General features: G+C 60.9%; 45 protein-coding genes (1 of these 45 running past the window's edge). 25 read left to right on the forward strand and 20 right to left on the reverse strand.

Annotated features, from left to right (window positions below):
* The first annotated feature begins 145 nt into the window (after positions 1-145).
* Positions 146-1,984: a sigma-54-dependent Fis family transcriptional regulator gene (locus AC1Q6Y_RS25300; RefSeq protein WP_492625398.1), complete on the forward strand. Its 1,839-nt coding sequence runs from the start codon at positions 146-148 to the stop codon at positions 1,982-1,984.
* 214 nt (positions 1,985-2,198) lie between these two features.
* Here the strand turns inward: AC1Q6Y_RS25300 and cysS are convergent, their stop codons facing one another.
* Both cysS and AC1Q6Y_RS25310 read right to left on the reverse strand, forming a co-directional pair.
* Positions 2,199-3,581: a cysteine--tRNA ligase gene (cysS, locus tag AC1Q6Y_RS25305; protein ID WP_007970481.1), complete on the reverse strand. Its 1,383-nt coding sequence runs from the start codon at positions 3,579-3,581 to the stop codon at positions 2,199-2,201.
* A gap of 20 nt (positions 3,582-3,601) precedes the next feature.
* On the reverse strand, positions 3,602-5,299 hold the full coding sequence (locus AC1Q6Y_RS25310; protein WP_150812606.1) for a glutamine--tRNA ligase/YqeY domain fusion protein: 1,698 nt from the start codon (positions 5,297-5,299) through the stop codon (positions 3,602-3,604).
* Positions 5,300-5,549: 250 nt separating this feature from the next.
* Between AC1Q6Y_RS25310 and AC1Q6Y_RS25315 the strand changes: the two genes are divergently transcribed.
* Positions 5,550-6,053: a peptidylprolyl isomerase gene (locus tag AC1Q6Y_RS25315; protein WP_008053603.1), complete on the forward strand. Its 504-nt coding sequence runs from the start codon at positions 5,550-5,552 to the stop codon at positions 6,051-6,053.
* Positions 6,050-6,802 (forward strand): UDP-2,3-diacylglucosamine diphosphatase, encoded by a 753-nt coding sequence (gene lpxH / locus AC1Q6Y_RS25320; RefSeq protein WP_492625399.1) that lies wholly within the window; start codon positions 6,050-6,052, stop codon positions 6,800-6,802. The genes AC1Q6Y_RS25315 and lpxH overlap by 4 nt, the downstream gene beginning before the upstream one ends.
* Before the next feature lie 59 nt (positions 6,803-6,861).
* On the opposite strand, the gene AC1Q6Y_RS25325 is transcribed toward lpxH, so the two are convergent.
* The 7 genes from AC1Q6Y_RS25325 to AC1Q6Y_RS25355 form a co-directional block, all read right to left on the reverse strand.
* Positions 6,862-8,394 (reverse strand): DHA2 family efflux MFS transporter permease subunit, encoded by a 1,533-nt coding sequence (locus tag AC1Q6Y_RS25325; RefSeq protein ID WP_492625400.1) that lies wholly within the window; start codon positions 8,392-8,394, stop codon positions 6,862-6,864.
* 202 nt (positions 8,395-8,596) lie between these two features.
* A complete protein-coding gene (locus AC1Q6Y_RS25330) occupies positions 8,597-9,799 on the reverse strand; it encodes an EmrA/EmrK family multidrug efflux transporter periplasmic adaptor subunit (RefSeq protein ID WP_489338876.1) in 1,203 nt (400 codons plus the stop codon).
* Between the two features lie 15 nt (positions 9,800-9,814).
* Entirely contained in the window at positions 9,815-11,284 is a 1,470-nt protein-coding gene (locus AC1Q6Y_RS25335) for an efflux transporter outer membrane subunit (protein ID WP_492625401.1), read from the reverse strand.
* Positions 11,281-11,754 (reverse strand): MarR family winged helix-turn-helix transcriptional regulator, encoded by a 474-nt coding sequence (locus tag AC1Q6Y_RS25340; protein ID WP_492625402.1) that lies wholly within the window; start codon positions 11,752-11,754, stop codon positions 11,281-11,283. Before AC1Q6Y_RS25340 ends, AC1Q6Y_RS25335 begins: the two co-directional genes overlap by 4 nt.
* A gap of 236 nt (positions 11,755-11,990) precedes the next feature.
* Entirely contained in the window at positions 11,991-15,662 is a 3,672-nt protein-coding gene (locus AC1Q6Y_RS25345) for a translocation/assembly module TamB domain-containing protein (protein ID WP_492625403.1), read from the reverse strand.
* Positions 15,659-17,386, reverse strand: a complete 1,728-nt coding sequence (locus tag AC1Q6Y_RS25350) for an autotransporter assembly complex protein TamA (protein ID WP_492625404.1) — start codon at positions 17,384-17,386, stop codon at positions 15,659-15,661. Before AC1Q6Y_RS25350 ends, AC1Q6Y_RS25345 begins: the two co-directional genes overlap by 4 nt.
* A 78-nt stretch (positions 17,387-17,464) precedes the next feature.
* On the reverse strand, positions 17,465-18,115 hold the full coding sequence (locus AC1Q6Y_RS25355) for a GNAT family N-acetyltransferase (protein WP_090456646.1): 651 nt from the start codon (positions 18,113-18,115) through the stop codon (positions 17,465-17,467).
* Positions 18,116-18,372: 257 nt separating this feature from the next.
* Here AC1Q6Y_RS25355 and xthA point away from each other — a divergent pair, with 257 nt between their 5' ends.
* Together xthA and AC1Q6Y_RS25365 are read left to right on the forward strand one after the other, a co-directional pair.
* A complete protein-coding gene (gene xthA, locus AC1Q6Y_RS25360; RefSeq protein WP_057714133.1) occupies positions 18,373-19,185 on the forward strand; it encodes an exodeoxyribonuclease III in 813 nt (270 codons plus the stop codon).
* Between the two features lie 198 nt (positions 19,186-19,383).
* Entirely contained in the window at positions 19,384-20,724 is a 1,341-nt protein-coding gene (locus tag AC1Q6Y_RS25365) for a phosphate ABC transporter substrate-binding/OmpA family protein (protein ID WP_492625405.1), read from the forward strand.
* A gap of 125 nt (positions 20,725-20,849) precedes the next feature.
* Here the strand turns inward: AC1Q6Y_RS25365 and AC1Q6Y_RS25370 are convergent, their stop codons facing one another.
* Positions 20,850-22,079, reverse strand: a complete 1,230-nt coding sequence (locus tag AC1Q6Y_RS25370; RefSeq protein ID WP_095059574.1) for an acyl-CoA dehydrogenase — start codon at positions 22,077-22,079, stop codon at positions 20,850-20,852.
* A gap of 165 nt (positions 22,080-22,244) precedes the next feature.
* Here AC1Q6Y_RS25370 and AC1Q6Y_RS25375 point away from each other — a divergent pair, with 165 nt between their 5' ends.
* From AC1Q6Y_RS25375 to AC1Q6Y_RS25385, 3 genes are all read left to right on the forward strand, one after another.
* Complete coding sequence (locus tag AC1Q6Y_RS25375; RefSeq protein WP_090456650.1) at positions 22,245-23,174, forward strand: LysR family transcriptional regulator; 930 nt, start codon at positions 22,245-22,247, stop codon at positions 23,172-23,174.
* 205 nt (positions 23,175-23,379) lie between these two features.
* Positions 23,380-23,781, forward strand: coding sequence for a MerR family transcriptional regulator (locus tag AC1Q6Y_RS25380; RefSeq protein WP_057714129.1), 402 nt, complete (start codon positions 23,380-23,382; stop codon positions 23,779-23,781).
* Between the two features lie 146 nt (positions 23,782-23,927).
* Positions 23,928-24,827, forward strand: a complete 900-nt coding sequence (locus AC1Q6Y_RS25385; protein WP_150812596.1) for a hydroxymethylglutaryl-CoA lyase — start codon at positions 23,928-23,930, stop codon at positions 24,825-24,827.
* Between the two features lie 682 nt (positions 24,828-25,509).
* On the opposite strand, the gene AC1Q6Y_RS25390 is transcribed toward AC1Q6Y_RS25385, so the two are convergent.
* The gene (locus AC1Q6Y_RS25390) at positions 25,510-27,207 is read right to left on the reverse strand and encodes an AMP-binding protein (protein WP_407515643.1); all 1,698 of its coding nucleotides are present in this window, start codon (positions 27,205-27,207) and stop codon (positions 25,510-25,512) included.
* A 248-nt stretch (positions 27,208-27,455) separates the two neighbouring features.
* Here AC1Q6Y_RS25390 and AC1Q6Y_RS25395 point away from each other — a divergent pair, with 248 nt between their 5' ends.
* The 4 genes from AC1Q6Y_RS25395 to AC1Q6Y_RS25410 all read left to right on the forward strand — a co-directional run bounded on the left by AC1Q6Y_RS25395 (position 27,456) and on the right by AC1Q6Y_RS25410 (position 33,144).
* Positions 27,456-28,619, forward strand: coding sequence for an isovaleryl-CoA dehydrogenase (locus AC1Q6Y_RS25395; RefSeq protein WP_340314095.1), 1,164 nt, complete (start codon positions 27,456-27,458; stop codon positions 28,617-28,619).
* A gap of 12 nt (positions 28,620-28,631) precedes the next feature.
* A complete protein-coding gene (locus AC1Q6Y_RS25400; RefSeq protein WP_090456656.1) occupies positions 28,632-30,239 on the forward strand; it encodes a carboxyl transferase domain-containing protein in 1,608 nt (535 codons plus the stop codon).
* 137 nt (positions 30,240-30,376) lie between these two features.
* Positions 30,377-31,189, forward strand: a complete 813-nt coding sequence (locus AC1Q6Y_RS25405; RefSeq protein ID WP_340314098.1) for a gamma-carboxygeranoyl-CoA hydratase — start codon at positions 30,377-30,379, stop codon at positions 31,187-31,189.
* A complete protein-coding gene (locus AC1Q6Y_RS25410) occupies positions 31,189-33,144 on the forward strand; it encodes an acetyl/propionyl/methylcrotonyl-CoA carboxylase subunit alpha (protein ID WP_492625406.1) in 1,956 nt (651 codons plus the stop codon). Before AC1Q6Y_RS25405 ends, AC1Q6Y_RS25410 begins: the two co-directional genes overlap by 1 nt.
* A 39-nt stretch (positions 33,145-33,183) precedes the next feature.
* Here AC1Q6Y_RS25410 and AC1Q6Y_RS25415 read toward each other — a convergent pair whose 3' ends face one another.
* Positions 33,184-33,831 carry a LexA family protein gene (locus tag AC1Q6Y_RS25415; protein WP_150812591.1) on the reverse strand — a complete coding sequence of 216 codons (648 nt, stop codon included), beginning with the start codon at positions 33,829-33,831 and terminating at the stop codon, positions 33,184-33,186.
* Positions 33,832-33,960: 129 nt separating this feature from the next.
* Between AC1Q6Y_RS25415 and AC1Q6Y_RS25420 the strand changes: the two genes are divergently transcribed.
* Positions 33,961-34,302 carry a DUF6124 family protein gene (locus AC1Q6Y_RS25420; RefSeq protein WP_223504161.1) on the forward strand — a complete coding sequence of 114 codons (342 nt, stop codon included), beginning with the start codon at positions 33,961-33,963 and terminating at the stop codon, positions 34,300-34,302.
* A gap of 485 nt (positions 34,303-34,787) precedes the next feature.
* The gene (locus tag AC1Q6Y_RS25425) at positions 34,788-35,939 is read left to right on the forward strand and encodes a M14 family metallopeptidase (protein ID WP_492625407.1); all 1,152 of its coding nucleotides are present in this window, start codon (positions 34,788-34,790) and stop codon (positions 35,937-35,939) included.
* A 62-nt stretch (positions 35,940-36,001) separates the two neighbouring features.
* On the opposite strand, the gene AC1Q6Y_RS25430 is transcribed toward AC1Q6Y_RS25425, so the two are convergent.
* On the reverse strand, positions 36,002-36,547 hold the full coding sequence (locus AC1Q6Y_RS25430; protein ID WP_057714120.1) for a cytochrome b: 546 nt from the start codon (positions 36,545-36,547) through the stop codon (positions 36,002-36,004).
* Positions 36,544-37,629, reverse strand: a complete 1,086-nt coding sequence (locus AC1Q6Y_RS25435; protein ID WP_492625408.1) for a catalase family peroxidase — start codon at positions 37,627-37,629, stop codon at positions 36,544-36,546. The genes AC1Q6Y_RS25430 and AC1Q6Y_RS25435 overlap by 4 nt, the downstream gene beginning before the upstream one ends.
* Positions 37,630-37,787: 158 nt before the next feature.
* On the opposite strand from AC1Q6Y_RS25435, the gene AC1Q6Y_RS25440 reads away from it, so the two are divergent.
* The 4 genes from AC1Q6Y_RS25440 to AC1Q6Y_RS25455 all read left to right on the forward strand — a co-directional run bounded on the left by AC1Q6Y_RS25440 (position 37,788) and on the right by AC1Q6Y_RS25455 (position 41,861).
* Complete coding sequence (locus tag AC1Q6Y_RS25440; RefSeq protein ID WP_492625409.1) at positions 37,788-38,294, forward strand: sigma-70 family RNA polymerase sigma factor; 507 nt, start codon at positions 37,788-37,790, stop codon at positions 38,292-38,294.
* Positions 38,291-39,043, forward strand: coding sequence for an anti-sigma factor family protein (locus AC1Q6Y_RS25445; RefSeq protein ID WP_492625410.1), 753 nt, complete (start codon positions 38,291-38,293; stop codon positions 39,041-39,043). Before AC1Q6Y_RS25440 ends, AC1Q6Y_RS25445 begins: the two co-directional genes overlap by 4 nt.
* A gap of 164 nt (positions 39,044-39,207) precedes the next feature.
* Positions 39,208-40,332, forward strand: a complete 1,125-nt coding sequence (gene zapE / locus AC1Q6Y_RS25450) for a cell division protein ZapE (RefSeq protein WP_492625411.1) — start codon at positions 39,208-39,210, stop codon at positions 40,330-40,332.
* Positions 40,333-40,547: 215 nt separating this feature from the next.
* Complete coding sequence (locus AC1Q6Y_RS25455; RefSeq protein WP_492625412.1) at positions 40,548-41,861, forward strand: leucine-rich repeat-containing protein kinase family protein; 1,314 nt, start codon at positions 40,548-40,550, stop codon at positions 41,859-41,861.
* Between the two features lie 132 nt (positions 41,862-41,993).
* Here the strand turns inward: AC1Q6Y_RS25455 and AC1Q6Y_RS25460 are convergent, their stop codons facing one another.
* Positions 41,994-42,698: a YebC/PmpR family DNA-binding transcriptional regulator gene (locus AC1Q6Y_RS25460; RefSeq protein ID WP_056854673.1), complete on the reverse strand. Its 705-nt coding sequence runs from the start codon at positions 42,696-42,698 to the stop codon at positions 41,994-41,996.
* A 225-nt stretch (positions 42,699-42,923) separates the two neighbouring features.
* On the opposite strand from AC1Q6Y_RS25460, the gene AC1Q6Y_RS25465 reads away from it, so the two are divergent.
* Entirely contained in the window at positions 42,924-44,345 is a 1,422-nt protein-coding gene (locus AC1Q6Y_RS25465; protein ID WP_492625413.1) for a type VI secretion system Vgr family protein, read from the forward strand.
* Between the two features lie 3 nt (positions 44,346-44,348).
* On the opposite strand, the gene AC1Q6Y_RS25470 is transcribed toward AC1Q6Y_RS25465, so the two are convergent.
* A complete protein-coding gene (locus AC1Q6Y_RS25470) occupies positions 44,349-45,740 on the reverse strand; it encodes an FAD-dependent oxidoreductase (RefSeq protein WP_492625414.1) in 1,392 nt (463 codons plus the stop codon).
* 70 nt (positions 45,741-45,810) lie between these two features.
* Complete coding sequence (locus AC1Q6Y_RS25475; RefSeq protein WP_057714112.1) at positions 45,811-47,136, reverse strand: MFS transporter; 1,326 nt, start codon at positions 47,134-47,136, stop codon at positions 45,811-45,813.
* 268 nt (positions 47,137-47,404) lie between these two features.
* On the opposite strand from AC1Q6Y_RS25475, the gene AC1Q6Y_RS25480 reads away from it, so the two are divergent.
* On the forward strand, positions 47,405-48,277 hold the full coding sequence (locus AC1Q6Y_RS25480; protein ID WP_492625415.1) for a LysR family transcriptional regulator: 873 nt from the start codon (positions 47,405-47,407) through the stop codon (positions 48,275-48,277).
* A gap of 121 nt (positions 48,278-48,398) precedes the next feature.
* Here AC1Q6Y_RS25480 and AC1Q6Y_RS25485 read toward each other — a convergent pair whose 3' ends face one another.
* On the reverse strand, positions 48,399-49,262 hold the full coding sequence (locus tag AC1Q6Y_RS25485) for a LysR substrate-binding domain-containing protein (RefSeq protein ID WP_407515664.1): 864 nt from the start codon (positions 49,260-49,262) through the stop codon (positions 48,399-48,401).
* A 109-nt stretch (positions 49,263-49,371) separates the two neighbouring features.
* Here AC1Q6Y_RS25485 and AC1Q6Y_RS25490 point away from each other — a divergent pair, with 109 nt between their 5' ends.
* The 3 genes from AC1Q6Y_RS25490 (at position 49,372) to AC1Q6Y_RS25500 (ending at position 52,279) form a co-directional block, all read left to right on the forward strand.
* Positions 49,372-50,481, forward strand: a complete 1,110-nt coding sequence (locus tag AC1Q6Y_RS25490) for a 2-aminoethylphosphonate--pyruvate transaminase (protein ID WP_218496169.1) — start codon at positions 49,372-49,374, stop codon at positions 50,479-50,481.
* A 154-nt stretch (positions 50,482-50,635) separates the two neighbouring features.
* On the forward strand, positions 50,636-51,463 hold the full coding sequence (gene phnX, locus AC1Q6Y_RS25495; protein WP_154908763.1) for a phosphonoacetaldehyde hydrolase: 828 nt from the start codon (positions 50,636-50,638) through the stop codon (positions 51,461-51,463).
* 255 nt (positions 51,464-51,718) lie between these two features.
* On the forward strand, positions 51,719-52,279 hold the full coding sequence (locus tag AC1Q6Y_RS25500; protein ID WP_218496167.1) for a cytochrome b: 561 nt from the start codon (positions 51,719-51,721) through the stop codon (positions 52,277-52,279).
* Positions 52,280-52,313: 34 nt separating this feature from the next.
* Here the strand turns inward: AC1Q6Y_RS25500 and AC1Q6Y_RS25505 are convergent, their stop codons facing one another.
* Both AC1Q6Y_RS25505 and AC1Q6Y_RS25510 read right to left on the reverse strand, forming a co-directional pair.
* Positions 52,314-53,240, reverse strand: a complete 927-nt coding sequence (locus AC1Q6Y_RS25505; RefSeq protein WP_492625416.1) for a 1-aminocyclopropane-1-carboxylate deaminase/D-cysteine desulfhydrase — start codon at positions 53,238-53,240, stop codon at positions 52,314-52,316.
* A gap of 162 nt (positions 53,241-53,402) precedes the next feature.
* Positions 53,403-55,442, reverse strand: a complete 2,040-nt coding sequence (locus tag AC1Q6Y_RS25510; protein ID WP_090456692.1) for an oxidoreductase — start codon at positions 55,440-55,442, stop codon at positions 53,403-53,405.
* Positions 55,443-55,714: 272 nt separating this feature from the next.
* Between AC1Q6Y_RS25510 and AC1Q6Y_RS25515 the strand changes: the two genes are divergently transcribed.
* Entirely contained in the window at positions 55,715-55,987 is a 273-nt protein-coding gene (locus tag AC1Q6Y_RS25515; RefSeq protein WP_131726854.1) for a hypothetical protein, read from the forward strand.
* Between the two features lie 288 nt (positions 55,988-56,275).
* Positions 56,276-57,671: the 5' portion of an autotransporter family protein gene (locus AC1Q6Y_RS25520; RefSeq protein WP_492625417.1), read on the forward strand. 1,274 nt of this gene lie beyond the right edge of the window; only the first 1,396 of its 2,670 coding nucleotides appear in the window; the start codon lies at positions 56,276-56,278; its stop codon lies beyond the right edge, outside the window.

The raw sequence follows: 57,671 nt of genomic DNA on the forward strand, positions 1-57,671 counted from the left end.
CCCCCCCCCCCCCCCCCCCCCCCCCCCCCCCCCCCCCCCCCCCCCCCCCCCCCCCCCCCCCCCCCCCCCGCTCCCACCTGTAGTTCGGTGTGTTGCCGAGCTGCCCATAACAACAATAAAAATGCTGACTCAGAGACTGACTGCCATGGCCGCACCCGCCTCGCCGCTGTCCCACGACGCCATCATCCAGGACTCCTGGTCCCGTTGCCGCGCGTTCGGCCTCAGTCATCAGAGCACACCGGCATTCGACCCATTGCCGGCCGCAGGCATCGCGCAACTGCTGGAGAGCCAGCATTCACTGGTGCAAACCACCCATCAGGAAGTGCTGCCCTACTACGAGAACATCCTGAGCAACTCCAATTGCCTGATCATGCTCGCCGACCATCAGGGCCAGGTGCTCACGTCGTGGGGCACCCAGCGCTTTATCGAACCGAAACTGGCCCGGGGTTTCAGCGCCGGCGCCAGCTGGATGGAACGCTGCACCGGCACCAACGCCATTGGCACCGCCCTGGCCTGCGAGCAAGCGGTGCACATCGAGCACGACGAACATTTCCTCAAGGCCAACCGCTTCATGACCGGTTCCGCCGCGCCGATATTCGATACCGAGCGCAAGGTGATCGCGGTGCTGGACGTGTCCAGCGACAGCTACCTGCCGCCCTCCCACACGCTGGGCATGGTCAAGATGATGAGCCAGACCGTGGAAAACCGGTTGATCCTCAACCTGTTCCATGGCCAGCATTTTCAGCTGACGTTCAACACCGGGCTGAACAACCTCGACAGTCAGTGGGCCGGATTGCTGATATTCGATGAAACCGGCCAGGTGCTGTCGGCCAACCGCCGGGCCGACAACCTGCTGGGCATCAGCCTGTCGCGGGTCAGTGTCGAAAGCCTGTTCAAGGTCTCGCTGCTGGAGTTGCTGAACCAACCCGAAGGCTTGCCCTTCTCGCTGCAGGCTTCCGGGCGCAACCGCTTCCAGTGTCTGCTGAAAAGACCCAAGCAGATTCCGATTCAGCCGCGAGTGTTCGCCGAACCTGCCGTGACTGCGCCAACACCGGCCGCGATCAGCCTCAACACCCTGCACTTCGGCGACAGCCGCGTGGAAAAAGCTGTGCGCCAGGCCGAGCGTTTGCTGGAAAAAGACATTCCGCTGTTAATCCACGGCGAGACTGGCGTCGGCAAGGAAGTTTTCGTCAAAGCCTTGCATCAGGCCAGCTCCCGCAGCAAACAGGCGTTTATTGCGGTGAACTGTGCAGCGATCCCCGCCGAACTGGTCGAGTCAGAGCTGTTCGGCTACGAGAAAGGCGCGTTCACCGGCGCCAACCAGAAAGGCAGCATCGGCCTGATCCGCAAGGCTGACAAAGGCACGCTGTTCCTCGATGAAATCGGCGATATGCCACTGCCAACCCAGGCACGACTGTTGCGGGTGTTGCAGGAGCGTTGCGTGCAGCCCGTGGGCAGCAGCGAGTTGTTTCCTGTGGACTTGCGCATCATTTCAGCGACCAATCGCTCGTTGCGCGAACAGGTACAACTGGGGCGGTTTCGTGAAGATCTGTATTACCGCATCGGCGGCCTGACCCTGGAACTGCCACCGTTAAGAGAGCGCAGCGATAAAGAGGCGTTGTTCAAACGCCTGTGGGAACAGCATCGCGAACCAAGCCAATGGGCCGGACTGAGCCGCGAGGTATTGGCGCTGTTCGAGCGCCATCCGTGGCCGGGAAACCTGCGTCAGGTCAGCAGCGTGATGCAGGTGGCGTTGGCCATGGCCGAGGAACAACCGATAAGGCCGGAGCATTTGCCGGATGATTTTTTTGTTGATCTGGAGATGGAGCCGGTGGAGTCGCAGGAGCCGTTGGCGGTTGATCTTGATGATGCCGAGGAGTTGAATCGGCAGCTGCAGGCGGTTGGGGGGAATATTTCCCATCTGGCGCGGCGGTTGGGGGTTAGTCGCAATACCCTTTACAAGCGGTTGCGCCAGACTGAATGACGAGTGAATCGCAGCGGTAATATTCGGCTTGAGACCATCGCGAGCAAGCTCGCTCCCACAGTGTCCGTGTCGAACACAAAATCTGCGCATACCACAGAACCTGTGGGAGCGAGCTTACTCGCGGTGGCGTCAGCCCTGTCAACACAAGCCTGGAGTCCAACCCCATAAACAAAAACCCGCACAAGGCGGGTTTTGTTTTCAAGCACTACAGCTGTCAGTCAGCCAGACGCCAGGTCGTGCCGCCCTTGCCGTCTTCCAGCACCACGCCCATGGCGGTGAGCTGGTCGCGGATGCGGTCGGATTCGGCCCAGTCCTTGCCGGCGCGTGCCGCCAGACGCGCGGCAATCAGCGCCTCGACTTCGGCTGCGTCCACGCGCCCTTCGGCGCCAGCCTGCAGGAAGTCATCGGCTTCGAGTTGCAACACACCCAACACGCTGGCCAGTTCTTTCAAACGGGCGGCCAGACCGGCCGCAGCGTTCAGGTCACTCTCACGCAGGCGGTTGATCTCGCGGACCATCTCGAACAGCACCGCACAGGCTTCCGGCGTACCGAAGTCGTCGTTCATCACCTGGGTGAAGCGCTCGACGAAGGCTTCGCCGCCCGCTGGCGCCACGTTCGGCAGGCCTTTCAACGCGTGGTAGAAACGCTCCAGGGCGCCTTTGGCGTCCTTGAGGTTGTCTTCCGAGTAGTTGATGGCGCTACGGTAGTGGCTCGACACCAGCAGGTAACGCACGACTTCCGGGTGGTACTTGTCGAGCACGTCGCGAATGGTGAAGAAGTTGTTCAAGGACTTGGACATCTTCTCGCCATTGATACGGATCATGCCGCAATGCATCCAGGCGTTGGCGTAGGTCTTGCCGGTGGCCGCTTCGCTTTGGGCAATTTCGTTTTCGTGGTGCGGGAACTCAAGGTCGCTGCCGCCGCCATGAATGTCGAAGGTCTCGCCCAGGCAGCAGGTGGACATCACCGAGCACTCGATGTGCCAGCCCGGACGCCCGGCGCCCCACGGCGATTCCCAGCTCGGTTCGCCCGGCTTGGCGGCTTTCCACAATACGAAGTCCAGCGGGTCCTGCTTGGATTCGTCGACTTCGATGCGTGCGCCGATGCGCAGGTCTTCGATCTTCTTGCGCGACAGCTTGCCGTAGCCCATGAACTTGCCGACGCGGTAGTACACGTCGCCATTGCCCGGGGCGTAGGCGTAGCCCTTGTCGATCAGGGTCTGGATCATCGCGTGCATGCCAGGGATGTGATCCGTGGCACGCGGCTCCATGTCCGGCTTCTTGATGTTCAGGCGCGCTTCATCTTCGTGCATCGCCGCGATCATGCGCTCGGTCAGCGCTTCGAACGACTCGCCGTTCTCGTTGGCCCGATTGATGATCTTGTCGTCGATGTCGGTGATGTTGCGCACGTAGGTCAGGTCGTAGCCGCTGAAGCGCAACCAGCGCGTCACCAGGTCGAACGCGACCATGCTGCGGCCGTGACCCAGGTGGCAATAGTCGTACACGGTCATGCCGCACACGTACATGCGCACCTTGTTGCCATCGAGCGGCTTGAAGACTTCTTTGCTCTTGGTGAGCGTGTTGTAGATCGTAAGCACGTTTATTCCTTGACGCTAAATCACTGGCCCCACGAATCACGCAGGGTCACGGTACGATTGAATACCGGCTGACCTGGTTTCGAGTCCTTGAGATCGGCGACGAAGTAACCTTCGCGCTCGAACTGGAAACGGTCTTCCGGCTGTGCATTGCCCAGCGAAGGCTCAGCACGACAACCGGTGAGTACCTGCAGCGAATCAGGGTTGATGTTGTCCAGGAAACTGGCGCTGTCTTCGGCCTTCTCCGGGTTCGGAGAACGGAACAGACGATCGTACAGACGCACTTCGCACTCGACGCTGGCAGCGGCCGGCACCCAGTGGATCACGCCTTTGACCTTGCGACCTTCCGGGTTCTTGCCCAGGGTGTCCGGATCGTAGGAGCAACGCAGTTCGACGATGTTGCCATCGGCGTCCTTGATCGCTTCGTCGGCGCGGATCACGTAGCTGCCACGCAGGCGCACTTCACCGGCCGGTTCCAGGCGCTTGTAGCCCTTCGGCGGCTCTTCCATGAAGTCGTCACGGTCGATGTAGATTTCACGGGCGAACGGCAACGCGCGCACGCCCATGTCTTCTTTCGGGTGGCACGGCAGTTCGAGGTTTTCGACCTGGCCTTCCGGGTAGTTGGTGATCACGACTTTCAGCGGACGCAACACGCACATGGCGCGCGGGGCGCTGTGGTCGAGGTCGTCGCGGATGCTGAATTCGAGCATGCCGAAGTCGACCACGCCGTCGGAACGGTTGGTGCCGATCATTTCGCAAAAGTTGCGGATCGATTTAGGCGTGTAGCCACGGCGGCGGAAACCCGACAGCGTGGACATGCGCGGGTCGTCCCAGCCATTGACGTGCTTTTCATCGACCAGCTGCTTGAGCTTGCGCTTGCTGGTGATGGTGTAGTTCAGGTTCAGGCGGCTGAACTCGTACTGGCGCGGGTTGGCCGGTACCGGCAAGTGCTCGAGGAACCACTCGTACAGCGGACGGTGGCTTTCGAACTCCAGGGTGCAGATCGAATGGGTGATGCCTTCGATGGCGTCCGACTGACCGTGGGTGAAGTCGTAGTTGGGGTAGATGCACCACTTGTCACCGGTCTGGTGGTGGTGCGCGTGACGGATGCGATACATGATCGGGTCACGCAGGTTCATGTTCGGTGAGGCCATGTCGATCTTGGCCCGCAGCACCCGTGCGCCGTCCTTGAACTCGCCGGCTTTCATGCGGGCGAACAGGTCCAGGTTCTCTTCGACGCTGCGGTCGCGGAACGGGCTGTTCTTGCCCGGCTCGGTCAGGCTGCCACGGTATTCCTTGGCTTGTTCCGGGGTCAGGTCGTCGACGTAGGCATTGCCGGACTTGATCAACTCCACCGCCCAGTCATGCAACTGGTCGAAATACTGCGAGGCGTAGCGCACTTCGCCGGACCATTCGAAGCCCAGCCATTTGACGTCGCTTTCGATCGCGTCGATGTATTCCTGGTCTTCCTTGGCCGGGTTGGTGTCGTCGAAACGCAGGTGCGTGACGCCGCCGAACTCCTGGGCCAGGCCGAAGTTCACACAGATCGACTTGGCGTGGCCGATGTGCAGGTAGCCGTTGGGTTCAGGCGGAAAACGGGTGACGATCTGCGTGTGCTTGCCCGAGTCCAGGTCTGCCTGGATGATCGGCCGCAGGAAGTTGACCGGCACGGCAGGGCCGGTCTTGGCATTCGAGGTAGGGTCGACAGTGGGCTTGCTCATAGGATCCTTGAACGTACAAGTGCGTGGCCGTAATGAAGGCCGGACAAAACAAAGCCGCTATCATAGCCGATGCCGTCAAGTACCTGACAGAGCGCACTCTGTAAACCGTCGCATTTAATAGGCCGTAAATGAAAAAACAGCCTCGAAATTCGCGTCTGGCACGCTAAACTGCGCACCTTGGCCAAAAAGGCTGAACCGGTGGCGGGACGCGATGTTCCAACACCACGAATTCCTCTAGTGAGTAACGATCATGACCCAAGTCAAACTGACTACCAACTTCGGTGACATCGTCCTCGAACTGAACGCCGACAAAGCCCCGATCACCGTGGCCAACTTCGTTGAGTACGTTAAAGCCGGTCACTACGAAAACACCGTTTTCCACCGTGTCATCGGTAACTTCATGATCCAGGGCGGCGGTTTCGAGCCAGGCATGAAAGAAAAGAAAGACAAGCGTCCAAGCATCCAGAACGAAGCCGACAACGGTCTTTCCAACGACAAATACACCGTCGCCATGGCCCGCACCATGGAGCCGCATTCGGCTTCCGCACAGTTCTTCATCAACGTGGCGGACAACAGCTTCCTGAACCACAGCGGCAAGAACGTTCAGGGCTGGGGCTACGCGGTATTCGGTAAAGTGACCGCCGGCACCGACGTTGTCGACAAGATCAAAGGCGTGGCCACCACTTCCAAGTCCGGCCACCAGGACGTACCGGCAGACGACGTGATCATCGAGAAAGCCGAGATCATTGAGTGATATTGCTGATTTCAGATTTACATCTGGAAGAGGAGCGCCCGGACATTACCCGGGCGTTTCTGGATTTGCTCGCCGGACGCGCCCGCTCGGCGAGTGCGTTGTACATTCTGGGCGACTTCTTCGAGGTGTGGATTGGCGACGACGCCATGACACCCTTCCAGCGTTCCATCTGCCAGGCCCTGCGCGAATTGAGCGACAGCGGCACGGCCATTTTCCTGATGCACGGCAATCGCGACTTCATGTTGGGCAAGGTCTTCTGCAAAGCAGCCGGCTGCACCTTGTTGAAGGATCCGAGTGTCGTGCAGTTCAACGGCGAGCCGGTGCTGCTGATGCACGGCGACAGCCTCTGTACCCGCGACGAAGCCTATATGAAGCTGCGTCGCTACCTGCGCAACCCGATCACCCTGTTCATCCTGCGGCATCTGCCGCTGCGCACCCGGCACAAGCTGGCGCGCAAACTGCGCAGTGAAAGCCGTGCGCAAACGCGGATGAAGGCCAATGACATCGTCGATGTCACGCCCGAAGAGATTCCGCGGATCATGCAGGAATTCGGCGTGAAGACCTTGATCCACGGGCACACCCACCGCCCCGCGATTCACAAGTTGCAGCTTGGCGAGCAAGCGGCCCGGCGCATTGTGCTGGGGGATTGGGATCGTCAAGGGTGGGCATTGCAGGTGGATGAGCAAGGGTTTGCGCTGGCGCCGTTTGATTTCACTCCGCCACCGCAACTGGCAGCACCCGCGAACTGAAGGCTGTAGGAGATCCCTGTGGGAGCGAGCTTGCTCCCACATGGGTTCCACTGCGTTTGTCAGTGCCCCGCGGAAGCCTCTGGCCCGGCCTTCGCCGTAAACGGCGGCTTCGCCAGCCAGACAATCAGTATCAACCCCACGAACATCCAGCCCAGCAAGGTGAAGTAGTCCACCGTGGACATGATGTACGCCTGGCTGATCACCATCTGGTCCAGCTGCGTATAGGCCTTGGCCCCTGCCCCGCCCAGGTGGGTCAGCGCTTCGCGGGTCGCCGGATCGAAGGGGGTGATGCTTTCGGTCAGGTAGGCGTGGTGCTGGTCCGCCCGACGAATCCAGATCCAGGTGGTCAACGACGCCGCGAAACTGCCGCCCAAGGTCCGCAAGAATGTCGCCAGCCCCGAACCGTCGGCAATCTGGTTCGGTGGCAGGTCCGAGAGCAGGATGGTCAGGGTCGGCATGAAGAACAGCGCTACGCCGATCCCCATGAACAACTGCACCATGGCGATGTGCTGGAAGTCCACTTCATTGGTGAAGCCTGCGCGCATGAAACAGCTCAGGCCGATGGCCAGGAACGCCCCGCCCGCCAGCAGGCGCATATCGAATTTCGGTGCGTACTTACCGACAAACGGCGCCAGCAGCACCGGCAGGATCCCCAGCGGGGCCACGGCAAAACCGGCCCAGGTCGCGGTGTAGCCCAGTCGCGTTTGCAGCCACTGCGGCAAAATCAGGTTGATCCCGAAGAACCCGGCATAGCCCAGGATCAGCACGATGGTGCCGTAGCGGAAGTTACGATGGGCGAACAGGCGCAGGTTGACCACCGGGTGTTCGTCGGTCATTTCCCAGATCACGAAGAACGCCAGGGCCACCACCGAAATCACCGAGCCGATCACGATGAAGCTGGATTCGAACCAATCGGCATCGTTGCCCTTGTCGAGCACAATCTGCAGCGCCCCGACGCCAATGATCAGCGCGATCAGACCGACGTAATCCATCGGTTGGCGGCTGGTGAACACCGGGCGCTTTTTCATCTGCCGGGTGACCACCCATGCCGCGAACAGGCCGATCGGCACGTTGATGAAGAAAATCCACGGCCAGCTGTAGCTGTCGGTGATCCAGCCGCCGAGGATCGGCCCGGCAATCGGCGCGACCACCGTGACCATCGCCAGCAGCGCTAGCGCCAGCCCCCGTTTCGCCGGGGGGTAAACCGCAATCAGCAGGGTCTGGGTCATCGGGTACAGTGGCCCGGCCACTACCCCTTGCAGCACCCTGAAGCCCACCAGCTCCGGCATCGAGGTGGAAATCCCGCACAGGAACGAAGCCAGCACGAACAGCAGCGTCGCCCAGACAAACAGCTTCACCTCGCCGAAACGCCGACTGAGCCAACCGGTCAGCGGCAAGGCGATGGCGTTGCTCACGGCGAACGAGGTGATGACCCAGGTGCCCTGCTCCGAACTCACGCCCAGGTTGCCGGAAATCGTCGGCAGCGCCACGTTGGCGATGGTGGTGTCGAGCACTTGCATGAAGGTCGCCAGCGACAGGCCGATGGTGCTGAGCAACAGGCTGGGCGGTGTGAAAGACGCGTTATTGCTCATCGTAAATCCTTTGAAACTCGGCTAGCGCCGCTAACCCTGTGGGAGCGAGCTGTGGCGAGGGGGCTTGCCCCCGTTTGAGTGCGCAGCACTCACAAGATCTTCGATACATCGGAAATTTTGGGGCTGCTTCGCAGCCCAACGGGGGCAAGCCCCCTCGCCACAGCTCGCTCCCACAAGATCCGGTTGATGACGGACTGGCGAATCAGCGTTGCGCGGTCTTGCTGACCGCGGCGCTGTTGTCGTGGATCAACTGGGTGATCATCGCGTCGGCCTCGGTCAGCTGACGGTCGTAGACGCTGGTGCTGAACGACGCCTTCTGCGGCGGCTGTTGCGCCAGCACCGGCCCGCTCTGGTCGTGCAGGTCCACATCGACCATGGTCGACAGGCCGACCCGCAGCGGATGTTTGGCCAGCTCCTCGGCGTTGACGTGGACCCGCACCGGCACGCGCTGCACGATCTTGATCCAGTTGCCGGTGGCGTTTTGCGCTGGCAGCAAGGCAAACGCACTGCCGGTCCCGGCGCCGAGGCTGTCGATGGTGCCGCTGTATTTGACGCTGCTGCCATACAGGTCCGTCTCGATCTGCACCGGTTGGCCGATGCGCATGTCACGCAACTGGGTTTCCTTGAAGTTGGCGTCGATCCACAGCTGATCCAGGGGAATCACCGCCATCAGCGCGGTACCCGGTTGCACGCGCTGGCCAAGTTGTACAGAACGCTTGGCCACGTAACCGGTCACCGGCGCAATCAAGGTGCTGCGGGCGTTGTTCAGGTAGGCCTGGCGCAGTTGCGCGGCGGCGGCCATCACATCCGGGTGCGATGAAACCACGGTGTCATCGACCAGCGCGCTGGTGGTCTTGAGCTTTTGTTCGGCATTGGCCAGGGCGTTTTGCGCCGAGGTCAGGTCGTCACGGGCGTGGGACAGCTCTTCCTGGGAAATCGCCCCGCCGGCGGCGAGGTTCTTGCGGCGGCTGAAGTTGTCCTGGGCCTTTTGCACTTCGGCTTTCTGGGCGTTGACCTGGGCCTTCATGCCATCCACATCGCTGTACAAGCCACGCACCTGACGCACGGTCCGCGCCAGATTGGCCTGGGCATTTTGCAGGCCGATTTCGGCATCGTTCGGGTCGAAGTTCACCAGCACCTGGCCTTCATGCACCAGATCGCCATCATCGGCGCCGATGCTGACCACGGTGCCGGTGACCAGCGGCGTGATTTCCACCACGTTGCCGTTCACATAGGCGTCGTCGGTGCTTTCGCTCCAGCGCCCGTAGAATTCATGGTAGGCCCAGACACCCGCGCAACCGAGCACGACGACGGCAGCCAGGACCAGCAGCATGAACTTGCGCTTGCCCGAATTGGGGTTGCCCTGGGTGTTTTCAGGAGGTTGAGTTGTATCGGCAGTGGCCATGACAAGTACCTTGAATTAGTGGGTCAGCGTGGCTGGCGTGGCGTTGGCCGAGGCAATGGCCTCAGGCTGGTAACCGCCGCCCAGCGCCTGCATCAGTTGGATCGACAGGTCGATCTGCTCGGAATTCAGGTTGGCCAGCTGGCGCTGGGCCTGGAGCAATTGCTGCTCGATGCTGAGCACGTCCAGGTAGTTGCCGATGCCGGAACCGTAACGCTGGACCACGGTGTTGTAGGAATCCTGGGCGATGTCGGTGGCGTGCTGCTGGGCAGCGATCTGCCGGCCGATGTCACGCAGCTGGTTGACGCTGTCGCTGACATCCCCCAGCGCCTTGACCAGGCTTTTGTTGTACTGCGCCACGGCGAGGTCGTAATCGGCGTCGCGGGAATCGAGGTCGGCGCGCAAGCGGCCACCGTCGAAGATCGGCACAGAGATCGTCGGTGCAATGTTGAAGAAGCGGCTGGCCGAACCAAACATCGCATCGCCCAGCAAGGATTCGGCGCCGGCAGCGGCACTGAGGTTCAGGTTGGGATAGAACCGTGTCTTGCCGGCGTCGATGCTTTTGCTCGCCGCTTCGACCCGCCAGCGCGCGGCCACCAGGTCCGGGCGACGCCCGAGCAACTCGGCCGGCAGCACCGAAGGTAGCGCTACCGCACTCGACTGAAGAATGTTCGGGCGGGCAATTTCATTGCCGCGGTCCGGGCCTTTGCCGAGCAGAACGGCCAGGGCAATTTTCGCGCTGTTCAAGCGTTTTTCGGCGTCGATCAGGTTGGCCTGGGAAGTGGCTTCCAGGCTTTCGGTCTGCTGGAACTGGTACTGGCTGTCGATCCCGGCAGTCAGGCGCCGCTGGCTGAGGTCGAGCATTTGCCGGGTGCGCTTGAGGTCTTCGTTGGACAGGTCGTAGACGATGTGCGCCTGACCGAGATCGCTATAGGCCCGGGCGACATCGGCGGCCAGCGTAAGTTGCGCAGCCTGCTGGTCGACTTCGGCGGCGCGAGCCTGGCCGAGGGCCGCTTCCCAGGCATCGCGTTGACCGCCCCACAGGTCGAAGTCGTAGTTGAAACCGGTGCTGATGTTGCGAACGGTGGCGTAAGCGTCACCCTGCCCGAGCGGGTCCTGGTCCCGGGCCAGGCGCGAGCGGCTGACACCAGCGCTGGCATCCAGGGTCGGCATCCGCGCAGCGTCGGCGGCGTAGGCCGCGGCGCTGGCCTGATGGGCACGGGCATCGGCGATCTGCATGTCCGGGCTGTCGCGCAGGGCCTCGCGGATCAGGCCATCGAGTTGTGGGTCGCCGAGGCTTTTCCACCAGTCGCTTTTTGGCCAGGCCGCGGGGGACAACGTCACACCGCTGAGGGATTGCCCGGCCTTGAGGGTCTTCGCGTCGAGGCTGACGCCTTCGGTTTTCAGGCCGCTGTAACTGGCGCAACCGGCGACGCTCATGGCCAACAGAACCAGGCTCAAGCCGGTACGCAAGGGGTTACTGCTCATTTGTCACCTACCCGCAGCAGGGTGATCGAGTCACCGGCTGCCACCAAAATTTTCTTCAGGATCAACTCCAGGGTTTTCAGTTCTTCCGGAGTGATGGCACCGGCCAGTTCATTCATGGCTTCGGCGCCGATGTGCGGCAACCGCCCGGCGAGCTTCTGCCCTTCTTCCGTGAGCACAAGCTGCACCTGGCGGCGATCTGCCTCGGAGCGTTGGCGGGCAAGGAAACCTTTCTGTTCCAGACGATCGAGCATGCGCGTCATCGAGCCGCTGTCCAGGGACAGGTGCCGGCACAACTCGCCCGGCGAATCGACGCCGTACTGGGCGATGATGATCAATACCTTGAACTGCGCGGCGGTGATGCCGTGGGGTTCCATGTGGGTGTCGATGATCCGGTCCTTGAGCAGCGCGGCACGCCCGAGCAACAGGCCGAGATGGCAATTCTGGAAATCTTCCGGGGAGAAATGTTTCATCTGACCACCAATTAGCTGCCTAGGCAGTGAATGTATGTCAAGATGTTACTGCCTAGGCAGCGAATGTCAACGCAATAGTTAGCATGCTTGGTAAATGATTGATCAGTGGCGTCGGGATTTGTTGCGGCCACACTGACGCCATCGCGAGCAAGCTCGCTCCCACAGGGTCGCACCGGACCTTGTGGGAGCGAGCTTGCTCGCGATGGGGGCGACTCGGTTTTAAAGAAAACGCAGGCCTAGAAATCCCGCTTGTAGAAGATGTCCAGCGAACTGGCCACGCCGCCGGCGGCTTCGAGGTAGACCCTTTTGCTCAGCTTGTAGCGCAGGGCAATGGTATTGGCCGGTTCGAACACGCCGACGCCATAGCGCAGGCTGAGCTTCTCGGAAATATTGCCGCTGGCCACCACACTGGTGGCATCTCCACTGCCCTGGGTGTCCAGCTGGAAGTCCTGGATGCCCAGGTTCTTGGCGATGCCGCTGGTCACCCCGGAGCTACCCATCAAGCCCAACCCGAGGGCCGCCTGGGCGAGCATGTTGTTGTCTTCGCCATTGCTGCTCAGCGGACGCCCGAGCACCAGATAGGACAGGGCCTGCTCCTGGCTCATGGCCGGTTCGGAAAAGATCTGCGTGGTCGGCTGCTCGGCGCTGCCACTCAAACGAATGCCGGCGATGATGTCGTCGGTCTTGCGAATGGCCTCAATGTCCAGGTACGGCTGATCGATGGGACCTGCAAACAGCAAGCGTGCCCGGCGCACCGATAGCCGCTGGCCGTAGGCGCGATATCGCCCATCGTTGAGCCACAGCTCGCCACGGGTGTCCATGTTGTCGCCGATGTGCACATGCCCCTGCACATTCGCGGTCAGGCCAAATCCTGCAAAGCTCAGCTTGTCCTCACCGACCAGCACTTCGATGTCCATTTTCATTGCCAGCGGCGGCTTGCCCTCCTCGGTCTGCTGACCCACGATCACCGTGTCATCGGAGACCTTGACCGTCGATGGCGGCAACTCGCGAATGGTGATGTCGCCCCTGGGCACCAGCACTTTGCCGGCGATGGCCAACTCATCGCCCTTCATCGAGATTTTCAGGTCAGGTGCGACTTCCAGCTTGGCGTAAGGCTCGACGGTGACTGGCAACTGCGAACCCTTGAGCGCCAGATCCACCACCAGCGCCTGGCCCCAGGCGACGTTGCCGTTCAGGCTGCCATGCCCGGCCTTGCCGCTGTCCCAGCCACCGTTCAGTTGCACGCTTTCACCGGCGATGAGCGCCTGGAGGTGCAGATTTTTCAGCTCCATTGGTAATTCAGGACCGGAGATCTGACCGTCGCTGAGTTGCAGGCTGCCATTGACCTGCGGTGCCAGCAGCCCACCGGAAATCGCGCCGCTGCCATTCAAGCGCCCGGTCAGTTTCTCGACCATCGGCACGAACGGTCGCGCCACCGACAGGTCCAGCCCGCTCAAGCGGAACGAGCCGCTCAACGGTTTGTTCTTCGGCAACGGATTGAGCTGCGCCTGCACCATCAGCTCGCCGAGTTTGCCACCGACGAAGTTGAGCTCGGTGTCGATGCGCTTGGGCGTGAGTTTGCTGGTGAGTTTCAGGGTCTGGTACGGGAAGTCCAGCCACTGGTCCTTGTCCTTGATGCGCAACGTGCCGCCGCCGGCATCGACGCTGACCTGGCCGTTCGGGCCACTGGCCTGCAGGTCCAGTTGCAGCTCGGCGTTGAGCCGGCCCTGCCAGCTGAAATCCTTCGGCAACCACTGCGCGAGGCTGTCGATCGGGAATTGCTTGAGGTGATAACGCAGCTTCGGCTCGGGCATCAGGCGCGAGTCTTCACCGCAGAGGCTGGCCTGGCCGGAGGCCCAGCAATGGGCGCCAAAGGTGATTTTGCCGTCCGCCAGGCGTTCGAGTTTCGCCGGCCCTTGCAGCTTCCAGTCCTGGCCACCGGCCTGGATATCACCGCTGGCCAGGCGTCCGCGCCAATTGCCTTTGTCCAGCGCACCGTCCAGACCCAACGCCAGTTTCAGCTTCGGCCCTTGCAGATCGAGGTTCAGTTTTTGGTTCTTGATGTCGCCCTGGCCGCTGGCGGTCAGGGTTCCCAGTGCAGTGTCACCGGCCTGGATGCCGCTGCCCTTGAGGCCGATTTTCGCCCGTTGCGCACTGTCCAGCGTGGCGTCCAGGTTCAGGCTTTGCAGGCGATGGTCCTGGAAAGCCAGCTGCGAACCTTGCAGGTCAAGCTTGCCTTGGGGCGCCTTGAGTGTGCCGGCGACATCCACGCGGCCATTGAGCTGGCCCCGCAGTTGCGGCCAGAGCTGGGCCAGGCGCGGCAACTTGAGATCGATCTGGCCGGCGAGTTTCTGTTGCAGGCTGCCTTTGCCGCTGATGCTGTTGTCGCCTAGGCGAACTTGCAGGGTATTGAGGTTCCATTGCTCGCCACGGCCATCGGCCTTGGCCTGGATCACCGCCGGCTGACCGCGCAGTTTGCCCTTGAGGTCCAGGTCGGCGTTGAGGCTGAGCACCTCGTTCTTCATCTCGCCCGTGCTGCGCAACGGCCCGGCCAGTGTGCCCGGCAGCTCCGCGACCCAGTACGCCGGGTTGATCGCCGACAGGTCCAGCGCGGTGTCCCAGGCAATGCCGTCGGCAAATTGCAGGTTCAGGTGCCCTTCAGCCTTGCCCTGCCCAGCCTGGAGTTGAATCTGTTGCAGGTAGATTTTCGTCAGATCGCCCGCGAAAGGGCTGGCCAGGGTGAAGGCGCCGGCCGGACCATCCGCCGCCGCGGCGAAATGCCCGAGGTACTTGCCGTCGGTGTAAGAGACTTCGCCGGTGAACGTGCGAAGCGCTACCTGCGGTTCGTCGATGAGCGGATAGAGCCTGTGCCACGGGAAATCCAGCCAGTCGATCTTCGCCTCGGCGCTCAAGCCCTTGCTCCAATCCAGCTGTCCGGTGAGCTTGAGGCTTTGCTTGTCGTTGGCGGTCAGGTCCAGCGCGGCGATCTGCGCGCCCTTGGCGTCGACCTTGCCTTGCAGCGCCAGGGTGACGGGCCCTTGCTCGGCGGGCAGCGTGGCTTTGCCGAGCAGCGCGTAGCCGTTCTTCAAGTCGCCTGCCCCCGTGAGTTCAAGCTGATTGAGTTGCAGGGTGTCCGGCATCTCGGCACTGGGCTTGAAGCCATCGGCGGTGATCCGCACCTTGGCCGGCAGGTTTTCCACCAGCGGTTGCAGTTCGCCGGTCAGTTGCCCGTTGAGGTAACCGCTGCTGTCGGCTTTCAGGTTAAGGGTCTTGAGCAGGTCGCCGTCGACTTTCAGCGCCAGCGCCAGCGGCTCAGGCGTCGACAACAGGGTCACCTTGCCGGAGGCGCTGAGGGGCCAGTTGCCGGAGGGCTGCAACAGGCCGGACAGGTTCAGGCGCAGATCATCGCGCTGTATCGATAGCGCGTCGATCTTCAAACCGGCCGTGGTCCAGTGCGCCGCCAGTTGCATGCCCTTGAGCTCTTCGCTGCCGTTGAACAACAGGCTGCCGACCTTGATCTCCCCCAGTTCGAGGGCCAACGGTAACTTCAGCTCCGGGAGCGTGATCGGGCCGCTGTCTGGCTCTTCGGCACCCGGCGGGAACGTCAGGCTGACCTGATCGGCCTGCAATTGCTCGATGCACAGGGTCATGCGGGTCAGGCACAACGGCGACCAGGCGAAAATCACCTTGCTCAGTTCAACCCGGTTGCTGTCCTGCTGCCATAGCACCCGGTCGGCACTCCACTGCCCGCCCAGCCGGCCCTGGAAGTTTTCCAGGGTCAAGCCCGGCACGAAACCCAATGCCCAGCGGCTGCCCGTCGCCGTGCCCAGCACCGTGGCCAGCGTCAGGACAACCACTGCCACCAGCGCCACCATCGTCAGCAGTGTTGCTTTCAAACCACGCTTCACAGCTCAGGCCCCATGGAAAAGTGCAGTCGAATACCGCCATCGTCGTCCAGCGCATGGGCCAGGTCGAGGCGGATCGGCCCCACCGGCGATACCCAGCGCACGCCGATACCGACCCCGGTCTTGAGGTTCGGCAGTTCGAGCGTGTTGAAGGAGTTGCCCTGATCGACAAAGGTCGCGATCCGCCATTTTTCGGCGATGGAATACTGATACTCCGCGCTGGCGGCGACCATGTAGCGACCACCGATGCGGTCGCCGTCGGAGTTTTCCGGGGACAGGCTCTGATAGTCGTAGCCACGCACGCTCTGGTCGCCACCGGCGAAGAAGCGCAGCGATGGCGGCACCGATTTGAAGCCGTTGGTGGCACTGCCGCCGACCTGCACCCGCCCGAGGAGGCGGTGTTTATCGAACACCGTGGTCAGGCCTTTGACCAATGCCGTGCCGTAGAGCACGTTGCTGTCGGAACCCAGACCTTCCTTGGCCACTTTGGACTCGAATTGCAGGCGATAGCCGTTGTGCGGGTCGATGCGATTGTCGCTTTTGAGGTACGAATAGCTCACACCGGGCATCAGCAAGGTACTGAGTCCCGAGTCGTCGCCCAGTTGGTAATCCTCGCGCTGCCACTTCAGCGATACCACCCGTTGCCAGCCGCTGGGCAGTTTGCTGTGCCACTCGGGGCCGAGGGTCAGCAGCTTGCTGTGGCTGTCCTTATCGGCGATTTCTTCATTCTGGTAGCCACCGGCAAAACGCAGTTTGTCGGTCAGTGGCGGGTCCAGCGGAATGTCGTAGAACAGCCCGACGTTTTGCCGAGGTGCCGAGACTTCGGTTTCCCAGCCATAACTGTGCCCTTGCGCGTTGACCCAGTGCCGGGTCCAGTTGGCCTTGGCCCGCGGGCCGACGTCGGTGGAGAAACCCAGGCCCAGGCCCATGGTCCGCGGCTTGCGGGTTTCGAGCTTGACGTCCACCGGGATCGCCTCGTCCCTGGACGCCGTGGGTGCCGCGTCCACGCGCACGCCTTCGAAGTAGCCGCTCGATTGCAGGTTCTGGTTGAGTTCGGCGATCAGTTCCGAGTCATACGGCGTGCCGGTCTTGAACGGCACCATGCGTTGCAGCAACTCGTCATCGAACGGCGTATCGCCCTCGAAACTGACCTTGCCCAAGGTATAGCGCGGACCGCTTTCATAGATCAGTTCGATATCGGCGACGCCGGCACGGGGGTCGACCGACAGTTTTGAACGGGTGAAACGGCCGCTGAAAAAGCCATAACGCGAAGCCTGATTCTGGATCAGGCGCTTGGCGTCCTCGTAATGCCCATGGTTGAGCACGGCGCCGGGCTTGAGCGCGTCGCTTTTGGGAATTCGAAAGGCCTTGAGGGAGGCTGCCGGACCGTCGACACGCACCGTGACGTTGCGCAAGTGCACCGGCTCGCCGGGGTCGACCGTCAACACCAGGCGCGGCTTTTCGCCACCCTTCACCTCGCTGTCGATGTGCGGCTGATAATAGCCCAAGGCCTGGGCGGCCTTGCGCGCCTGTTCTTCGGCGCCACGACTGAAGCGCAGCAACGCTTCTTCATCGCGATCGCCGAGGCTGCCGATATAGCCTTCGATATTGGCTTTCAGCTCGTCATTGGACGGTTTGATCCGTACATCCAAATCGCTTTGTGCCAGCGCTGCGCAACTGGTCATCAGCATCAGCACACCGCTGGTAATTCTTCCTGGAAACTTCATAGGCGCGGATGCTATCACGAGCATGGATCATGAACATGGAAGCGTGATAGAGCCTGACATGCAAAGAAAGTTCGCCGTTCAAGCGGTTGCAGTATGTAACACCTGGGGATTGGGGTGAAAAAACACGTGCTCGCGAATCGGTCCTACGGCAACTTCACCGATTTCCTGATAGCCCTGGCGCTTATAGAACTCCAGGTAGCGAGGGTTCCCGGTATCGAGGATCACGCCCTGTGAGTTTTCATCCACGGCGCACCAGTTGTGCACGGCTTGCAACAGTTGTTCGCCGAAATGTTTGCCCTGGAACTGCGGATGAACCCCCAGCAACGGCAGGACGTGCACCGAGTCGTTTGGCACACAGGCTTCCACGGCAGCGTGATACTCGAGGTAGCGACGGGTGCAGCGAAATCCCGTACTGAGCACCATGCGCAGGCGCCAGGCCCAACTTTCGGTGACGCCGAGGCGACGTTGCGGCGGTGCGATCAGGGCGATACCGATCAGGCGGTCGTTGACCAGCAGGCCGATGGCCGGCAGGTCCTGAAAAAAGTGCTGGGTCACCAACTCGCGCACGGTGGCGCGAACCCGCTGTTCGTAGCCGGGGCGCTCGGCTTCGAACAGATAGCCGAAGGTCGGCTCGTGTCGATAAGCCTGGTACAGCAACGAACGCGCTTCGCGGCCGTAGCCGCTGTCGAGCATGTGAATATCGGCGATAGCGGTCGAGGTTTCGGGCATGACGGTTGATCTCCCCGGCACAGCTCGGGTGGCTGCGCTCTTGTTGTTACGAGCCTGTTGGCGCTGACACAGTTCCTTACAGATCCGCAATCAGTGTAGGCAATGAAACCGCCTTTGCTTTTGTGGGAGCGAGCTTGCTCGCGATAAGGCCATCACTATCGACGCAAAGCTGACAGGCAAAACCGAATCCCCTCACCCCACACTGGCCCGATTCCCACATGTCAGCTAGCATCGCCCTTTTGCCAGGACTGCCGACCATGAAGATCGTCTCCTTCAACATCAACGGGCTGCGCGCCCGTCCCCATCAGCTGGCGGCGCTGATCGAAAAGCACCAGCCCGATGTGATCGGCTTGCAGGAAACCAAGGTCCACGACGAACAGTTCCCGCTGGCCGAGGTGCAGGCCCTGGGTTATCACGTGTACTTCCACGGGCAAAAAGGCCATTACGGCGTCGCCCTGCTCTCGCGCCAGGAGCCGCTGGCACTGCATAAAGGTTTCGCCACCGACGAAGAAGACGCCCAACGACGCTTCATCTGGGGCACCTTCGCCGACGCCAACGGCGTACCGGTGACCATCATGAACGGTTATTTCCCACAGGGCGAAAGCCGCGACCACCCGACCAAGTTCCCGGCCAAGCAGCGTTTCTACGGCGATTTGCAGCAATTGCTGGAAAGCCAGTTCAAGAACGACCAGCCGCTGGTGGTGATGGGCGATGTGAACATTTCCCCGGAAGACTGCGACATCGGCATCGGCCCGGACAACATGAAGCGATGGCTGAAAACCGGCAAGTGCAGCTTCCTGCCGGAAGAGCGCGAGTGGATGGCCCGTCTGAAGAACTGGGGCCTGGTCGACAGTTTCCGTCACTTGAACCCGGACGTGACCGACACCTTCAGCTGGTTCGACTATCGCAGCCGTGGCTTCGAAGACGAGCCCAAGCGTGGCCTGCGCATCGACCTGATCCTCGCCTCCCACGGCCTGTTGCCACGGGTGAAGGCCGCCGGTGTGGACTATGAACTGCGAGGCATGGAAAAACCTTCGGACCATGCACCGATCTGGCTTGAGTTGAGCTGATTCAGGACCAACCACAATCCCCTGTGGGAGCGAGCTTGCTCGCGATAGCAGTCTTACATTCAACATCGATATTGAATGTAAAGGCCCCATCGCGAGCAAGCTCGCTCCCACAGGGGACCACCACTGCAATTTGTCATTTTTCGGAAACCTTACTGACTTAATCTCCCGACACCTCCTTTGGCTTTATATGGTGCCGGCATGATGCTGCGCGTGTTGTTCCTGTTGATGCTGTGCACGGGCTTGCCGCAGGCGGCCTCGGCCGGCGACTTGCCGACACCCGAACACGGCCCGGCGCTGCGGATTCAGGGTTCCAACACCATCGGTGCGGCATTGGGGCCGGCGCTGGTCGAGGGTCTGTTGAGTGAACAGGGCCTGCGCAAGATCCGCCGTGAAACCCCGGACACCGCCAACGAACTGCGCATCGTCGGCGAAACCGTTCAGGGCCGTCGGGTCGTGGTGGAGGTAGCGGCCCATGGCTCCAGCACCGGTTTCACTGCACTCAAAGCAGCCAGCGCCGATCTGGCCGCCTCGTCGCGCCCGATCAAGGACAGCGAACTGGCCAGCCTGCAATCACTCGGCGACCTGAAAAGCCCGAGCGCCGAACAGGTCATTGCCATCGATGGCCTGGCGATCATCCTTCATCCGGACAATCCGCTGAACCAACTCGACACCGTGCAACTGGCGCGCATTTTCAGTGGCGAGGTGAAGAGCTGGGAAGACATTGGCGGTCGCGGCGGGCCGATTCATCTGTATGCACGGGATGATCAGTCCGGGACCTACGACACCTTCAAGGAACTGGTCCTCAGCGGCCACGGGAAAACCCTCGGCAGTGCGGCGAAGCGCTTCGAGTCCAGCGAACAACTGTCCGATGCGGTCAGCGCTGACCCGCATGGCATCGGTTTCATCGGTTTGCCCTACGTGCGCCAGGCTAAAGCCGTGGCCATTGTCGACGGTCAATCGCAAGCCATGCCGCCGCTCAACAGCCTGATTGCCACGGAAGATTATCCGCTGTCCCGTCGGCTGTTCTTCTATCTGCCACCCAACGGGAAAAATCCCTGGGCCAATGCCCTGGTGGCGTTTGCCCAAAGCACTAAGGGTCAGGCCATTGTGGCCGCCAATGGCTTTATCGCCCAAACCGTCCAGGCCATGGCCGTTACCCCCAATGCGCTGATGCCAGAGGGTTATCAGGCGCTAAGCAGACATGCTCAACGGTTGTCGGTGAACTTCCGTTTCGAGGAAGGCAGCGCCACCCTGGACAACAAGGCCCGACAAGACCTGTGGCGGGTGCTCGACTATATAAAGCAGCACGACAAAACGGCTGGGCAAGTGACGCTGGTGGGGTTTGGCGATGCCAAGAGCGACCCGGCGCGCGCCGATCTGTTGTCGAAGCTGCGGGCCATGGCGGTACGGCGGGAGTTGGTGAAGAGCGGCGTGGTGTTTCGCGAGATTCGCGGATTCGGTGCCGAAATGCCGGTGGCGGCCAATAGCGCCGATGAGGGAAGGATCAAGAATCGGCGAGTTGAGGTTTGGGTGTATTGAGCCAGATGTTGGTGCATTGAATGGAATGACGCCTTCGCGAGCAAGCCCGCTCCCACACTGAATCTTCGCCGTGGAGAGATCCAATGTGGGAGCGGGCTTGCTCGCGAATGGCAGGCGCCGCGGTCTTAGTGTCCGCTACGCATCATCTCCTTCGGCACATATTTGCCGATTTCGAACTTGCCGATTGCCGCACGGTGCACTTCGTCCGGGCCGTCGGCCAGGCGCAAGGTGCGTTGCATTGCATACATGTAGGCCAGCGGGAAATCGTTGGAAACCCCTGCCCCGCCATGGATCTGGATCGCCCGGTCGATCACCCGCAATGCCACGTTTGGCGCGACGACCTTGATCTGCGCGATCTCGCTTTTCGCCACTTTGTTGCCGACGGTGTCCATCATGTACGCCGCTTTCAACGTCAGCAGGCGTGCCATGTCGATTTCCATCCGCGAGTCGGCGATCTTGTCGATGTTGCCGCCCAGGCGTGCCAGAGGCTTGCCGAACGCTGTGCGGTTCACCGAGCGCTTGCACATCAGTTCCAGGGCGCGCTCGGCCATGCCGATCGAACGCATGCAATGGTGAATCCGGCCAGGGCCAAGGCGACCTTGAGCAATTTCGAAGCCGCGTCCCTCGCCCAGCAGGACGTTTTCGTAGGGCACCCGCACGTTTTCGAAATGCACTTCGGCGTGCCCATGAGGTGCATCGTCGTAACCGAACACCGGCAGTGGACGCACGATCTTCACACCGGGCGCATCCACCGGCACCAGAATCATCGAGTGCTGGGCGTGACGTGGCGCATCCGGATTGCTCAGGCCCATGAAAATCAGGATTTTGCAGCGCGGGTCGCAAGCACCCGAGGTCCACCATTTCTTGCCATTGATCACCCACTCGTCGCCATCGCGCACGGCACGAGCAGCCATGTTGGTGGCGTCGGAGGACGCGACATCCGGTTCGGTCATGGCGAATGCCGAGCGGATCTCGCCGCGCAGCAGCGGTTCGAGCCAGCGTTGTTTCTGCTCTTCGTTGGCGTAACGCACCAGCACTTCCATGTTGCCGGTGTCCGGTGCCGAGCAGTTGAACGGCTCTGGCCCCAGCAGCGAGCGGCCCATGATTTCCGCCAGTGGCGCGTATTCGAGGTTGGTCAGGCCGGCACCCAGTTCGGACTCAGGCAGAAACAAATTCCACAGGCCTTCGGCCTTGGCCTTGAGTTTCAGTTCTTCCATGATCGCCGTCGGCTGCCAGCGATCGCCCTCGGCGACCTGGCGCTCGAACACGGCTTCGGCGGGATAGACGTAGGTGTCCATGAACGCTGTTACGCGCTCACGCAGTTCCTGAACCTTGGGCGAATAAGCGAAATCCATGAGCGAGATACCTTCTTGGGGGAGGTTGTTTTAGGTCATGTATCGATGCTAGAACAGCGTTGATAATTTACCTAGCCTATTCTCGGCGTGTATAAACATTCATCACCGATATATGATCGGCTGATCGTCACGGTCAGCCCGCCCACACAATAAGAGAGCCGCGTAATGAATCTGAGCAAGGTCGATCTCAACCTTTTCATCGTCTTCGACGCGATCTACACCGAAGCCAACCTGACCCGCGCCGGGCAGATTGTGGGCATTACCCAGCCAGCGGTGTCGAACGCTCTGGCCCGGTTGCGCGAGACCTTCAACGACCCGTTGTTCGTGCGCACAGCCCAGGGCATGGTGCCCACGCCCATGGCGCAGAACATCATCGGCCCGGTACGCAACGCGCTCTCGCTGCTGCGCGTGTCGGTGCAGGAAAGCCGCATTTTCAACCCGCAGCAAGCGGTCAAGACCTATCGCATCAGCATGACCGACCTGACCGAAGCGGTGATCCTGCCGCCGCTGTTCCAGCGCCTGCGCCGCCTGGCTCCGGCGGTGATCATCGAAAGCTTCCTGTCCAAACGTCGCGAAACCACCAAGGAACTGGCCGCCGGTCGCCTCGACTTCGCGGTGGATGCGCCGCTCAACACCGACCCGCAGGTGCGTCACGTCAAATTGATGGAGGACCGCTACGTGTGCGCCATGCGCAAGGGGCATCCGCTGGCGGGCAAGGAAAAACTCACACTGGACGATTACCTGAGCCTGACCCACATCCATATTTCCAGTCGTCGCAGCGGCCTCGGCTATGTCGACCTGGCGCTGGGCAAGATGGGCATCCAGCGCAAGATCGCCCTGCGCTCCCAGCATTACCTGATGGCCTCGCAAGTGTTGCAGCAGACCGACATGGTCATGACCGTACCGGAACGCTTCGCCCGTCGTAACGATTTGCACGCCTTTTATCTGCCGGTCAACGATGTACCGCCGGTGGAAACCCACCTCTACTGGCACGAAAGCACTGACCAGGACCCGGCGAACCGCTGGATGCGCGAGCAGATGATCGAGTTGTGCCAGCAGGTGACGGCGCAGGAGAAAAAGCTCGAGAAGGTGTAGGGCTTGATACCGAGGTGCCCCCATCGCGAGCAAGCTCGCTCCCACAGTAGGTATCCAGTGAACACAATACTTGTGTCCGACACAGATCCCTGTGGGAGCGAGCTTGCTCGCGATGAGGCCCTTCTCCACACCGGAAAGACCTGCCCCTTGACGTAAACGTCAACCTGCCATTAGCTTAGCGCCATGACCTTTTGCGAGCGCGTCCATGAGCAGCCAGACCTACAGCATTTCCGATCTCGCCCGCGAGCTCGACATCACCACCCGTGCCATTCGCTTTTATGAAGAGCAAGGCCTGCTCAGCCCCGAGCGTCGTGGCCAGGAACGCATTTACTCACCCCGCGACAAGGTCAGCCTGAAGCTGATCCTGCGGGGCAAGCGCATCGGTTTCTCCCTGGCTGAATGCCGCGAGCTGATCGAGCTCTACGATCCGTCCAGCGGTAACACCAAACAGTTGCACAGCATGCTGGCGAAAATCAGCGAGCGCCGGGAACAGCTTGAACAGCAAATGCTGGACATCGAACAGATGAAACTGGAACTCGATACCGCCGAAGAGCGCTGCGTGCAGGCGCTGGAGCAGACGCTCAAAAGCCAGGAAGTCATTCAGTAAAACCCGACCCCTTGTAGGAGCGAGCCTGCTCGCGATGGTCGTTAACGATAACGCGTGTTTGCTGGATAAACACGGTGCCTGGGAGCCCATCGCGAGCAGGCTCGCTCCTACAGGGTTCTCCGAACAATCAGCACAGGTCGAACCCCATGCCCCTCCCCACCCACGTACGCATTGTCGAAGTCGGCCCACGTGACGGCCTGCAAAATGAAGCCCAACCCATCAGTGTTACCGATAAGGTGCAACTGGTCGACGCACTGACCGCAGCCGGGCTCGGCTATATCGAAGTCGGCAGTTTCGTTTCGCCCAAGTGGGTGCCGCAGATGGCCGGCTCCGCTGAGGTCTTCGCGCAGATCCAGCGCAAACCTGGCGTGGTCTACGGCGCGCTCGCCCCCAACCTGCGCGGTTTCGAAGATGCCCTCGCCGCCGGGGTCAAGGAAGTGGCCGTGTTCGCGGCGGCGTCCGAAGCGTTTTCCCGGCGCAACATCAATTGCTCGATCAGCGAAAGCCTGGAGCGTTTCGGGCCGATCATGGACGCCGCCAGACAACATGGGGTGACTGTGCGCGGGTATGTGTCCTGCGTGCTGGGCTGCCCCTATGAAGGTCATGTCGCCCCGGAGCAGGTCGCCGTGGTCGCCCGCGAGCTGTATGCCATGGGCTGCTATGAGGTCTCGCTGGGGGACACCATCGGCACCGGCACCGCTGGCGCAACCCGCAAGATGTTTGAAGTGGTATCGAAGGAGGTGCCCCGGGAGAAACTCGCCGGGCACTTCCACGACACCTACGGTCAGGCTGTGGCCAACATCTACGCCAGCCTGCTGGAAGGCATCTCGGTGTTCGACAGCTCCATCGCAGGTCTCGGCGGCTGCCCCTACGCCAAGGGCGCCAGCGGTAACGTCGCCACCGAAGACGTGGTTTACCTGCTCAACGGCCTGGGCATCGACACCGGAATCGACCTCGACGCCTTGATGCTCGCCGGCCAGCAGATTTGCACGGTATTGGGTCGCCCTACCGGCTCCCGCGTGGCCAAGGCCCGCAGCGCACAGTGAGTGCGCTGAGTGTGTCCGGGTGTTACCGCACGGACTCAAACGTGGGCACAAGCGAGTAACACGGAAACAAAATGTAGGGTTTTGCCTGAGGCGCAAAACCCTACAAATTTTCAAACCATTGATTTTAAAGGCTTTTATAAAGTTGGCACGCCTCCTGCTATATCTATCGCATAACAAGAATAAAAAAATTGCAGCAAACCTAATAAAAACAAGACGTAACGACTCTGACATAACAAAAACAACACGGCAGAGACGCAGCTAACAGATTTTTTTGGAGAAGATGTGCTTTTCAGGGTGCTTTTCGGAGTTACCCGCAACCGGGCAGAGAATAATAAAACTACCTTCAGGTAGCTCCCGAACTGGTTGGATCGCTTAGCGAGAAAGTAGATCAGCGCTCAAAAAAATACGTTTGCTCTTGATCCCGAATGGGGATCGCCAAAAACAGCGGTAAAGGGCAACGGTTGCCAAAAACAAAAACAGACCGACCCTCAATAATAAAAAAAGAGCACGCGCAACAAAAATTAAAGGGGAGCTTCGGCTCCCCTTTGTGCTGTCTGCGATTCTGAAAACTCTGCAAGACACTGTGGGAGCGAGCTTGCTCGCGATGGCGGTGGATCAGTCAGCACAAATGTTGAATGTCACACCCTCATCGCGAGCAAGCTCGCTCCCACAGGCTTCCTCTTCATTCCTGCTTTTCGCGCAACTCCTCGATACTGATCTCGCGCATCCGGAATTTCTGGATCTTGCCAGTCACCGTCATCGGAAACTCCTCGACGAACTTGAAGTAGCGCGGCGTCTTGAAGTGCGCGATGCGCTCCTTGCACCAGGCTTGCAGCTCTTGCTCGGTAGCGCTGTGGCCGGGGTGGAACTTGATCCAGGCGACAATCTCTTCGCCGTAGCGCGAGCAAGGAATGCCGATCACCTGCACATCCGCAACGGCCGGATGAGTGAAGAAAAATTCTTCCAGCTCCCGCGGGTAAATATTCTCACCACCACGGATGATCATGTCCTTGTTGCGCCCGGCAATGCACACGTAACCCTCGTCGTTCATGCTCGCCAGGTCGCCGGTGTGCATCCACCCAGCCTGATCGATGGCGTCCGCCGTGCCTTCAGGGTTGTTCCAATAGCCGAGCATCACGCTGTAACCGCGGGTGCATAGCTCACCGATGGTGCCACGCGGCACCAGGTTGCCCGCTTCGTCGATGATCTTGCTTTCCAGTTGCGGCTGGGTGCGGCCGACGGTGGTCACGCGCAGTTCCAGGTCGTCTGAAGGACCGGTCTGCAACGACACCGGACTGGTTTCCGTCATGCCGTAGGCAATCTGCACTTCGCTCATGTGCATTTCGCTGATGACCCGGCGCATCACCTCGATAGGACAGGTTGCGCCCGCCATGATCCCGGTGCGCAGGCTCGACAGGTCGAACCCGGCACGCTGAGGTTGATCGAGCATGGCGATGAACATGGTCGGTACGCCGTACAGCGCGGTGGCCTTTTCTTCAGCCACAGTGTCCAGGGTCAGCAACGGATCGAACGCGTCGTTCGGGTAAATCATCGTACTGCCATGGGTGATGCAGCCAAGATTGCCCATGACCATGCCGAAGCAGTGATACAGCGGCACCGGGATCACCAGGCGATCGGCCGCCGTCAAGCCCAGGCTTTCGCCAACCATGTAACCGTTGTTGAGAATGTTGTAGTGACTGAGGGTCGCACCCTTGGGAAAGCCGGTGGTGCCAGAGGTGTACTGGATGTTCACCGCCTGATCGAAATGCAGGCTTTCCTGACGTTCGCGCAATTGTTCAGGAGACACGCTGCCAGCCAGATCCGTCAGTTGCGACCACGGCAGGAAACCGCTGGGCGGCTGCACATCCAGGCTGATCACGCCGCGCAACTCCGGCAACCGCTCGCTGAGCAATTTACCGATGGACTGCTCCGCCAGTTCCGGCACCAGGCCCTGCACCATGGCGTGATAGTTCGAGGTCTTGAAGGCCCCGGCACACACCAGCCATTGGCAGCCGGATTGCTTCAACACGTATTCGAGTTCGGAACTGCGATACGCCGGATTGATGTTGACCAGGATCACGCCGATTTTCGCGGTGGCAATTTGGCTGATGCACCACTGCGCACAGTTCGGCGCCCAGATACCGAGGCGGTCCCCGGCTTGCAGCCCCAGCGCCAGCAGTGCCCTGGCGTGCAGGTCCGCGGCCTCGGCCAATTGCCGCCAGGTATAACGCAGCTGTTGATGGCGCACCACCAGCGCCTCCCCGTCCGGGTACTGCGCAACCGTGTTGTCGAACGCCTGGCCGATGGTCATCGCCAGCAAGGCTTTGTCCTGGGAACCACGGGTGTAACTGCGTTGCGGGCTTGCACTGGGTTGATCCATGACGACCCCTATTGTCTTTATTTTGTAGGAGCGAGCTCGCTCGCGAAGAACGTCAAGGCACCGCGTTTATCCAGACAACACGGGGTATCGTTGACGTCCTTCGCGAGCAAGCTCGCTCCTACAGAATCACCCAAGTTGACGTTTACGTAAAGGGTGATTGACAGCCATTCGTCACAGGCTTACGTTAACGTAAAGGTGAGAACCCATTGACAGTCTCACCAACCGACAAAAAAGCCAAAAGGTGACCCATGAACTATCCATCCCTGAACTTTGCCCTCGGTGAAACCATCGACATGCTGCGCGATCAGGTTCAGTCCTTCGTCGCCAAGGAGATCGCCCCGCGCGCCGCTCAGATCGACATCGACAACCTGTTCCCCGCCGACCTGTGGCGCAAATTCGGTGACATGGGCCTGCTGGGCATTACCGTGCCGGAAGAGTACGGCGGTGCCGGCCTGGGTTACCTGGCCCACGTGGTGGCCATGGAAGAAATCAGCCGTGGATCGGCTTCGGTGGCGTTGTCCTACGGCGCGCACTCCAACCTGTGCGTCAACCAGATCAACCGTAACGGCAACCACGAGCAGAAATCCAAATACCTGCCGAAGCTGATCAGCGGCGAGCACATCGGCGCTTTGGCCATGAGCGAACCGAATGCCGGTTCCGACGTGGTGTCGATGAAACTGCGTGCCGATAAACGCGGCGACAAGTACGTGCTCAACGGCAGCAAGACCTGGATCACCAACGGTCCGGACGCCAACACCTACGTGATCTATGCCAAGACCGACCTGGAAAAAGGCCCTCACGGCATCACCGCCTTCATCGTCGAGCGCGACTGGAAAGGCTTCAGTCGCAGCAACAAGTTCGACAAGCTCGGCATGCGCGGTTCGAACACCTGCGAACTGTTTTTCGATGACGTCGAGGTGCCGGAAGAAAATATCCTCGGCGTGCTCAATGGCGGCGTGAAAGTACTGATGAGCGGCCTCGACTACGAGCGTGTCGTGCTCTCCGGCGGCCCGACCGGGATCATGCAGGCGTGCATGGACCTGATCGTGCCGTACATCCACGACCGCAAGCAGTTCGGCCAAAGCATCGGCGAATTCCAGCTGATCCAGGGCAAGGTCGCCGACATGTACACCCAACTCAACGCCAGCCGCGCCTACCTGTATGCCGTGGCCCAGGCTTGCGAGCGCGGCGAGACCACGCGCAAGGACGCCGCCGGCGTGATCCTCTACAGCGCCGAACGCGCCACGCAAATGGCCCTCGACGCGATCCAGATTCTCGGTGGCAACGGCTACATCAATGAATTCCCGGCCGGCCGTCTGTTGCGTGACGCCAAGCTGTACGAAATCGGCGCGGGCACCAGTGAGATCCGTCGCATGCTGATCGGTCGCGAACTGTTCAACGAAACCCGCTAAACGGAGCTGCACATGGCTACCCTGCATACCCAGCTCAACCCCCGTTCAGCGGAGTTCGCCGCCAACAGCGCAGCGATGCTCAAGCAGGTCGACGCGTTGCACACCCTGCTCGCCCAAGTGGCGCAAGGTGGCGGCCCGAAGGCTCAGGAACGCCATACCTCGCGGGGCAAATTGCTGCCTCGCGAACGCATCAACCGCTTGCTGGATCCGGGTTCGCCGTTTCTGGAAATCAGCCAACTGGCGGCGTACGAGGTGTATGGCGAAGACGTCCCCGCTGCTGGCGTAATTGCCGGGATCGGCCGTGTGGAAGGCGTCGAGTGCATGATCGTCGCCAACGACGCCACGGTCAAAGGTGGCTCGTATTACCCGCTGACGGTGAAAAAGCACCTGCGCGCCCAGACCATCGCCCAACAGAACCGTCTGCCGTGCATCTATCTGGTGGACTCTGGCGGCGCCAACCTGCCGCGTCAGGATGAAGTGTTCCCGGACCGCGAGCACTTCGGGCGGATCTTCTTCAACCAGGCCAACATGAGCGCCATGGGCATCCCGCAGATTGCCGTGGTCATGGGTTCCTGCACCGCTGGCGGCGCGTATGTGCCGGCCATGGCCGATGAAGCGATCATGGTCCGCGAACAAGCGACCATCTTCCTCGCCGGCCCGCCGCTGGTGAAAGCCGCGACTGGTGAAGTGGTCAGTGCCGAAGACCTCGGCGGGGCCGATGTGCACTGCAAGATTTCCGGTGTGGCCGACCATTATGCCGAGAGCGATGAACACGCCCTGGCACTGGCACGCCGCAGTATCGCCAACCTCAACTGGCGCAAGCAAGGCGAGGTTCAGCAACGCACGCCGATCGCCCCGCTCTACAGCAGTGACGAGTTGTACGGCGTGGTCCCGGCCGACGCCAAGCAACCGTTTGACGTGCGCGAAGTGATTGCGCGGCTGGTGGATGGTTCGGTGTTCGACGAGTTCAAGGCGCTGTTCGGGACGACGCTGGTCTGCGGTTTTGCTTACCTGCACGGTTACCCGATCGCGATCCTCGCCAACAACGGCATCCTCTTCGCTGAAGCGGCGCAGAAAGGCGCGCACTTCATCGAACTGGCGTGCCAGCGCGGCATCCCGCTGCTGTTCCTGCAGAACATCACCGGTTTCATGGTCGGGCAGAAGTACGAAGCTGGCGGCATCGCCAAGCACGGCGCGAAACTGGTGACCGCCGTGGCCTGCGCCAAGGTGCCGAAGTTCACCGTGATCATCGGCGGCAGTTTCGGTGCTGGTAACTACGGCATGTGCGGTCGCGCCTACGATCCGCGCTTCTTGTGGATGTGGCCGAATGCGCGCATCGGCGTGATGGGCGCCGAACAGGCGGCCGGCGTGCTGGTGCAGGTCAAGCGCGAACAGGCCGAGCGCAGTGGCCATGGTTTCAGCGCCGAACAGGAAGCCGAGATCAAGCAACCGATCCTCGACCAGTACGAAGAACAGGGTCACCCCTACTATTCCAGCGCGCGTCTGTGGGACGACGGTGTCATCGACCCGGCCCAGACCCGCGACGTACTGGCCCTGGCCTTGTCCGCGTCGTTGAACGCGCCAATCGAACCGAGCCGCTTCGGCGTGTTCCGGATGTGATCCGACCTCTGTAGGAGCGAGCTTGCTCGCGATAGGCGTTAACGATAACGCGGGGCATCAGGTAGCCAGCGTCGGTTGAGCGCTCATCGCGAGCCTGCTCGCTCCTACAGAAGAATAGAGTTGTGGAGACGGACAATATGAGCGACTTCAACACCCTCGAACTGCTGACCGACCCCCGTGGATTTGCCACGCTGTGGCTCAGCCGTGAAGAAAAGAACAACGCCTTCAATGCCGAAATGATCCGCGAACTGATACTCGCCCTCGACAAAGTCGCCAGCGATGCCAGCCTGCGGTTTCTGATCGTGCGCGGTCGCGGCAAGCATTTCAGCGCCGGCGCCGACCTGGCCTGGATGCAGCAATCGGCCGAGCTCGATTACGCCACCAACCTCGATGACGCCCGGGAACTGGCGGAATTGATGTACAACCTGGCCAAACTGAAGATTCCGAGCCTGGCCGTCGTGCAAGGCGCAGCCTTTGGCGGCGCGTTGGGCTTGATCAGTTGCTGCGACATGGCCATCGGTGCCGATGATGCGCAATTCTGCCTGTCGGAAGTGCGCATCGGCCTGGCACCCGCGGTAATCAGCCCGTTCGTGGTGCAAGCCATTGGCGAGCGCGCTACACGTCGCTACGCCTTGACCGCTGAGCGCTTCGGCGGGCAACGGGCACGGGAAATCGGATTGTTGTCGGAGAGCTATGCAGGTGCCGAGCTGGAACAGAAAGTCGAGCAATGGATCGACAACCTGCTGCTCAACAGTCCGGCCGCGATGCGCGCCAGCAAGGACCTGTTGCGCGAAGTCGGCGACGGCTCACTGACCCCGGCATTGCGCCGTTACACCGAAAACGCCATCGCCCGCATCCGCGTCAGCCCCGAAGGCCAGGAAGGCCTGCGCGCCTTCCTGCAAAAACGTCCGCCGAGCTGGCAAGCCGAAACCACCAAGGAGCCCCGTTGATGAGCGCACCTGTCCTCACCACCCTGCTGGTGGCCAACCGTGGCGAAATCGCTTGCCGGGTAATGCGTACCGCCAAGGCCCTGGGCCTGACCACCGTGGCCGTGCACAGCGCCACCGACCGTGACGCCCGGCACAGCCGCGAAGCCGACATTCGGGTTGACCTCGGCGGCAGCAAGGCCGTCGACAGCTATCTGCAGATCGACAAACTGATCGCTGCCGCCAAGGCCAGCGGCGCCCAGGCGATTCACCCCGGCTATGGCTTTCTGTCGGAGAACGCCGGGTTCGCCCGCGCCATCGAAGCGGCCGGCCTGATTTTCCTTGGCCCGCCCGCCTCGGCCATCGATGCCATGGGCAGCAAGTCCGCCGCCAAAGCCCTGATGGAAACCGCTGGCGTGCCACTGGTGCCCGGTTATCACGGCGAAGCCCAGGACCTGGAAACCTTCCGCGCCGCCTGCGAACGCATCGGCTATCCGGTGTTGCTCAAGGCCACGGCCGGGGGTGGCGGCAAAGGCATGAAAGTGGTCGAGGACGTCAGCCAATTGGCCGAAGCCCTGGCCTCGGCCCAGCGTGAGGCGCAATCGTCGTTCGGCGACTCGCGGATGCTGGTGGAGAAATACCTGCTCAAGCCACGTCACGTGGAAATCCAGGTCTTCGCCGACCAGCACGGCAACTGCCTGTACCTCAACGAACGCGACTGCTCGATTCAACGTCGTCATCAGAAAGTCGTCGAAGAAGCACCGGCGCCAGGCCTGAGTCCGGAGCTGCGGCGCGCTATGGGTGAAGCCGCCGTACGCTCGGCGCAGGCCATCGGCTACGTCGGTGCCGGCACCGTGGAGTTTTTGCTGGATGCACGCGGCGAGTTCTTCTTCATGGAGATGAACACCCGCCTGCAGGTCGAACACCCGGTCACCGAAGCCATCACGGGCCTCGACCTGGTGGCTTGGCAGATTCGCGTGGCACGCGGCGAAGCGTTGCCGATGACTCAAGACCAGGTGCCGCTGGTGGGGCACGCGATCGAAGTGCGGCTGTATGCCGAAGACCCGGGCAATGATTTCCTGCCGGCGACCGGTCGCCTGGAGCTGTATCGCGAATCCGCCCAAGGGCCGGGGCGTCGAGTGGACAGCGGCGTTGAAGAAGGCGATGAAATATCGCCTTTCTACGACCCGATGCTCGGCAAGTTGATTGCCTGGGGTGAAGACCGTGAACAGGCGCGCTTGCGCCTGCTGAGCATGCTCGACGAATTCGCCATCGGCGGGCTGAAGACCAACATCAATTTCCTGCGGCGCATCATAGGCCACCCGGCATTTGCCGCTGCCGAACTGGATACCGGCTTCATTCCGCGTTATCAGGAACAGTTGCTGCCGACCCCAGCGGAACTCAGCGAGGATTTCTGGCAAGCCGCCGCCCAGGCGTTCGCCCAGAGCCAGCCTCATGCAACCCGCGCCGATGACCCGAGTTCGCCGTGGGCTGCACCTAACGGGCTGCGTACCGGCTTGCCGAGAGAAATCACCCTTCACTTGAGTTGTGAAGGTCAGGACCGTGCGCTGACGCTGGGCGACATCAATGCCCACAGCGCTCGGCTCAAGGGCGAGCAACTGCTGACCGAACACGAAGGCGTGCGCCGTCAGCACCGCGCAATACGCCGTGGCGATTATGTGTATTTGCAGTGGGATGGCGAGTTGCGCCGCATCGAGTCGTACGACCCGATCAGCGCCGTCGAGGCCAGCCACAGCCATCAGGGCGGGCTGACCGCTCCCATGAACGGCAGCATCGTCCGGGTACTGGTAGAGGCCGGGCAATCGGTCGAGGCCGGAGCGCAATTGGTGGTACTGGAAGCGATGAAGATGGAGCACAGCATCCGCGCGCCCCACGCCGGGGTGATCAAGGCGCTGTATTGCCAGGAAGGCGAAATGGTCAGCGAAGGCAGTGCGCTGGTCGAACTGGAAGAAGCGTGAAATGAAGATCGGTCCTACGCATCGCGAGGACCGATCTGATCAGAACCTGGCTGTTGCCTGAACCACTACACCGATGATTCGACACTCTTCGGTGTACAAGGCTTTCGGATACGTCGGATTGAGCGGGACCAGATAACGCTGCCCGCCCTCTTCGATGAGCTTGCGGAACGTGGCTTCGTTGCTGCCCGGCCACTGGGCAATGACCAGTTTGCCAGGCTCGACGTCCACCGCAGGGTCCACCAGGATCAGCATGCCTTCCGGGATACTGATGCCATTGGGTGCGGTCATCGCATCGCCTGCCACTCTCAACCAGAATGCCGGCCCCCGGGCGTGGTAATCGGACAGTTCAAAGTGCCCTTTTCCGTACACCGGAACCTCGCCGTCACGCACTTCGGCAGGTTCGCGCCAGTCACTGACCGGGTAGCGAAAGTACGGGTTGTACTTCTGTGTCAGGGGGATTTCGTCGTCCGTTGACGCCTGCGGCTCCCGGATCACCAGCGCCACTTCGAGAAACTCAAGGCCCAGCGCCCGCAGCACACGGTTCATGTCTTCGATGCCGGGTTCACGACGTTTGTTGAGCCAGTGGCCAATGCCGCCCTGGGACATCCCGAGGCGCTCGGCGAGTATCTCTTGAGTGATTTTGAGTTCACTCATCTTGGCCTTGACCAATTCAATCCATTTATCCATGTGCGGCACGATACGTGGGCGACTCCAGCCATCAAAACACAAAATGTAGTATTTAAATTGTCGTCACAAATACAGTTCGTATTAGGATCGGTTCACGGATCTGAATCTAACACGGAGCTTGCCATCGCCATGAACCAACCCACCAATGACCTGCCGGACATGCACATCGACACCACCTTTACCTCGCCCCTGGACTCAGCGGCGGCACAACGCGCGCTGGACTATTACTTGAAACCAGCTGTTTCGGAGGGAGTGGCCGAGCCGCGTTTTTTTGATGTAAACCGCAATATCAGCGGCGAAGAGGCGCTGGTCCATGCCCTGGACCTGTTGCGCTGTGCTGCCGCCACCGCGTACGAGTCCGCCAATCACCTGCAAGGCGCAAGCCGCGACCTCGCGTTTTCGACCGTACACATGATCGACATGGCCAAGGCGATGGTCGATCGATCGCTGGAGAAGTATGAAAACGGTTGAGCTGAGAAGACAAATCGAGAGGGCAGGAAAGAATTTTCCTGTCGCGCAGGCAAAAACATTTGACTTGCAAACGAGAATGATTATTATTGCATCAGCTGGTCGCGAGATCAGTCGATGGACCAGGTGACCTTAGGTCGGTCTCCTGGACTATCTCCTCATCAGGCTAATCACGGTTTTTGACCCGGCTTTTTGCCGGGTCTTTTTTTTGCCAGTTTTTCTGGCTTTGGCTTCAGGCTAATGAAGTCTTTGGGTGCCGCAAATTCGATGGCGCGGATGATATCAAAAGAATTCCAGTTGGCAAGAGAAGCCCGGCATCATTGGTTCAAACCAGCGACAGATAGCACTTGAGAATCAATCGCATAGCCTCTAAGCTGCGGCGGCGTCAAGGAGGACGCCCCCACCCTCGCACCCCGCAATTCCCCTCGGTTTCACCCCACTCTTGCGTGTAAAGTAGCCACCATAAAAATCATTTTCAGGACCCGATTATGGCCGTGGCTAAATCTTCTTTCGACATCAGTGCCAACTTCGACAGCGGCAATATCCAGGTAATCGATGTCAGCGACCCGCTCAAGCCCCTGCTGGCGATCCGCCCCGATACCAAGAGCAACCATTTCCAATGGTTTCACTTCAAGGCCAGCGGCCTGCATGTCGGCCAGGAGCACTGGTTTCGCCTGAACAATGCCAGCCAATCCTCCTACAACAAGGCCTGGGCCGGCTATCAGGCGGTGGCGTCCTACGATCACGTCAACTGGTTCCGCGTACCGACCATTTTCGAAGGCGACTGCCTGCGCTTCAGCCTCGAAGCCGAGCAGACCCACGCCTGGTTCGCCTACTTCGAACCCTACAGCCGTGGCCGCCACGACTGGCTGATCGAGCAGGCGCTGACCAAGGCCGGCACCGAACTGCTGGCCACCGGCAAGAGTGTCGAAGGTCGCGACATCCAGCTATTGCGCAAAGGCACAGGCGTCGAAGGCCAGCGCAAAGTGTGGATCATCGCCCAGCAACATCCGGGCGAGCACATGGCCGAGTGGTTCATGGAAGGTGTGATCGAACGCCTGGAAAGAAACGACGACCCGGTGCTGAACAAACTGCTGGCCGGCGCCGATCTGTACCTGGTACCGAACATGAACCCGGACGGCGCCTTCCACGGACACCTGCGCACCAACGCCATGGGCCAGGACCTGAACCGCGCCTGGCAGAACGCCAGCCAGGAAATCAGCCCGGAAGTCCTGTTCGTTCAGCAGCAAATGGAAAAATACGGCGTCGATATGTTCCTCGACGTCCATGGTGACGAGGAAATCCCTCATGTGTTCACAGCTGCTTGCGAAGGCAATCCGGGTTACACACCGCGGATCGAAAAACTCGAAGAGCACTTCCGCAACCACCTGAAACACACCACAAAGGATTTCCAGACCAAACACGGCTACACCCGCGACGAGCCGGGTCAAGCCAACATGACGCTGGCCTGCAACAGCGTGGGCCAGAAGTACGACTGCCTGTCGCTGACCCTGGAAATGCCGTTCAAGGATCATGACGATCATCCGAATCCGTTGACGGGGTGGTCGGGCAAGCGTTCGAAGCAGCTGGGCAAGGATGTGCTCACCACCATTGCAGATATGGTCGATACCCTGCGCTGATCTCCCTTCAAGATCAAAAGATCGCCGCCTGCCGCAGGCTGCGATCTTTTTCTCCATTGCAACTAGCCGCGATCCTTGCCCCGCAACATGCTGTCCAGCACATCATCCCGCCGCACCCAGCCGTGAAACAACGCGGCCGCCAAATGCAGCAACACGGTCAGAAACAGCAGGTACGCCAGATACCCATGGGCCTTGCGCAAAAACGCAAACAGCTGGGCGTTCGCCGGCACGATCGATGGCAACTGCAGCGAACTGCTGAGCATCACCGGTTCGCCCGACGCCGAAATCATCGTCCAGCCCAGCAGCGGCAAGACCAGCATCAAGGCATACAGCAATACATGCGAGGCCTTGGCCGCCATCGCTTGCCAGCCCGGCAAATCCGCCGGCAGCGGTGGTTGCGTGGTGGAGAACCGCACCACCAGCCGCACGATCACCAGCAGCAAGATCGCCACACCCAAAGGTTTGTGCAGATTGATCAGCCATTCATGACGCTCGGACACCGAGGCGACCATGCCGGCACCGATAAACAGCATGGCGATGATCATCAGTGCCATCAGCCAGTGCAGCAGTCGCGCCAATGGAGCGAAGTGGTTGGGTTGGGTGCTCATTGCTGGGCCTCCTGTTTGGCGGCGGGCAACTGGCTGACTTCGCTGGTGCGACGCAGGTAGGAATTGGCGTAACCGGCTGAACGAGCGGCGAGCAACGGGTCGTCGGATGCTTCGATACCGGCGGGTAAAACCAGCGGATCGTAATTGATGTCACGGCATTCGCCATTGAGTTGCGGCTGGGTTTTTTCCAGCACCAGCGTGCCTGCGTTCAACACTTTGCGCCCTTCAGGCCAGGCTTTGCTGGCGTCGTTTACTGGATCGCCGGGATTGGCCAGGATGATATTCAACTGCCAACGCAACGGTCCTGCGGCTATACGCTGAACCAGGTCTTTCTCCAGAAAGTCGCTGCCCTCGGGCGCCATGGCACCCGACGCATCCTGCGCTACCGGCACCATGCTCCAGCGCACAGCCTGGCGTTGTCCGGCAGCGTTCACCAGATAAAACGCGTTGACGCTGTTATAGGTCTCGGTGACGTAACTGGCTGACGGTTTGGCGGTCTTGATCCAGGCCAGAAAGGGTGCAGCTTCCGGATGCGCACCGAAAAACGCCGGAACCGCGGTCGGGTTCGGCTTGCCCGTAGCCGGGTCCGGCGACTGCGCCTGCTGCAATTGATAGAACGCCTCGGGCGTGCCCACCGGGAACACCGGCATGCTGTTCATCCCCGTGCGCCACTGCTGGCCGTTGGCCTGGGTGAAGCGCAAGGCCATGCTGCGGATCGGCACGGCACTGTCCGGAGCATAAGGGTTGCCGGCCGGCAAGGCGAAACGCCCGACCACCGGCGTCCGAGCTTCGTTGAACACCTGGGCGGTGGAATAGCTGCGCGCCTCACCGCTGCTCTCGAAATGCCCGATCACGCACACGCCTTTGGAATGGTTGCGACGGAACCCCGGATGCACGCCGTTGTTGGTTTCCAGCACGTTGATCAGTTTCTTCGGGGTCAGGCGCTGTGGGTCAAAGGTGCCGTTGACGTAGGCAAACGCCCCAGCCACGACGGCAACGACCACGGCAATGCCAGCCAGACGCAACGTCAGGCTTGCCGCACTCAAGGGTGGCCGGGTTGGCGGTGATGATCGATCTACCATGAAAGACTCCAGGGCCATCGGCCACAAGTGAGAAGAATCAAGCAGACGAACCGCATGCAGGTTTATTCCCACGCGCGGTATTTATTTTTTCTGACGTGGAATAACCTCCGGTACCGGACGTCTTCCTAGTCCCAAGCGTAGTGACTAGTCAGAACTTCATGAGCGATATCGACGAACAACTGAGGGAAATCATTCCAGGATTGCGACGGTTCGCCGTGTCGTTGACGCGCAACACCAGCAGCGCTGACGACCTGGTGCAGGCGAGCCTGGAGCGGGCACTCTCGAGTTGGGCTGGCAAACGCGCCGAGGGCGACTTGCGCGCCTGGCTGTTCTCGATTCTCTATCGGCAGTTTCTCGATGCCCACCGTCGCTCCCGGCGCTACGCGCGCATGCTCGAATTCTTCACCGGGCGTGACGATGCCCAGCCCTCGGTGGAGCGCACCGTGATTGCCCAATCGACCCTCAACGCCTTCGACCGGCTGCCCACCGAGCAGCGCGCGCTGCTGCTCTGGGTGTCGGTGGAAGGTTTGAGTTACAAAGAGGTCGCCGAGATTCTCGACGTACCCACCGGCACCGTGATGTCCCGCCTGTCCCGGGCTCGCCAGGCCCTGCGCCAACTCAGCGATGGCGAAATCAACCGCCCTTCCCTGCGGAGACTCAAATGATCAGCATGCCCCCCAGCGAGCGTGACCTGCACGCCTACGTCGACCACCAACTGAGCGACGCCGACCGACGCCAGGTGGAGACTTTTCTGGCCGGCAACCCGCAGATGGCCGCGCAAGTGCGTGCCTGGCAGCAGGATGCCCAGACACTGCGCGCAGCTCTGGGTGGTGCCTTGCAACAACCCTCGAACCCGGACCTGGATCCGGCGGTTATACGCCAGCGCCTTAAACGCCAATCCCGTAGACACCTGGCCAGTGCCGCGGTGTTGTTCATCGCCGTCAGCGTCGGCGGTGTCAGCGGCTGGCAAGCGCGGGAGATGACACTGGCGAGCCCCCAGCTTCCAATGACCGATGCACTGCAGGCGTATCGCCTGATTGCCCAGCAAGGCCTCCTGCCGGCGGATTTCAAAGTCGGCGACGACGGTGACATGCAAGGCTGGCTCGACCGCTACTTCACACAGGCCAATCGCCTGCCCGACCTTTCGGATAGCGGTTTCAAACCGGTCAGCGGGCGCCTGCTGAGCACCGAGCAAGGCCCGGCGGCGATGGTGGTCTACGAGAACCAGAGCGGGCAGAAAATCAGTTTCTACGTGCGCCCGCCAGGGCCGAAAAACTTCCTGCTGCCCAGGGGCAGTCGCAGTGATGGCGAGTTGCAGGCCGAGTACTGGTCGGGAAGTGGCTACAACTATGCGATGGTCAGCCCGGCGGATACACCAGCGGCACGGATGCTCAAACAGACCACTCAATTCTGATCGCCATCCAGCTGCTTTTTTTGTGGGAGTTTGCGGTGTTCCTTTAGAGCCCAGTGACGGTGGCCCGGAATATGCCGACACTGCTGGAAGCAGATTCCCTGCTCTGGTTACACTATGGCGGCGCAGCACAAAGAGCCTGCCCGTACACCAGAGGTGATATCCCAGTGGCCGTTCGACCGCCCAGCCGTTCGCGAATCAAATCGCGCTGGCAAACGTTGCGTCGCCTTCTCGGCAAGGCACCGGCTGCCGGCAGCGCCACGGCCGGCCAGGTCATCCACGACTACTTTCGCCATCAGGCCCATGCCCAGGGCTACACCCTCAGTCACAGCCAACAGCGGGTGATCGACTGCATGGCCCGGCATGCCTGCATGCTGATGGGCACTGCGGCGAAACCCCTTCCCGGCCTTTACCTGCATGGTGCCGTGGGGCGCGGCAAAAGCTGGCTGCTCGACGGGTTTTTCCGGGCCATTCCCCTCGCGCAAAAACAACGCCTGCACTTCCATCAGTTTTTCGCCCAACTGCACCAGGGCATGTTCGAGCACCGCGATCAGGCCGACGCCCTGGCGATCACCCTCGATGAACTGCTCAGCGATTGCCGGGTGCTGTGTTTCGATGAGTTCCATGTGCACGACATCGGCGATGCGATGCTCATCACCCGGTTGTTCAAGGCACTGTTCCAGCGCGGCATCCTGTTGCTGGTCACCTCCAATTATCCGCCCGAAGGCCTGTTGCCCAATCCGCTGTACCACGCCCGCTTCAAACCGGTGATCGACTTGATCAATACGCGCATGCAGGTGATGGAGGTCGGCGGGCCCCACGACTACCGCAGCCAGGCCCGAACCCATGCGCATCAGTTGTTCACTCAAGGTCACTACGTCTGGCCGGCGAGCGTGGCGCAACGACAATCGCTGAACCTGCCCAGGCACAATGCCCTGCCTGTTTCGTTGCCGGTAGGTACCCGGCATTTGCGAGCACGTTTCTGCGAAGGGCGCGGCGTCGGTTTTACCTTCACCGATTTGTGCGATCAGCCCACGGCGGTGATGGATTATCTGGAGCTGTGCCGCCAGTTCGACCGCTGGATCATCGATGAACTGCCACTGCTGGGCGATTGCACGATTGCCGCCCAGCAGCGTTTTATCAACCTCATCGACGTACTGTACGACCAGGACAAGCACCTGACGTTGCTCGGGCAGCACTCATTGCGCGAAAGCCTGGGTGGCGATGCCATTGATCTGGCGCGCACGCGCAGCCGATTGGGACAACTGGTCGAAGTCAGCGAACCGGTCTGATCGATAGCTTTTTGTTGCATTGACTGACTTCTTCGCGAGCAAGCCCGCTCCCACAATGGATTTGTGTCGGATACAGAATTTTTGATCTACACCGATCAAATGTGGGAGCGGGCTTGCTCGCGAAGGCGGCCTGACAGTCGCCACATCTTTCCCGCTATCATGTCGCCCATTTCCGGGGCCCCGCGCCCTCCTCTAGGTTAATGGCGAATCTGTTCATGCATACCCTTGCTCAATTGCGCGCCGGCGAGTTGTCGGGCATCACGCGGCTGGATCTGGCCGAAGGCCTGACCGAGTTTCCCCGGGAGATCTTCGATCTGGCGGATTCGCTGGAAGTGCTCAACCTCAGCGGCAATGCTCTGAGCGCGCTGCCAGAGGACTTGCATCGCCTGACCCGTTTGCGCGTGCTGTTCTGCTCCGATAACCGTTTCACCGAATTGCCGGCCTGTGTTGGCCAATGCGCTGCACTGACGATGATCGGCTTCAAGGCCAACCGTATCGCCCACGTGCCCGCAGCGGCACTGCCACCGCTGCTGCGCTGGCTGATCCTGACCGACAATTGCATCGAGACGCTGCCGAGCGCGTTGGGAGAGCGGCCATACCTGCAAAAGCTGATGCTTGCCGGTAACCGCCTGCAGGCGTTGCCGGACTCGATGCACAATTGTCATCGGCTGGAGCTGATCCGCATCGCCGCCAACCAGTTCACCGACTTGCCACAATGGCTGCTGACGCTGCCAAGCCTGACCTGGCTGGCCTACGCCGGTAATCCGCTGGAAACCGAAGCCGATGCCGCCGCCCTCGATGCCACACCGCGCATTGACTGGTCGGCATTGCACCTGGAGAAAAAACTGGGCGAAGGGGCGTCCGGAGTGATTCATCAAGCTGTCTGGCAACCGACCGACCAACCGGCCATGCCCGTTGCGGTGAAGCTCTACAAGGGCGAAATGACCAGCGATGGCTCGCCGCTGCACGAGATGAACGCCTGCATCACCGCCGGCCTGCACCCGAATCTGATTCGCGTCGAAGGGCGGATTGTCGATCACCCGCAACAAACCGCCGGGCTGGTCATGCAGTTGATCCCGCCGAGTTTTCGCAACCTCGCCAGCCTGCCGAGCCTGGCGTCGTGCAGCCGCGACATTTATGCCGAAGGCTTGCGTTTCAGTGCGGCGGTGGCGCTACGCATTGCCTCGGGCATTGCCTCGGTGGCCGAACACTTGCACAACCACGGCATCACCCATGGCGATCTCTACGGGCACAATATTCTGTGGAATGAACAGGGCGATTGCTTGCTGGGGGATTTTGGCGCGGCGTCGTTCCACGGGATTTCCGACAGCCTGGAAAGCCGCGCCTTGCAGCGGATCGAGGTGCGGGCGTTCGGGGTGTTGCTGGGCGAACTGCTGGAGCGGGTTAATTCGGGGTTAAGCGACGAACAGCGTGGGGTACTGGAAGATCTGCAACAGCGTTGCTGTCAGCCGCAAGTGCTGGCACGGCCGGGGTTCAGCGAAATCGTGCGGCAATTGGAAAGTCTGTGACCGCTGCGCGCTCAATCGCGAGCAAGCTCGCTCCCACAGGGTAGCGCTAAACCTGTGGGAGCGAGCTTGCTCCGGGCGGCGATCCGACGATGACGGTCTGTCAAACAACATGACCGTCATTGACACAAAGACTTAACCCGCCAACCCGACAAACATGTCCTGCACGTCGTCGTGGTTATCGAGGCCTTCGAGGAACGCTTCGACTTCCGCCATCTGCTCATCGCTCAGGCCGCTGACCGGGTTTTTCGGCTGGTAGCCCAGTTTGGCCGACAGCACAGTGAAGCCTTGTTCCGGCAGGGCTTTCTGCACCGCGTCGAGGTCGGTCGGTTCGGTCAGGAACAGGGTTGCACCCTCTTCACCCGGCTCGAAATCCTGTGCACCGGCTTCGATGGCGGCCATTTCCGGATCGGCGTCCGGGGTGTCCGGCGACGCTTCGATCATGCCGACGTGGTTGAAGTCCCAGGCCACCGAACCGGAAGCCCCCAGCTGACCCTTGCGGAACGCCACGCGGATCTCGGCGACGGTGCGATTGATGTTGTCGGTCACGCACTCAACGATCAACGGCACCTGATGCGGGGCGAACCCTTCATAGGTCACGCGATGGTATTGCACGGTTTCGCCCAGCAGGCCCGCGCCCTTCTTGATGGCACGATCCAGTGTTTCCTTGGGCATCGAAGCTTTCTTGGCCTGTTCAACCACCAGGCGCAAGTGCGCGTTGGTAGCAGTATCAGCGCCGTTGCGCGCAGCAATGGTAATTTCTTTCACCAGTTTGCCGAAGATCTTGCCCTTGGCATTGGCTGCCGCTTCTTTGTGTTTAACCTTCCACTGTGCGCCCATTTCTCACTCTCTTATCTGTGGCATCTGTGGCGCCGAGACATCTATTGGCCGACGCTTTGCACAAGTTTATACGGCCTAAAGTTGGCAATCGACCAAAAAATCCCGACTTGCATCGACATCTTCACCAGCGGTTGTAGGGCAATTCGGAAATGTCGCTTTACCGTACCCGCAATGCGCCGGGGTTTCGTACGCTTTGCACCCTACTCCACAGCGGTAGCGCGTTCGATGCACAACGACAAGGATAGTCCCACCACCCTGACGCTTCTCGAAGACGACCTGAGCTTCCAGGTGGTCCGGTTCAGTGGTCATGAAGCGCTCAACCAGCCCTATCGATTCGACATCGAGGTGATCGGGCTGGCACCAGCCCTGAACCTTGAGCGATTGCTGCACCAACCGGCGTTCCTCGAATTCGGCCACGATCAAGGCATTCATGGCGTGCTGGACAGCGCCAGTTGTGAACATCGAAGCGGGCACCGGGTCGCTTACAAGCTGGTGCTGGTGCCTCGTGTCCAGGTGCTGGAACAGCAACGATGCCGACGTATTTTCCAGCACGCCAGCGTGCCCATGATCCTGCGCCAATTGCTGGAGCAACATGGGTTGCCCGCCAGCAGTTATCGCTTTGAACTGGCAACCAGGCACTATCCCCTGCGACCTTTTTGCATTCAGTACGAAGAATCCGACCTGGCGTTGCTGCAACGGCTGTGCGAGGAAGAAGGCATTCACTATCACTTCGAGCATCAACGCGACGGCCATGTGCTGGTGCTGGCCGACGACAGCTTGAGCTTTCCCCAAGAGCCACTGCTCATGTCGATGAGCGGCGGCGCCCCCGGCGAACACCAGGAACCGGTGATCAGCGAACTGTTCCAGCGCCATGACGCCACGCTCTCCCCTGTGCGTCCAGGCGCCAGGAATCCGGGTGCAGCGGACATCAGCGAAGGCGCAGCCAATCACTCGTTCGCCACGGCGAGGCACTGTCCCGCTGGCGAGCAACAACATCGCGACCAGCTCAGCCGTCGACAACTGGAACGCCTGCGCTGCCGTCACCAGCAGATCCACGGTCAAAGTAGCCAGGGGGCATTACGCAGTGGCCGGATCCTGCAAGTGGCCGAGCACCCGCTGGCGAATTTCAATGATCAGTGGCTGGTTACCGAAATCCGCCATCAGGGGTGTCAATCATCCATTCTGCTCGACGACACACCGGGCATGGCCTCGGGTTACCGCAATCAATTCAGCGCCATCCCCTGGTCGACGGTATTCAGACCAGCGCTCAAACAACCCAGGCCGAGTATCCCCGGGTATCAGCCCGGTCGCGTGTGCGGCCCGGTCGGGCAACCGGCGGCAGTGGACGAGGATGGCCGGGTTCAGGTGAACCTCTGGCCCGCCACGCAACCAGACGCTGAAGAGTCCAACGGCCTGTGGCTACCGCTGGCGCTGACCACCGCCGAGGACTGGATCGATCCGGCCCGCTTGCCCGTGGCTGGCAGCGAGGTACTGGTGATTTTCCTCGACAGTGACCCGGATCGCCCGGTGCTTTGTACGGCCATGGGCCCTCGGCCACAACCTCACCGCCCTCGCCCGCATGAGCCCCGTGGCGATACCCGCCTGCTGTTCGACTGGCTGCTCACCCGCTCGGACCCTGCACCCTGACGCTCAACCCTTGTCAGCCTTGCCGGCTGCAGCAGCGAACTTCGCCAGACGCACGTCCAGATGCCGTGGCCGATGCCCGTGATCCTCCGCGCGCTCCTTGCGGCGGATGGCGTTGCGCACCATCAGCGAGCCGATATAGCGAATCGGCTCCGGCGGGAAAAAGCCCAGAGGGCCATTGACCAGCGGCGAACGGGTCCAGGGGTTGTCCAGGCCTTGAACCATCGACGCCAGAATCTGCCCGCCCATGTGGCAGGGGCCGACGCCGCTGCCGGAATAGCCGAAACCGTAAAACACATTGCCACTGGCGCTCATCTGTCCGAAGAACGGCAGCCCGGTCACCGATCGATCCGATGGACCGTTCCAGGTCGCCTCGACCTTGACGTCGGCAAACGCCGGGAAGAAATCCGCGAGACTGCTCTGCAACAGGCCGGCATAAGGCGATGGCTGATCGAACACCGGCAGCATGCGCCCGCCATAGGCAAAGGTGTTGCCGCCCTTGCCGAGCATGATCCGGCCGTCCGGCGTGTTGTGGTAGTAGTGCACGAAAATCCGCGAATCGAGCACCGTGACGCCGCTGGTCAGGCCGATTTCGTCGAGTAAATCCGGCCGAGGCTCGGTGATCAGCATGTCGCTGGAAACGATCGCCACGCTGCGTTCGAACTGCGGGAACGCCCGGGCCATCCAGGCGTTCATCGCCAGCACCACGCGGTCGGCGCGAATGGTGCCCCTGGGGGTTTGAATGCCCGCCGGCCGGCCCTCCTCCAGCCCGGTCATCGCGGTGTTTTCATGAATCCTCACCCCCAGCTGCAGGGCTACCCGGCGCAACCCACGCACCAGTTTGCCCGGCTGCACACTGGCCGCGGCCGGGGAAAACCAGCCTTCCAGGTGTTTGCTGGAACCGGCCATGCGCTGCACATCGGCCACTGGCCGCTGGGTGAACGAGTTGATGCCGTTGCGCTCCAGCGCCGCGATCACAGCGTCGGTCGAGCCGACCTGCGCGCGATTGGTCGCGGTGTAGAGGGTGCCATCGAGGCGGTAATCGGCGTCCACCCCATACTGTTCGCAGAAGGCGCCGATGGCATGGATGCTGCGCTCGGACTCCTTGACCAGACGTACGGCTTCTTCGACGCCGAACAAACGTTCGAGGGTGAAATACTTGGCCGACCACGACAACGCACAACCGCCATTGCGTCCACTGGCCCCGGCACCGCAGATGTCCGCTTCGATCAGCAGCACATCCAGTTCGGGGTTCTGCTCCTTGAGCATGATCGCGGTCCACAACCCGGTGTAACCACCGCCGACGATACAGACATCGGCGCGGGCGTCGCCTTCCAGTGGCGGACAGGTTTCGGATGCATCAGCCTTCAAGGCCTGGTCCAGCCAAAAGGGTCTCATGGGGTCAATCTCCGGTCAGTGGCCCACACGCCGGCCTGCCGCAGGTGCAGCAGGCGACGAGGGACAGGATTCAGGTACGCAGGGGTTTGATGGTCATCGCTTGATTGGGCACGTAGGCGAAGTGAGTGCCCAGGCCACCGGGGCGGCTGTTCCAGTGCGGGATCAATACCAGCGCCGAGAACATGGCGCAGCCGGCGAAGACGATGAACACGGTAACGGTGTCGAAGTAGCCCGGCAGCAGCCCGCCGAGAATCGCCCCGACCGAACCGCAGCCGTTGACGAAGCCGGCTGCCGTGGCGCCGGCCTTGGCGGTGCCGAAGTCGATGGCGGCCGCGCCGCTGATCATCGAGTCCGGTCCGTAGAGGGTCAGGCCCATGACGAACAGCAGCGCCACCACCAGCAGCACGCTGCCGGTATGCAGGGCGCCCATGAAAAACGCCAGGGACACTGTCAGCGCCAACAGGCTGATCACGCAGGCCGGCATGCGCCGGGCGCCGAACAGTTTGTCCGAGGCCAGGCCAATCAGGATCGGCCCGAGCAACCCGGCCAGTTCGAACGCAGTCGGAATGATCGCCGCGCCGACCTTGCCCACCGAAGGCATCTGTTCGAAGACGATCACCGGCCCCCACAGCAGAATCGCGTAGCGCGCCGGCTTGAGCATGAAGTACGCCAACCCCAGCACCAGCACCGTGCGGTTGCGCAGGATTTCCTTCAAAGGCTCCCACATGCTGATTTTGCTTTGCGCCTCGGCTTGTTCGGCGGTCAGCTCAGGCTCCGGCTCCACCGCCGGCAAGCCGACGTCTTCCGGTTTGTTGCGTTGGAAAATAAAAAACAGCACGGCGACCAGCCCAACCACCGCCGCACTGGAAATGAACGCCGCATGCCAGCTGCCGATGAGCGTGTACGCCCACCAACCGGCAAACGGCGAGGCTACCAGGCCACCAAAGGCGTAGCAGGAACTCCACAGGCCCAATACCCGTCCGCGTTGCTCGGAGGGAAAGAAGCTGCCGAGGTTCTTGCACAGCCCCGACCAACCGGTGGACTGCGCCAGGCCTTGTATCAGCATGCAGGTAGCGAAAATCGGTAACGTTGCGAAGTTGCCCATCACCAGCGCCGCGGCAGCGGAAATCAGCAACCCGCCGAGCACCACAACTCGCGGGCCAAAACGGTCTGCGAGGATGCCCCAGGTGAACTGACCGACGGCGTAAGCCGTCAGGTAGATGGCGTCGAGGTTGGCCATGGCCATTTTGTCGAGCATGAAGGTCGGGTCTTCGCCAATACCGAGCTTGGCGACCGAGAAAGCTTTGCGGGTGAAATAGAACGCGGCGTAGGCGAGCCAGGTGATCGCGAAGATCTGCACGCGCCAACGCTTGATGGTGCCGATGTGCTTGTTCATTGTGGTTCTGACCTCAGGGTGTGAGTGTGCCGGCAGAATTGGAAGAAAACGCCTGTGTTTTTATTGTTGAGCACTGCGATATCGCCCTGTCCCTACGGCGGATACCGGTCAGATGAGTCCTGTAGTTGCACGCACAGGCTCATGGCACCCGCTGCTGTTCGACTGACCAGTCAACGGGGCTGAGGTGGATAAAAACAATTACTGATTAATAAGTGAAATCGATTTATCGTATTTCAAATATAAGTTCAGATTGTTACTGGAGATTCCCATGTCGGTGTCCCACGCCCAGCTCAAAGCTTTCCACGCCGTGGCGGTCCATGGAAGCTTTACCAAGGCCGCCGAACGCCTGTTTCTGACGCAACCGGCGATTTCCGACCAGGTGCGCAAGCTCGAAGAGCGCTACGGTGTTTTGCTGTTTCACCGCAACAAACGCTCGGTGCGCCTGACCGATCTGGGCGAGCGTCTGTTGAGCGTTACCCAGCGGCTTTTTGTGATCGAGGCGGAAGCCCAGGAACTGCTTCAGGAATCCCAGGCCCTGCAGACCGGCAGCCTGATTCTGGCGGTGGATGCACCGGTGCACGTGCTGCCGCAGATTGCCCGGTTCTGCGAACGCTACCCCGGGATCAGCGTGAAGATCGAAACCGGCAACACCGACGAGTCGCTTTTTCGACTGTTCAACTATCAGGCTGACCTTGCATTGCTGGGCCGTGATGTCAGCGATGAACGCCTGATTTCACTGCCCCTGCGCAACGACCCGATGGTGGCGTTCGTGTCGCGCAATCATCCGTGGGCCGACCGCGAATCCATCACCCTCGCCGACCTCGACGACACGCCACTGGTGTTGCGGGAAATCGGTTCGGTGACCCGGCAGACGCTGGAGGAGGAAATGGCGAGGGCCGGGTTTCGCATTCGGCCGGCGATTCAGGTTGAAGGTCGCGAGGCAGCGCGGGAGGCGGTGGTGGTGGGGATTGGCGTTGGCGTGGTGTCGGCTGCCGAGTTTGGTGCGGATTCGCGGGTGTGTGCGTTGCCGATTATCGATTGCAAACGCAGGCTGACGGAAACCCTGGTGTGCTTGCGCGAGCAGAGTTCGCGGCGGGTGGTGGCGACGTTTCTTGAGATGGTGCGCGAGAGTCTTGTGTAGGCAGGTCCGGCCCCATCGCGAGCAAGCTCGCTCCCACAGTGGTGGTGTATCGTCTGAATAATCTGTGGTCGACGCAAATCCCTTGTGGGAGCGAGCTTGCTCGCGATGCAGGCAACTCGGTCTACCTGACGGGCGCCAACCCGAAAAACGCCTGAATCAAGCGCAAGTCCCGCCGCCGCTCCATACAACCAATCATGTGCCGATTCACCAACCCCTCGCCAATGATCGGCACCGCCGCCACCCGTGGATCGTGGCTGACCTCCACCGACGACACCACCCCCACCCCCAGTTCGGCGGCCACCGCCTCGGTCACCGCTTCGCGGCTGTCCAGTTCCAGCAACACCCGTGGATTGACCTTGGCCTGGGTGCAAGCCTCATCGAAGGTGCGCCGGGTAATCGAACTCGGTTCGCGCAGCACCATGATCACCTGATCCAGTTCCTTGAGCTGCACGCCTTTAGTCTTCTGCGCCCAAGGATGCCCGTCGGGCACCAGTGCGCAAATCCGCGACTCGTTCAGTGCCTGCAGATGCAGGCCCTTGCGCGGCTCGACCTCGGTCAGCACCGCCACGTCGGCATGTTCGGACAGCAGCGCCGCCAGGGTTTCCTGGGCGTTGCCCAGGCGCAGGTTCACCGTGATCCCCGGATAGCGCGCCCGCAGGCTGGCGAGCATGGGCATGACCATGTGCGGGCCGTCCGCCGCCACCTCCAGACGCCCGGTCAGCAATTGCCGGTTGGCTTCGAGCATTACCTGCGCCTCTTCGGCCAGGCCGAACATCGCCCGGGTGATTGCCGCCAGTTTGGTGCCCTCCTCCGTCAGTTCCACCCGTCGGGCGGTGCGGCGCAGCAGGGTGATCTGGTAGTGCTCCTCCAGGGCCTTGATGTGCCCGGTGACCGCCGGCTGGCTGATGAATAGCCGCGCCGCCGCCCGGGTAAAACTGCCTTCCCGGGCCACGGCATCGAAGGCGCGGAGCTGAAACAGGTTCATGAATAACTCTCACTGATGGCTGGCATAACAATAAACAATTTGATTGATAACACAGCAAATTGCAATTTAGGCCCCGTAGCTTCATCCCATCGATTGCGAGGACACGAGAATGAGTACTGCCGAACCCATCCTGCTCACCCCCGGCCCGTTGACCACGTCGCCCCGCACCCGTCAGGCGATGATGATCGACTGGGGTTCATGGGATGACCGCTTCAATCAACTGACCGCCAGCCTCTGCGAGCAACTGCTGGCCATCATCAACGGCACTGCCACCCACCACTGCGTGCCTTTGCAAGGCAGCGGCACCTTCGCGGTCGAGGCAGCGATCGGCACGCTGGTGCCTCGGGACGGCAAGATTCTGGTCCTGATCAATGGCGCCTACGGCAAACGCCTGGCGAAAATCTGCGAAGTACTGGGCCGCTCCTTCAGTACCTTCGAAACCGCAGAAGATGAGCCGACCACCGCCGCCGACGTCGACCGCCTGCTACGTGCCGATCAAGACATTACCCATGTCGCCCTGATTCACTGCGAAACCAGTACCGGCATCCTCAATCCGCTGCCAGAGATCGCCCAAGTAGTGGCGCAACACGGCAAGCGCCTGATCATCGACGCCATGAGCTCCTTCGGCGCCCTGCCAGTGGATGCGCAGCAAGTGCCGTTCGACGCACTGATCGCCGCCTCGGGCAAATGCCTGGAGGGCGTGCCGGGCATGGGTTTTGTCTTCGCTCGCAAAGAATCCCTGGCCAGCGCCGCCGGCAACTCGCATTCGCTGGCGATGGACTTGCAGGACCAGCACGCCTACATGGCCAAGACCGGCCAGTGGCGCTTCACCCCGCCGACCCATGTGGTCGCGGCGCTGCACGAAGCCCTGCTGCAATACAACGAAGAAGGCGGCTTGCCAGCGCGGCACGAACGCTACGCCGCCAACTGCCAGGCATTGATGGAAGAGATGGGCAAACTGGGGCTGCGCAGCTTCCTGCCGGCGGCTATCCAGGCGCCGATCATCGCCACCTTCCACGCCCCGAAAGATCCGCGTTACGCGTTCAAAGAATTCTACGAGCGGGTCAAGGCCAAGGGCTACATCCTCTACCCCGGCAAACTGACCCAGGTCGAAACCTTCCGCGTAGGCTGCATCGGCCATGTCAACCCGGCGCAAATGCGCGAAGCGGTGGCGGCGATTGCCGAAGTGTTGCGCGAGATGGAAGTGCTCGACATCTAAACCACACCACATTCCCTGTGGGAGCGAGCTTGCTCGCGATGAGGCCCGATCAGTCGACACACATGTTGAATGTAAGACCGCTATCGCGAGCAAGCTCGCTCCCACAGAAAAGCTGAATTTCCGAATAGATCGATATCACAGGAATCCAAACGCCATGAACTACGCCAACCCAACCAAGCTGCAAGCCGCCATCCTCGACTGGGCCGGCACCGTGGTCGACTTCGGCTCCTTCGCCCCGACGCAGATTTTCGTCGAGGCTTTCGCCGAGTTCGACGTCCAGGTGTCCATCGAAGAGGCCCGTGGCCCGATGGGCATGGGCAAGTGGGACCACATCCGCACCCTGTGCGATCTGCCGGAAGTTGCCGAGCGTTATCGCAAAGTGTTCGGCCGCACGCCGACCGACGATGACGTCACTGCGATCTACCAGCGTTTCATGCCGCTGCAGATCGAAAAAATCGCCGAGCACTCGGCGCTGATTCCCGGGGCACTGGAGACCATCGCCAACCTGCGCCAGCAAGGGATCAGGATCGGCTCCTGCTCCGGTTACCCGAAACAGGTCATGGACAAGGTGGTCGAACTGGCCGCCACCAACGGTTACGTTGCCGACCATGTGGTCGCCACCGACGAAGTCCCGAATGGTCGCCCATGGCCCGCCCAGGCGCTGGCCAACGTCATCGCCCTGGGCATCGACGATGTCGCCGCGTGCGTGAAGATCGATGACACCGTGCCGGGCATTCTCGAAGGCCGCCGCGCCGGCATGTGGACCGTGGCACTGATCTGCTCGGGCAACGCCCTGGGCCTGGACTACGAAGGCTATCGCGCCTTGGGCTGCGACCAACTGGACAGCGAGCGCAAGCGCATCCACGGAATGTTCGAAGGTTCACGCCCGCATTACATGATCGACACCATCACCGATCTGCCGGAAGTGATCGCCGACATCAACAAGCGCCTGGCCAACGGCGAAATGCCGCAATCGAGCTAAATACCGCAACGCCCTCCTGTAGGAGCGAGCTTGCTCGCGATGGTCTCAAGAATGCCGCGGTTACCCAGTGGGTATGCGTCATCGTTGGCGACCATCGCGAGCAAGCTCGCTCCTACAAGGTTTTTCTCTGCCTTTACCCGAACCAGAACACCCAGCGACCAATCGCCTCAGGCAAACCCGGTGAAACAGGATTACAGTTAACGCACACCGTCGGTCAAGAACGGTGGCTTTAAACCGGACCTCTGAGGAACACCTATGCCGTGGAAAAACTCTGAGTCGCGCTACAGCACCGTATCGATCGCGCTGCATTGGCTGATGCTGGTCCTGCTGGTGCTGGTTTACGCCTGTATCGAGTTTCGCGGATTCTTTCCCAAGGGCAGTGGCGCGCGCACGCTGATCGTCGAATCACACTTCATGCTCGGCCTGACCGTATTCGTTCTGGTCTGGCTGCGATTGTTCGCACGCAGCCTCGGCCCGGCGCCGCAGATCTTCCCGGCCTCGCCGCACTGGCAAACGACACTGGCCAGGCTGATGCACTGGGCGCTGTACATTTTCATGATCGTCACGCCGATTCTCGGGTGGCTGGTCACCAGCGCCAAAGGCAATCAGGTGATGTTCTACGGTGTCGACCTGCCGATGCTGGTAGCGGAAAACAAGGACCTGGCCAAACAGCTCCAGGGCTGGCATGAGCTCGGCGGCACTATCGGCTATTGGCTGATCGGCCTGCATGCCGTGGCCGGGCTGTATCACCATTATGTGGTGGGCGATAACACATTGCTGCGGATGATGCCCAAGCGGGTAAACCGCGACGCCTGAACTTGACCGCTCCCACATTGGTTTTCGGTGACTTTCAGGTTTGTGAATTGAATCCCCGCCACCCCTGCAAGCCGCCAGTGTGGACGAAGATCAGCCGCGTGCCCCGGGCGAACTTGCCCGCTTCCACTTGGTGCTTGAGTGCCAGCAGTGCCTTGCCGGTATACAGCGGCTCCAGTGGAATATTTCCCACCTGCTCCGTCTTTTCAATAAAGTCGAGCAGCAACGGATCAACCTTGGCAAACCCGCCGCGACTGGCCTCGAACAGTTCATACACCGCATCGACCACACCCGCTTCCTGCATGATCCGCTCGACCTGCTGCGCCACCCCGTGGTCATCCGGCACCGCCAGGGCACCATATACCGGATGATCCCCCGCTTCGGCCAGCACCAGGCCGGCCAGGGTCGTGCCGGTTCCGCAGGCCAGCCACCAGCCGTCATAGTCACTCCAGCCCAAGCCCGCCAATTGGGTACAAACCCTGGCCCGCAATTGCATGCAACCTTCAGCACCGGGTAATCCACCTCCGCCTTCAGGCACCGGATGCAACGTCGGATAGCGGGTTTGCCAGGGTTGCCAGAAACCCGCTTCATGCCTCGCTCGATAGCCTGCGTAGCCCAGCCAGTGCAGCTCCATGCCGAACGCCTGCAAGTCCTCGACCGTCGGGGTTTGCTGAGGATGCCCGCGCAACAGGCCGACGGTGGAAAAAACCAATCGCTTGCCCGCCGCCGCCAACGCATGAAGATGATTGGAGTGCGCGCCACCGAGACTGATGATGCCTTCGGCACCCAGGCGGTCGGCGGTTTTCAGGTGTTCGATGAGCTTGAACCATTTGTTGCCGCTGATCAGCGGGTCGATCCGGTCCAGACGCAGGACTGCCACTTCGATGCCGGCTTGAGTGAGCCAGTCGAGGTGAAGGGGGTCGAGGGGGGCCTGGGGTAACCAGGTGGAGGGTGGGAGAAGCATCAATGCCGGCTCTGGGTGAAGAGCCAGCATCTTAACAGCTGACTTGTGGCGAGGGGGCTTGCCCCCGTTGGGGTGCGAAGCGGCCCCAATACGACTGCTTCGCAGCCGAACGGGGGCAAGCCCCCTCGCCACAGGGTTTTGTGAACAGCCTGATTACGTGAATTACAACTGCGCCGCCAACCGCGACCCCTGATTAATCGCCCGCTTGGCATCCAGCTCTGCCGCGACATCCGCGCCGCCGATCAGGTGCACGCTCTGCCCCGCCGCCGCCAGGCCTTCATGCAACTCGCGCAGCGGATCCTGCCCGGCGCAAATCACGATGTTGTCCACTGGCAGCACCTGAGCTTCGCCGGTTTCGCCGATGCGGATGTGCAGGCCTTCGTCGTCGATCTTCAGGTATTCAACGCTGTTGAGCATCTGCACCTGTTTGTTCTTAAGGCCCGTGCGATGAATCCAGCCGGTGGTCTTGCCCAGGCCGTCGCCGACCTTGGACGTCTTGCGTTGCAGCAGGAACACCTCGCGGGCCGGCGCATGGGGCGCGGCCTTGATACCGGCGACACCGCCGCGCGCTTCAAGGTGTGTATCGATGCCCCATTCCTTCCAGAACGCGGCGCGATCCTGACTGGTGGCGACGCCTTCATGCACAAGGAACTCGGAAACGTCGAAACCGATACCACCGGCACCAATCACCGCGACGCGCTTGCCGACCGGTTTGCGCTCCAGGATCACGTCCAGGTAGCTCAGCACCTTGGCGTTTTCCACCCCTGGAATGGCCGGCACACGCGGCGCAATGCCGGTGGCCAGAATGATCTCGTCGTAGCCGCCCTCGACCAGTCCGGCCACGTCGACGCGGGTGTTCAGGCACACCTCGACGTTGGTGGTCTGCAACTTGCGGTTGAAGTAGCGAATCGTTTCGTAGAACTCTTCCTTGCCCGGAACGCGCTTGGCAATGTTGAACTGCCCGCCGATTTCGCTGGCCGAATCGAACAGCGTCACCTGATGGCCACGCTCGGCGGCCACGGTCGCGGCGGACAGACCGGCAGGGCCGGCACCGACCACGGCGATTTTCTTCAGTTGCTGCACGGGCAGATAGTTGAGCTCGGTTTCGTGGCAGGCACGCGGGTTCACCAGGCAACTGGTCAGCTTGCCGCCGAACGTGTGGTCGAGGCAGGCCTGGTTGCAACCGATGCAGGTGTTGATTTCATCGGCACGACCTTCAGCGGCTTTGTTGACGAAATCCGGGTCGGCGAGGAATGGCCGTGCCATGGACACCATGTCGGCATCGCCCTCGGCCAGGATCTGCTCGGCGACTTCCGGGGTGTTGATACGGTTGGTGGTGATCAGCGGAATATTGACCGAACCCCGCAACTTGGCCGTGACCTTGCTGAACGCCGCGCGTGGCACTTTGGTGGCGATGGTCGGAATCCGCGCTTCGTGCCAGCCGATACCGGTGTTGATGATGGTCGCGCCGGCCTGCTCGATGGCCTTGGCCAGTTGAACGATCTCTTCCCAGGTGCTGCCGCCTTCAACCAGGTCGAGCATCGACAGACGGAAAATGATGATGAAGTTCGGGCCTACCGCTTCACGCACGCGACGAACGATCTCCACCGGCAGGCGCATGCGGTTTTCATAGCTGCCACCCCAGCGGTCGGTACGGTGGTTGGTGTGGGCGGCGAGGAACTGGTTAATGAAATAACCTTCGGAACCCATGATTTCCACGCCGTCGTACTCGGCGGTTTGCGCCAGTACCGAGCAGGTGACGAAATCGCTGATCTGCTTCTCGATGCCTTCCTCGTCCAGCTCCCTGGGCTTGAACGGGTTGATCGGTGCCTGGATCGCACTTGGCGCAACCTGTTTCGGGCTGTAGGCATAACGACCGGCATGGAGGATCTGCATGCAGATCTTGCCGCCCGCGTCATGCACGGCACGGGTGACGATACGGTGCTTGAGCGCCTCTTCTTCGGTCGTCAGCTTGGCCGCGCCGGAATACACGCCACCCTCGTCATTCGGGCCGATACCGCCGGTGACCATCAGGCCGACACCGCCACGGGCACGCTCGGCAAAGTACGCCGCCATGCGCTCGAAGCCACCCGGTTTCTCTTCAAGGCCAGTGTGCATCGACCCCATCAGGGTGCGATTGCGCAGCGTGGTGAACCCCAGGTCCAGCGGAGCCAACAGGTGCGGGTATTGAGCGGCGGTCATCGGTAACTCCACATCGAGCGATCACGGAAAGTGCGAGAGCTCTGCGGCCCCCATCAGTCATGTTCGACAGACTAAGAGTCGTGCCGCCATCCCTCAATGACCGTAAATGACAACTTATTGATCGAAATGAGCAGCGACATTGGGCTAACGGGAATGACTCAAAACAAAAACGACCTGCGGTCATGAGTTTTCACTTCGATTGGAATTATTTGCATTAAGAATGGAATCAGCCAGCCATAGCCAGCCGTGTCGCGGGAACGTTAAAAACCAGCATGGACGCCGTGTGTGAAATGTTTTATGTCGTGATGTCGGGCCATTGCCAGAGGAGTTTTCGCGGTGCGGCGCTGAATGGCGGCACTCTGAAGCACACCTCCAGCTGGGCTACACGCTTGGCCGTGGCCAGACCTGAACCGCAATTCATGTACGACGCACTTGTAGAAGCATTTGTTTTTTGGGTGACGCGAGCACGTAATCCGACAACACAAAACCAAAAAGTAAAAACAACGCAATCTTTGACACGATATATTCCAGAAAAAACAATTTAAACTAACTGGAAGACAATATAACCACCCACTTATGGCGAAAAAACAGGAATTGTCTCACTCATACCCAGCAGAGGTACTAAATCGAAGAGCGGAACTCATCCGTTTTTCCCAGCTCAGCGTTGTGGATTTTAACTTTCTATTCGCCTGCAACACCCTGCTGAGGTCCTGGGCAATCGACGAAAGGACCACAAGCCCATTTCCTTGTAGATATCGTATTGATGGTCTAGATATAACTACAAAATAAAACCTCCACACAATATCAGAATGACATTAAATAAGAGGGATCTTATGCACCTTGCGCTTCGTGCAGGAAAAAATGGACTTCTTCAAGTGGGGGCGTTGTCGCTTTTAAGTCTGGCAGTACAACAGGCGCAAGCGGCTTGCGTACTCACTCCCGGCCCCGGCGTCGATGCGTATGTCTGCGACAGTGGCAGCAGCCCTGTCGGCCTGACCGACCTGCTGGGCAACAACATCCTGACCCTCCCGATTGACGGCACCGGTACCATCAACGGCAACATTGTTACCGGGGCTGGCACCGACCTCGTCGACATGAACTCCGGACGAATCGTCGGCAGCATCACTCAGGGTGATGGTGCCGATCGCTTCCGTATCAGTGCCGGTGCGGTCACGGGTGCGGTTTCCCAAGGCAATGGCATCGATGACTTTGTGATGAGTGGCGGGCAGATCCAGTCTCTGGCTCAAGGCGACGGCCGCGACACCTTCCTGATGACCGGCGGCACCATCGTCGGCGCCTTTGAAGATGGCGACGTGGCGCAGCAAACCAGCGGCACCATCGGCCGCGTCGACATGAAACTGGACAACAACATCTATGACATGTCCGGCGGCTCGATCCTTGGCAACCTCGTCACCGGATTTGGTACCGACTGGATTATCGTCACCGGGGGTACGATTGGCGGCAATATCAGTGTCAGCGGCGGCGACGACCGCATCACTGTCAGCGGCGGCGTGATAAACGGCGAGATCCGCACCAGCCTCGGCAACGACACCTTCAACTGGCTCAATGGCGGCCAGATCAAGTCCGCCGTGCTGATGGGTGATGGTAACGATACCGCGCTGCTCAGCGGCCTGACCGAAAGCCTGTTGAGCGCCACCCCATCGATCGACGGCGGCCTGGGCAATGATCAATTGACCTTCGACAACACCACTTCCAACACGGCCTCCCGCTACATCGGTTGGGAAACCGTCAGCCTCAACAACAATTCGCACTTTGACCTGGCTGGCGACTTTTTCCTCGGCGACAGCGCCAGTAATGCCGGCACGGTTTCCATCGACAACACCAGCGTGCTGGCGGTGACCCAAGGCAGCATCCGACCCTACACCGCCGGCCAGCGGGCGACCCTCATCAACGCCGGCACCATCGACATGACCACCGGCAGCAACAGCGCCGCGGACTCGCTGACGGTGTACGGCAACTACGTCGGCAACAACGGCCAGCTGTGGCTGCAAACCGTGCTCGGCGACGATACTTCCGCCACTGACAAACTGGTGGTCTCCGACGGCAGCATCAGCGGCAATACCCAATTGGCGGTGACCAATCTCAGTGGCCTGGGCGGCCTGACGCAAAGCAACGGGATCGAAGTGGTGCAGGCGCTCAACGGCGCAGTCAGCACTACCGATGCCTTTGCCCTGAAAGGCTCGGTTTCTGCCGGGGCCTATGAGTACT

The organism is Pseudomonas sp. GW823-FHT06E10 (genome assembly GCF_058794995.1).

Coding starts and splice junctions, on each gene's coding strand:
- AC1Q6Y_RS25470 (WP_492625414.1), bottom strand. CDS start 45,740: ATGAGACCCTTTTGGCTGGACCAGGCCTTGAAGGCTGATGCATCCGAA.
- AC1Q6Y_RS25505 (WP_492625416.1), bottom strand. CDS start 53,240: ATGCTTCTCCCACCCTCCACCTGGTTACCCCAGGCCCCCCTCGACCCC.
- AC1Q6Y_RS25330 (WP_489338876.1), bottom strand. CDS start 9,799: ATGGCCACTGCCGATACAACTCAACCTCCTGAAAACACCCAGGGCAAC.
- AC1Q6Y_RS25475 (WP_057714112.1), bottom strand. CDS start 47,136: ATGAACAAGCACATCGGCACCATCAAGCGTTGGCGCGTGCAGATCTTC.
- AC1Q6Y_RS25445 (WP_492625410.1), top strand. CDS start 38,291: ATGATCAGCATGCCCCCCAGCGAGCGTGACCTGCACGCCTACGTCGAC.
- AC1Q6Y_RS25335 (WP_492625401.1), bottom strand. CDS start 11,284: ATGAGCAGTAACCCCTTGCGTACCGGCTTGAGCCTGGTTCTGTTGGCC.
- AC1Q6Y_RS25390 (WP_407515643.1), bottom strand. CDS start 27,207: ATGGATCAACCCAGTGCAAGCCCGCAACGCAGTTACACCCGTGGTTCC.
- AC1Q6Y_RS25480 (WP_492625415.1), top strand. CDS start 47,405: ATGTCGGTGTCCCACGCCCAGCTCAAAGCTTTCCACGCCGTGGCGGTC.
- AC1Q6Y_RS25435 (WP_492625408.1), bottom strand. CDS start 37,629: ATGGTAGATCGATCATCACCGCCAACCCGGCCACCCTTGAGTGCGGCA.
- AC1Q6Y_RS25430 (WP_057714120.1), bottom strand. CDS start 36,547: ATGAGCACCCAACCCAACCACTTCGCTCCATTGGCGCGACTGCTGCAC.
- AC1Q6Y_RS25415 (WP_150812591.1), bottom strand. CDS start 33,831: ATGGATAAATGGATTGAATTGGTCAAGGCCAAGATGAGTGAACTCAAA.
- AC1Q6Y_RS25515 (WP_131726854.1), top strand. CDS start 55,715: ATGGACGCCGTGTGTGAAATGTTTTATGTCGTGATGTCGGGCCATTGC.
- AC1Q6Y_RS25315 (WP_008053603.1), top strand. CDS start 5,550: ATGACCCAAGTCAAACTGACTACCAACTTCGGTGACATCGTCCTCGAA.
- AC1Q6Y_RS25380 (WP_057714129.1), top strand. CDS start 23,380: ATGAGCAGCCAGACCTACAGCATTTCCGATCTCGCCCGCGAGCTCGAC.
- AC1Q6Y_RS25385 (WP_150812596.1), top strand. CDS start 23,928: ATGCCCCTCCCCACCCACGTACGCATTGTCGAAGTCGGCCCACGTGAC.
- AC1Q6Y_RS25410 (WP_492625406.1), top strand. CDS start 31,189: ATGAGCGCACCTGTCCTCACCACCCTGCTGGTGGCCAACCGTGGCGAA.
- AC1Q6Y_RS25465 (WP_492625413.1), top strand. CDS start 42,924: ATGCACAACGACAAGGATAGTCCCACCACCCTGACGCTTCTCGAAGAC.
- AC1Q6Y_RS25485 (WP_407515664.1), bottom strand. CDS start 49,262: ATGAACCTGTTTCAGCTCCGCGCCTTCGATGCCGTGGCCCGGGAAGGC.
- xthA (WP_057714133.1), top strand. CDS start 18,373: ATGAAGATCGTCTCCTTCAACATCAACGGGCTGCGCGCCCGTCCCCAT.
- AC1Q6Y_RS25375 (WP_090456650.1), top strand. CDS start 22,245: ATGAATCTGAGCAAGGTCGATCTCAACCTTTTCATCGTCTTCGACGCG.
- AC1Q6Y_RS25310 (WP_150812606.1), bottom strand. CDS start 5,299: ATGAGCAAGCCCACTGTCGACCCTACCTCGAATGCCAAGACCGGCCCT.
- AC1Q6Y_RS25400 (WP_090456656.1), top strand. CDS start 28,632: ATGGCTACCCTGCATACCCAGCTCAACCCCCGTTCAGCGGAGTTCGCC.
- AC1Q6Y_RS25365 (WP_492625405.1), top strand. CDS start 19,384: ATGATGCTGCGCGTGTTGTTCCTGTTGATGCTGTGCACGGGCTTGCCG.
- AC1Q6Y_RS25420 (WP_223504161.1), top strand. CDS start 33,961: ATGAACCAACCCACCAATGACCTGCCGGACATGCACATCGACACCACC.
- AC1Q6Y_RS25460 (WP_056854673.1), bottom strand. CDS start 42,698: ATGGGCGCACAGTGGAAGGTTAAACACAAAGAAGCGGCAGCCAATGCC.
- AC1Q6Y_RS25500 (WP_218496167.1), top strand. CDS start 51,719: ATGCCGTGGAAAAACTCTGAGTCGCGCTACAGCACCGTATCGATCGCG.
- AC1Q6Y_RS25395 (WP_340314095.1), top strand. CDS start 27,456: ATGAACTATCCATCCCTGAACTTTGCCCTCGGTGAAACCATCGACATG.
- AC1Q6Y_RS25350 (WP_492625404.1), bottom strand. CDS start 17,386: ATGAAGTTTCCAGGAAGAATTACCAGCGGTGTGCTGATGCTGATGACC.
- AC1Q6Y_RS25455 (WP_492625412.1), top strand. CDS start 40,548: ATGCATACCCTTGCTCAATTGCGCGCCGGCGAGTTGTCGGGCATCACG.
- AC1Q6Y_RS25300 (WP_492625398.1), top strand. CDS start 146: ATGGCCGCACCCGCCTCGCCGCTGTCCCACGACGCCATCATCCAGGAC.
- AC1Q6Y_RS25355 (WP_090456646.1), bottom strand. CDS start 18,115: ATGCCCGAAACCTCGACCGCTATCGCCGATATTCACATGCTCGACAGC.
- AC1Q6Y_RS25425 (WP_492625407.1), top strand. CDS start 34,788: ATGGCCGTGGCTAAATCTTCTTTCGACATCAGTGCCAACTTCGACAGC.
- phnX (WP_154908763.1), top strand. CDS start 50,636: ATGAACTACGCCAACCCAACCAAGCTGCAAGCCGCCATCCTCGACTGG.
- AC1Q6Y_RS25440 (WP_492625409.1), top strand. CDS start 37,788: ATGAGCGATATCGACGAACAACTGAGGGAAATCATTCCAGGATTGCGA.
- AC1Q6Y_RS25325 (WP_492625400.1), bottom strand. CDS start 8,394: ATGAGCAATAACGCGTCTTTCACACCGCCCAGCCTGTTGCTCAGCACC.
- AC1Q6Y_RS25370 (WP_095059574.1), bottom strand. CDS start 22,079: ATGGATTTCGCTTATTCGCCCAAGGTTCAGGAACTGCGTGAGCGCGTA.
- AC1Q6Y_RS25340 (WP_492625402.1), bottom strand. CDS start 11,754: ATGAAACATTTCTCCCCGGAAGATTTCCAGAATTGCCATCTCGGCCTG.
- AC1Q6Y_RS25510 (WP_090456692.1), bottom strand. CDS start 55,442: ATGACCGCCGCTCAATACCCGCACCTGTTGGCTCCGCTGGACCTGGGG.
- AC1Q6Y_RS25405 (WP_340314098.1), top strand. CDS start 30,377: ATGAGCGACTTCAACACCCTCGAACTGCTGACCGACCCCCGTGGATTT.
- AC1Q6Y_RS25490 (WP_218496169.1), top strand. CDS start 49,372: ATGAGTACTGCCGAACCCATCCTGCTCACCCCCGGCCCGTTGACCACG.